Source organism: Arenibacter sp. S6351L (assembly GCF_023016025.1).
GTDB classification, from domain to species: domain Bacteria; phylum Bacteroidota; class Bacteroidia; order Flavobacteriales; family Flavobacteriaceae; genus Arenibacter; species Arenibacter algicola_B.
Genome location: NZ_JALKBB010000011.1, coordinates 1 through 57671 on the forward strand (window position 1 = coordinate 1; position 57671 = coordinate 57671).

Annotated in this window: 37 protein-coding genes (1 of these 37 running past the window's edge); 19 read left to right on the top strand and 18 right to left on the bottom strand. The window is 40.0% G+C overall.

Going from position 1 to position 57671, the window contains the following annotated elements:
* Positions 1-177 precede the first annotated feature (177 nt).
* The 6 genes from MWU82_RS10885 to MWU82_RS10910 all read left to right on the top strand — a co-directional run bounded on the left by MWU82_RS10885 (position 178) and on the right by MWU82_RS10910 (position 12220).
* Positions 178-2610, top strand: a complete 2433-nt coding sequence (locus tag MWU82_RS10885) for an ABC transporter permease (RefSeq protein WP_247096395.1) — start codon at positions 178-180, stop codon at positions 2608-2610.
* A 73-nt stretch (positions 2611-2683) separates the two neighbouring features.
* On the top strand, positions 2684-5095 hold the full coding sequence (locus MWU82_RS10890; protein WP_247096396.1) for an ABC transporter permease: 2412 nt from the start codon (positions 2684-2686) through the stop codon (positions 5093-5095).
* 109 nt (positions 5096-5204) lie between these two features.
* Positions 5205-7607 (top strand): ABC transporter permease, encoded by a 2403-nt coding sequence (locus MWU82_RS10895; protein ID WP_247096397.1) that lies wholly within the window; start codon positions 5205-5207, stop codon positions 7605-7607.
* A gap of 107 nt (positions 7608-7714) precedes the next feature.
* Positions 7715-10132 (top strand): ABC transporter permease, encoded by a 2418-nt coding sequence (locus MWU82_RS10900; protein ID WP_247096398.1) that lies wholly within the window; start codon positions 7715-7717, stop codon positions 10130-10132.
* A 56-nt stretch (positions 10133-10188) separates the two neighbouring features.
* Positions 10189-10851, top strand: a complete 663-nt coding sequence (locus tag MWU82_RS10905) for an ABC transporter ATP-binding protein (RefSeq protein ID WP_111624969.1) — start codon at positions 10189-10191, stop codon at positions 10849-10851.
* Between the two features lie 148 nt (positions 10852-10999).
* Positions 11000-12220 (top strand): hypothetical protein, encoded by a 1221-nt coding sequence (locus tag MWU82_RS10910; protein ID WP_247096399.1) that lies wholly within the window; start codon positions 11000-11002, stop codon positions 12218-12220.
* A 797-nt stretch (positions 12221-13017) separates the two neighbouring features.
* On the opposite strand, the gene MWU82_RS10915 is transcribed toward MWU82_RS10910, so the two are convergent.
* The 7 genes from MWU82_RS10915 to MWU82_RS10945 form a co-directional block, all read right to left on the bottom strand.
* Positions 13018-13629 carry a hypothetical protein gene (locus tag MWU82_RS10915; protein ID WP_247096400.1) on the bottom strand — a complete coding sequence of 204 codons (612 nt, stop codon included), beginning with the start codon at positions 13627-13629 and terminating at the stop codon, positions 13018-13020.
* 157 nt (positions 13630-13786) lie between these two features.
* Positions 13787-14242, bottom strand: a complete 456-nt coding sequence (locus MWU82_RS10920) for an SRPBCC family protein (protein ID WP_247096401.1) — start codon at positions 14240-14242, stop codon at positions 13787-13789.
* Between the two features lie 240 nt (positions 14243-14482).
* The gene (locus tag MWU82_RS10925) at positions 14483-15025 is read right to left on the bottom strand and encodes a cupin domain-containing protein (RefSeq protein ID WP_215949138.1); all 543 of its coding nucleotides are present in this window, start codon (positions 15023-15025) and stop codon (positions 14483-14485) included.
* A gap of 87 nt (positions 15026-15112) precedes the next feature.
* Positions 15113-15691 (bottom strand): helix-turn-helix domain-containing protein, encoded by a 579-nt coding sequence (locus MWU82_RS10930; RefSeq protein WP_247096402.1) that lies wholly within the window; start codon positions 15689-15691, stop codon positions 15113-15115.
* Positions 15692-16092: 401 nt separating this feature from the next.
* Positions 16093-16440, bottom strand: a complete 348-nt coding sequence (locus MWU82_RS10935; protein ID WP_215949140.1) for a VOC family protein — start codon at positions 16438-16440, stop codon at positions 16093-16095.
* Positions 16441-16546: 106 nt separating this feature from the next.
* The gene (locus tag MWU82_RS10940; protein ID WP_247096403.1) at positions 16547-18013 is read right to left on the bottom strand and encodes a pyridoxal-dependent decarboxylase; all 1467 of its coding nucleotides are present in this window, start codon (positions 18011-18013) and stop codon (positions 16547-16549) included.
* Positions 18014-18270: 257 nt separating this feature from the next.
* On the bottom strand, positions 18271-19350 hold the full coding sequence (locus MWU82_RS10945; RefSeq protein WP_215949142.1) for a hypothetical protein: 1080 nt from the start codon (positions 19348-19350) through the stop codon (positions 18271-18273).
* Between the two features lie 343 nt (positions 19351-19693).
* On the opposite strand from MWU82_RS10945, the gene MWU82_RS10950 reads away from it, so the two are divergent.
* A complete protein-coding gene (locus tag MWU82_RS10950) occupies positions 19694-19975 on the top strand; it encodes a pyrimidine/purine nucleoside phosphorylase (RefSeq protein ID WP_247096404.1) in 282 nt (93 codons plus the stop codon).
* A gap of 73 nt (positions 19976-20048) precedes the next feature.
* On the opposite strand, the gene MWU82_RS10955 is transcribed toward MWU82_RS10950, so the two are convergent.
* Positions 20049-20486, bottom strand: coding sequence for a VOC family protein (locus MWU82_RS10955; protein WP_247096405.1), 438 nt, complete (start codon positions 20484-20486; stop codon positions 20049-20051).
* A gap of 468 nt (positions 20487-20954) precedes the next feature.
* On the opposite strand from MWU82_RS10955, the gene MWU82_RS10960 reads away from it, so the two are divergent.
* Positions 20955-21524, top strand: a complete 570-nt coding sequence (locus MWU82_RS10960; protein ID WP_247096406.1) for a cytochrome c — start codon at positions 20955-20957, stop codon at positions 21522-21524.
* Positions 21525-21691: 167 nt separating this feature from the next.
* On the opposite strand, the gene MWU82_RS10965 is transcribed toward MWU82_RS10960, so the two are convergent.
* Complete coding sequence (locus MWU82_RS10965) at positions 21692-22618, bottom strand: NAD-dependent epimerase/dehydratase family protein (protein WP_247096407.1); 927 nt, start codon at positions 22616-22618, stop codon at positions 21692-21694.
* A gap of 289 nt (positions 22619-22907) precedes the next feature.
* Here MWU82_RS10965 and MWU82_RS10970 point away from each other — a divergent pair, with 289 nt between their 5' ends.
* On the top strand, positions 22908-24266 hold the full coding sequence (locus MWU82_RS10970; RefSeq protein ID WP_247096408.1) for a hypothetical protein: 1359 nt from the start codon (positions 22908-22910) through the stop codon (positions 24264-24266).
* 63 nt (positions 24267-24329) lie between these two features.
* Here MWU82_RS10970 and MWU82_RS10975 read toward each other — a convergent pair whose 3' ends face one another.
* The gene (locus MWU82_RS10975; RefSeq protein ID WP_247096409.1) at positions 24330-26207 is read right to left on the bottom strand and encodes a sulfatase; all 1878 of its coding nucleotides are present in this window, start codon (positions 26205-26207) and stop codon (positions 24330-24332) included.
* 292 nt (positions 26208-26499) lie between these two features.
* Here MWU82_RS10975 and MWU82_RS10980 point away from each other — a divergent pair, with 292 nt between their 5' ends.
* From MWU82_RS10980 to MWU82_RS11005, 6 genes are all read left to right on the top strand, one after another.
* On the top strand, positions 26500-27348 hold the full coding sequence (locus MWU82_RS10980) for a ThuA domain-containing protein (protein ID WP_215949148.1): 849 nt from the start codon (positions 26500-26502) through the stop codon (positions 27346-27348).
* A 216-nt stretch (positions 27349-27564) separates the two neighbouring features.
* A complete protein-coding gene (locus MWU82_RS10985) occupies positions 27565-28002 on the top strand; it encodes a hypothetical protein (protein ID WP_247096410.1) in 438 nt (145 codons plus the stop codon).
* A gap of 154 nt (positions 28003-28156) precedes the next feature.
* Positions 28157-29239: an efflux RND transporter periplasmic adaptor subunit gene (locus MWU82_RS10990; protein ID WP_247096411.1), complete on the top strand. Its 1083-nt coding sequence runs from the start codon at positions 28157-28159 to the stop codon at positions 29237-29239.
* A 128-nt stretch (positions 29240-29367) separates the two neighbouring features.
* The gene (locus MWU82_RS10995; RefSeq protein WP_215949151.1) at positions 29368-32613 is read left to right on the top strand and encodes an efflux RND transporter permease subunit; all 3246 of its coding nucleotides are present in this window, start codon (positions 29368-29370) and stop codon (positions 32611-32613) included.
* Positions 32614-32617: 4 nt separating this feature from the next.
* Positions 32618-34057 (top strand): TolC family protein, encoded by a 1440-nt coding sequence (locus tag MWU82_RS11000; RefSeq protein ID WP_247096412.1) that lies wholly within the window; start codon positions 32618-32620, stop codon positions 34055-34057.
* A 202-nt stretch (positions 34058-34259) separates the two neighbouring features.
* Positions 34260-35870, top strand: a complete 1611-nt coding sequence (locus tag MWU82_RS11005) for a sulfatase (RefSeq protein ID WP_247096413.1) — start codon at positions 34260-34262, stop codon at positions 35868-35870.
* Between the two features lie 618 nt (positions 35871-36488).
* On the opposite strand, the gene MWU82_RS11010 is transcribed toward MWU82_RS11005, so the two are convergent.
* The 4 genes from MWU82_RS11010 to MWU82_RS11025 form a co-directional block, all read right to left on the bottom strand.
* Positions 36489-38711, bottom strand: a complete 2223-nt coding sequence (locus MWU82_RS11010; RefSeq protein WP_247096414.1) for a molybdopterin cofactor-binding domain-containing protein — start codon at positions 38709-38711, stop codon at positions 36489-36491.
* A 12-nt stretch (positions 38712-38723) separates the two neighbouring features.
* Positions 38724-39188, bottom strand: coding sequence for a (2Fe-2S)-binding protein (locus MWU82_RS11015; RefSeq protein ID WP_247096415.1), 465 nt, complete (start codon positions 39186-39188; stop codon positions 38724-38726).
* A gap of 240 nt (positions 39189-39428) precedes the next feature.
* Positions 39429-40889, bottom strand: coding sequence for a sulfatase (locus MWU82_RS11020; RefSeq protein ID WP_247096416.1), 1461 nt, complete (start codon positions 40887-40889; stop codon positions 39429-39431).
* 31 nt (positions 40890-40920) lie between these two features.
* Complete coding sequence (locus MWU82_RS11025; RefSeq protein ID WP_247096417.1) at positions 40921-45027, bottom strand: two-component regulator propeller domain-containing protein; 4107 nt, start codon at positions 45025-45027, stop codon at positions 40921-40923.
* A gap of 293 nt (positions 45028-45320) precedes the next feature.
* Here MWU82_RS11025 and MWU82_RS11030 point away from each other — a divergent pair, with 293 nt between their 5' ends.
* The 4 genes from MWU82_RS11030 to MWU82_RS11045 all read left to right on the top strand — a co-directional run bounded on the left by MWU82_RS11030 (position 45321) and on the right by MWU82_RS11045 (position 53202).
* Positions 45321-48368, top strand: coding sequence for a TonB-dependent receptor (locus MWU82_RS11030; protein WP_247096418.1), 3048 nt, complete (start codon positions 45321-45323; stop codon positions 48366-48368).
* Positions 48369-48380: 12 nt separating this feature from the next.
* A complete protein-coding gene (locus MWU82_RS11035) occupies positions 48381-49940 on the top strand; it encodes a RagB/SusD family nutrient uptake outer membrane protein (protein WP_215949157.1) in 1560 nt (519 codons plus the stop codon).
* Positions 49927-51498, top strand: a complete 1572-nt coding sequence (locus MWU82_RS11040) for an arylsulfatase (RefSeq protein WP_247096419.1) — start codon at positions 49927-49929, stop codon at positions 51496-51498. Before MWU82_RS11035 ends, MWU82_RS11040 begins: the two co-directional genes overlap by 14 nt.
* Before the next feature lie 159 nt (positions 51499-51657).
* Positions 51658-53202 (top strand): glycoside hydrolase, encoded by a 1545-nt coding sequence (locus tag MWU82_RS11045; RefSeq protein WP_247096420.1) that lies wholly within the window; start codon positions 51658-51660, stop codon positions 53200-53202.
* 130 nt (positions 53203-53332) lie between these two features.
* Here the strand turns inward: MWU82_RS11045 and MWU82_RS11050 are convergent, their stop codons facing one another.
* The 4 genes from MWU82_RS11050 to MWU82_RS11065 form a co-directional block, all read right to left on the bottom strand.
* Positions 53333-53476 carry a hypothetical protein gene (locus tag MWU82_RS11050; protein ID WP_247096421.1) on the bottom strand — a complete coding sequence of 48 codons (144 nt, stop codon included), beginning with the start codon at positions 53474-53476 and terminating at the stop codon, positions 53333-53335.
* A gap of 266 nt (positions 53477-53742) precedes the next feature.
* Positions 53743-54411, bottom strand: a complete 669-nt coding sequence (locus tag MWU82_RS11055; RefSeq protein WP_215949161.1) for a response regulator — start codon at positions 54409-54411, stop codon at positions 53743-53745.
* Between the two features lie 8 nt (positions 54412-54419).
* Positions 54420-56294: an ATP-binding protein gene (locus MWU82_RS11060; RefSeq protein WP_247096422.1), complete on the bottom strand. Its 1875-nt coding sequence runs from the start codon at positions 56292-56294 to the stop codon at positions 54420-54422.
* A gap of 119 nt (positions 56295-56413) precedes the next feature.
* Positions 56414-57671 carry the 3' portion of a molybdopterin cofactor-binding domain-containing protein gene (locus MWU82_RS11065; protein ID WP_247096423.1) on the bottom strand. The gene runs 917 nt beyond the window's last position, so the window shows 1258 of its 2175 coding nt (coding positions 918-2175); its start codon lies off the right edge, out of view; its stop codon occupies positions 56414-56416.

The following is a 57671-nucleotide window of genomic DNA, read 5'->3' on the forward strand; positions in this document are numbered from 1 at the left end:
TTGCGGACCTCCTTGTAGGTCTAGGCCAGGATTTGGAAGTGAAACCAATAAGGTTCGGACACCTGCATGGAAATTAAAACCTACAAGGTTTTGGAAACCTTGCAGGTTTATTAGAGAAAGGAGTTTATTCATCAATGAAATAAGTGTAGAACTTATTTCTCATCAAAAACACTAATCATGTTTAAAAATCACATCAAAATAGCTTGGAGAAGTCTTAAAAGACAGCCCTTTTTTACCTTCCTGAATACTTTCGGTCTGGCCATTGGAATGGCCGGTGGCTTGCTCATATCGCTATACATCTATGATGAGATGAATTTTGATACGATGTTCAAAGATGCCGACCGCATTTATAGAATTAATACGGATACAAAATTTGGGGGTACGGAGAGCAAATCCGCGGAAGTTTCAGCTCCGATGGCGGCTGCCATGGAGAACGATTTTTCACAGGTGGAACTCACAACTAGATTTAGGAATTTGGGCAGTATGCTCCTTAGAAAGAGTGATGCGGAAGCAAACGTAAAAGAACAAGGTTCAACCTTTGTAGATGCTACTTTTTTTGAGATGTTTGGTCTGGATCTATTGGAAGGGGATGTGAAAACCGCTCTAAAAGAGCCCAATACCTTAGTCCTGACCAGATCGGCAGCCCTAAAGCATTTTGGATTAAAAGACGCTCTAGGTCAACAGTTATTGTTGAACAATACCGATACCTATACCGTCACCGGAGTAATAGAGGATATGCCAGAGCGGTCATTCCTTAGAAATCATAACGTTTTTATGGCCATGGCAGGGAGTGAAGAGGCTAAAAACCAGGAATGGACAAGTCATAATTTCTTTACCTTTATTAAGCTGATACCCGGTGCAGATATTGCCGATTTTCAGGAGCCCTTACAGTCCATGCTAGGCACATACATAATGCCTTATGTACAGACATTTTTGCCTGGGGCAACAGAAGAACAGTTGGCCGCCTCCGGAAATTATCTGTACTATAGCACAATAGCCTTGAAGGATATTCATCTGTATTCCAACAAAGACCATGAACTTAGCTCAAATAGTAGTATTCAAAATGTCTATATTCTTTCATTTATAGGCTTGTTCCTGATCTTATTGGCCAGTGTTAATTTTATGAACCTATCCACGGCACAGTCCCTTAAAAGGGCAAAAGAAGTAGGTATTCGCAAAACATTGGGGTCGGACAAATCTGCCTTGATACGACAATTTTTGACGGAATCAGGTTTAATTTCCTTCATCTCATTATTGTTTGCCTTGTTAATAGCAATTATGGCTACACCTTACTTTAATGCCCTATCTGGCAAGTCCATTTCCATACCATTTACCGATCCATTTTTTTGGATGGCCTTATTTATTGGGTCAACAGTTCTGGCTCTTTTTTCAGGAATGTATCCTGCATTTTTTATGTCCCGTTTTGTGCCTGTTAAAGTGCTTAAAGGGGCTGGAACAACTAGTACAGGGGGTGGGAATATTAGAAGTTTCCTAGTGGTATTCCAATTTGCTATTTCAGTGTTTTTAATTGTAAGCACTTTGGTGGTTTTTATGCAATTGAAGTTTATTCAAAATAAAGATCTGGGATTTACAAAAGATCAGGTTTTAATTGTAGATGATGTTTATACATTGGGAGACAAAGCCACGGCGTTTAAGGAGGAAGTGGAACAACTGGGCCGAGTGGAAAGCGCAACATTGAGCAGCTTTTTACCAACACCTTCCAGCCGCAGCAATACTTCCTTTTTTAAAGAAGGCGGGGCAACAGCAGAGAACTCTATCAACATGCAGATATGGAATGTAGATGACAATTACATTCCCACTTTAAATATGGAGATTTTGGAGGGTAGGAATTTTGATAGGCAGTTTGGTACCGACTCTACTGCAATGCTTATCAACGAATCTGCAGTGGCCATTTTGGGCGTACAACCCAAAGATGCTTTGGGTATGCGAATTATCCGCAATTTTGAAGATGGAACTTCCAATTATTTTACCATTATCGGTGTCATAAAAAATTTTAATTACGAGTCGCTACGGGAAGATATTGGCGCATTGAGTATGACCTTGGGCAGGTCTACAGGTTCCATGGCCATAAAATTGGAGGCAGGGGATTTTTCAAACTCCATTGCAAGTGTTGGAGGGGTATGGAATAAAATAGCTCCGGGGCAACCTTTCGCTTATCGGTTTATGGAGGACTCCTTTAATACCACTTATGAAGCCGAACAGCAATTAGGACGCATTTTCGTGACCTTTACCATACTGTCCATCTTAATCGCTTGTCTTGGATTATTTGGACTAGCGGCCTTCAATGCCCAAAAACGAACCAAGGAGATTGGTATACGAAAAGTATTGGGGGCAAGTGTTGGCCAAATAAGCTATCGCCTTACGACCGACTTTTTAAAAATGGTAGGGGTTGCAATACTTATTTCGTTGCCCGTTGGTTGGTACCTAATGAACAAGTGGCTCGAAGATTTTACCTATCGGATAGAAATAGAATGGTGGGTGTTCGCCTTGGCGGCGTTCTTGGCAATAGGGATAGCAATACTTACTGTAAGCTACCAAAGTATTAAGGCGGCTATAGTGAATCCTGTAAAAAGTTTACGAACGGAATAGTTGAGTGAACAGTGAGCAGTGAATAGTTGGGAATTGAAACGCATATCATCAATCAAATCAAGGAACGAAAATCATGTTTAAGAATTATTTTAAAATCGCCTGGCGAAATATAAAAAGAAATAAATTGCATTCGGCCATACATATTTTTGGTTTGGCAATCGCTTTTTCCATCTGTATCCTCTTGTTTTTGACCGCCTATTTTCATCTGAGTTTCGATTCTTTCCACAAGGATAAGACCCAGCTGTTTAGAACTTCCCGTCTTATAAACAGTACCCAGGGTCCCGAAATGAGTTCCCAAATGCCATTGCCTGCCGCTGCTGCTTTAATGGCCGATATTCCGGAGGTGGAGACAGCTATAGCGGTGAATATGGGAATGCCTGAAAATTTTTCATACGAGGAAAAAAATATGGAACGGGTGGTTGTTAGGACTGATCCCGATTTTTTTAAAGTGTTCAATTTTCCGGTACTTATTGGTAATGGTAGCACGGCACTTTCTGGTTTTCAAGACATAGTCTTAAGTGAAACTACGGCCAAGGCCATTTTTGGGGATTCGGATCCCATTGGGAAGGAGCTAAAAATTGGCAGAGGCGAGGACGTGGAATTTTACACCGTAACCGCTGTGGTCAAAGACTGCCCAAAGAATTCCAGTATTCGTTTTGATGCCGTTGCCAGGACCGAATCGCTTCCCAATTATGCACAACTTCAAAATGATTGGGGCTCCAATGGATCCAGTGTGTTTATTAAAATCTCTAAAAATAGCGATTCCCAAAAGGTTGCTATGAAACTTCAGCCTTTTGTGGAAAAACACTATCCCGATCAATTGGCCCAACTTAGGGCCGATCGGCCGGAAATAAAGGAAACCTCCGAATTATTTAGTATAAACCTCACCAATATAAATGACGTTCATTTTTCTGGGGAAAGGAGTGCTCCCAAGGTACTAGTATACGCCCTTATGTCCCTAGGAGCCTTTATTCTGTTGATCGCCTGTTTTAATTTTGTGAACCTTAACATGGCCAACTCCTTTAAACGAAGCCGTGAGCTGGGAGTAAGGAAGACACTTGGGGCCTATAAAGGACAGCTTTTTATGCAGTTATGGGGAGAAGCCTTTCTGCTTTATTTTGTTGGTTTTATGTTGGGATTGGGTCTCGCTTCCCAATTGATACCTGCCTTTAATACACAATTTGGAGGTGGCATAGAAATTTCAGCCCTGTTCCAGCCCACCTTTTTGGCAATTATGTTCGGGGTCTTTTTATTAGTAACCCTGATTGCTGGAGGATACCCTGCCTTAAAGATGGCCAACTTTAACTTGGTTGGTGTTTTAAAGGGCAAGGTTTCAGCAAAGAAACCGGGAGCACTTCGCAATACCCTGTTGGTAAGTCAGTTTGCCATTTCCAGTCTGCTGATCTGTGTAAGTTGGATAGCAAGTCAACAATTGGATTTTTTAAGGGAAGTACCTATTGGTTTTGAAAAGGAGCAGGTAATAAGTATTCCTGTAGGTTTCCAACAAGATGGTAGAAAAATATTGGCGCGTATGCGGAACGAACTTCAAAACGATCCCAATATTGTTTCCATTACTGGGACAGGTGGTAATTTGGGAAGGGGCTTGGATAGGGTTACCGTTAGGTCTGTTGTAGGGTTCGATTATAAACAGAACCAGGTTTCGGCCGATTGGCTCTTGGCGGATTATGATTTTTTAAAGACTTTGCAAATTCCCATTCTTAAGGGAAGGGATTTTGATCCTGCCTATGCCACGGATACAATAAATGCGTTTGTGGTTACTGAGAGTTTTGTAAAGGCCATGGGAGAACCTGACCCCATTGGCAAATATTTTGGAGGGGAAGAAGCGGGATTGGGGAATAGGATCATTGGTGTAATACCGGATTTTAATGCATATTCCCCGTCCGAAAAAGCTTATCCAATTGCCATTCATCTATCGGCATCGGAACATATAAATTACATTTTCCTAAAGGTTAAATCGGATAATCCACAGAAGGTGATGGAACATATCGCTGCAGTTTGGGAAAAACTTACGGATAATGCCCTCTTCAAAGCTTCCTTTTTGGATGAGAATCTTCAGGCGTGGTACGAGGGCGAAATAATTATGACCACAGTCTTTAGTATTGCATCGGCCATAGCCATATTCCTTTCCTGTTTGGGCCTTTTTGCCATTTCATTAATGGTCATAGAAATGAGAACCAAGGAAATAGGGATTCGGAAAGTAATGGGGGCATCGGTAAATGGTATTGTCACCATGATATCAATTCACTTTTTAAAATTAGTAATGCTCAGTCTATTGATTGCAGTCCCCTTGGCCTGGTATGCCATGCAGACATGGATAGAGAATTATGAAAATCGGATATCCATCGATCCGCTCACATTTTTAGGGGTGGGCACTGTGGTAATAGTGGTGGCATTGTTTACAGTTAGTTTTCATACCATAAAGGCAGCGATTGCCAACCCGGTTAAGAGTTTACGAACGGAGTGAAAAAGTAACAGTGAGCAATGAACAATAGGCACTTAAGAATGAATTGGAAGCAGCGGATAGTTAGGAAATAAAATGCATATCATCAATCAAATCAAAAAACGAAGAAACCATGATTAAGAACTTTTTCAAAATTGCTTGGCGGAATCTTAGGAACAATAAGGGATATACTGCCATTAATGTAGGTGGATTGGCATTGGGTATGGCCGTTACACTTATTATCGGTCTTTGGATCCAGGATGAAATATCCTACAATGGTTATTTCTCCAAAAAGGATAAGTTGGCACAAGTATTTCAGTCGCAAACTTTCAATGGAACCACAGGTACGGGGCCAGCTATACCCAGGCCTTTGGAAAGGGCTTTAAGAGATGGTTATGCAGATAACTTCAAACATCTGGTTATGTCTTCCTGGAACATATCAAGATATTTAAAGTATAAGGACAAGAGCATTTCCAAAACCGGGAATTTTATGCAGTCTGAAGCTCCTGAAATGTTGGACTTGAAAATTTTAAAAGGGGAAAAAGACGGCTTACGGGAGTTGAATTCCGTAATGTTGTCCGAATCGGTCGCCTATGCGCTTTTTGGGGAAGAGGAACCTATTGGTAAGACCTTACAGGTCAACAACCAATATGATGTAGTGGTGAGTGCGGTATATGAGGATATTCCCTTTAATAATTCATTTCATGATGTCGAATTCTTAATGCCTTGGGACAAATTGATCGCGACCCAGGAATGGATGAAAAATGCTATCGACAATTGGGGGAACAACTCCTTTCAAATGTTCGTTCAGATTGCCGATAACACCACAATGGAAAAAGTTACCGAGGCTATTATAAATGTAAAAAAGGATCTGAATGAAGATACGGCAGAATTCAATCCACAAATATTTCTATTTCCCATGAAAGATTGGTACCTACGGGGCAATTTCGAAAACGGAAGGCAATCCGGGGGCAGAATAAAATATGTATGGCTCTTCGGAATAATTGGGGTGTTCGTATTGCTATTGGCCTGTATAAATTTTATGAACTTGAGTACGGCCAGATCTGAAAAAAGAGCCAAAGAAGTTGGAATCCGAAAATCCATCGGATCGCAGAGAAATCATTTAATCAATCAATTTTTGTGTGAATCATTTTTGGTGGTATTGTTTGCCTTTTTTATGGCTGTGGTAATAGTGATTATGTCCTTAAACGGATTTAATGATCTTTCCAAAAAGGAAATTTCCTTTCCTTGGACCAATGGAATTTTTTGGATCAGCTCTTTAGCATTTATTTTATTTACGGCCTTGTTGGCAGGTAGTTATCCTGCATTGTATTTATCCTCTTTTAAACCTGTTGATGTTTTAAAGGGGACGTTTAAATCTGGCAGGTATGCAGGGTTGCCCAGGAAAATCCTGGTGGTTCTACAATTTACGGTTTCGGTGGCTTTCATTATAGGTACCGTAATCGTTATGCAACAGATCAACCATGCAAAAAACCGCCCTGTTGGTTATAATAAGGAAGGACTTATTCAAATACCAACATTCAGTCAAGATTTTGAAGGTAAATACGATTTAATGCGAAGTGAATTTTTAAATTCAGCTGCCGTAATTGAAATGTCGGCGTCCAGCAGTCCAACTACGCGGATTTGGTCCAACCGTAGTGGCTTTGATTGGGAAGGCAAGCCGGAGGGTTTTCAGGAAGATTTGGCATGGACTGAAGTGACTCCCGAATACGTTAAGTCTTTGGGTATGAAAATTGTTGAAGGCCGTGATTTTTCAAGGGAATTCGCTACCGATTCCAACGCTGTGTTGATCAACAGGACGGCAGTGAAATATATGGGGATCAAGGGTCCCATTGGCAAGTTTTTAAAAGACAATGACGAAGAAGAAGACCCGGGTCCACCTTTGAAAATTATTGGAGTAGTCGAAGATATGATTACGGAATCTCCTTACGAGCCAGTTAAGCAAGGGCTTTATGTTTTTGACAAACATGGCAATTCTAGCTATTATAACTTACGTCTAAATCCTAACCAAAGTGCGAGTCAGAATATAGCCATTATAGAAAGGGTATTTAAAGAACATTTTCCGGATCTTCCTTTTGAGTATGATTTTGTAGATGATGAATACGGGAAAAAATTTGCCTCGGAGGAACGGATTGGGACACTTTCCGGAGTTTTCACGGCCTTGGCAATTTTGATCAGCTGTCTTGGTTTATTTGGGCTAACCTCTTTTGTGGCCGAGCAGCGCACCAAAGAAATCGGGGTACGAAAAGTGTTGGGGGCCACTGTATTCAACGTTTGGAGTATGCTTTCGAAGGATTTTCTGAAACTGGTCATCATCTCTTGTTTTATTGCAGTGCCCATTGCCTACTATGTGATGAACGGATGGTTACAGGATTATCCCTATCACATGCTCCTTGAATGGTGGATTTTCGCCCTAGCGGTTTTCGGTGCCATGACAGTGACGGTTATTACGGTAAGTTTTCAAGCAATCAAGGCAGCGAATTCGAATCCGGTAAAGAGTTTGCGAACGGAGTGAAAAAGTAACAGTGAGCAGTGAACAATAGGCAATTAACAATGAATTGGGAGCAGTGGATAGTTAGGAAATAAAATGCATATCATCAATCAAATCAAGCAACGAAAATCATGTTTAAAAACTATCTAAAAATCGCTTGGCGGAGTATCAAAAAAGACAAACTCTTTACGGTAATAAAGATTGGCGGCTTTGCCATGGGTATTGCAGCCTGCCTTTTAATAGCCTTGTTCATTGGTGATGAACTCAGCTATGACCAACAGTACAAAAACAAAGATCGTATCTATCGAGTTGTTTTACAGGGTTTTATGGACGGTGAAATTAGAAAGAGCGTTCATTTTCAATTGCCTTTTGCAGATGCCCTACAATCCGATTTTCCAGAAATACAAAAGACTGGGAAAATAAATATGAGCGAACTTTTTGGCGCCGGGAAAAGAGGTTTAAGATTGGCTGGCGAATCCCAAAACAATTTTGAGGACGGATTTGTTTTTGCCAACCAGAACATTCTCGAAATTCTCGAGATTTCCTTGGAACAGGGAAACACCAATGAGGCCTTGTTACAACCCGGGAATATCGTGATTTCCAAATCCAAGGCAGATAAATATTTCCCTCATGGGGAGGCCTTGAACAAGACCATTGTTTTGGACAATAATACCTCAAAGCCCTATACCATTACCGGGGTAATGCCAGATTTCCCCAAGAATTCCCACCTACAGTTTAATTTTCTGTTACCTATAGAGGATACCAACATGAGTTGGACCAACCAGAACTATTTTACATATGTTTTAGTGGATGAGAATACGGATATTCCGGCCTTGGAGAAAAAAATGTTTTCTATTATGGAAAATTATGTAATCCCCGCCCAAATGGCTCGTGGCCGTGCTCCGGATTTTATTGAAATTCTGAAGACGATAGAATATAAATTACAGCCTATAGGGGATATTCATTTAAGATCGGATCTTGCAATGGGTGATGGTCTAAAACATGGCGATATTCGTTTTGTTTGGCTCTTTGGAGCCATTGCAGGGTTTGTTTTATTGCTGGCCTGTATCAATTTCATCAACCTTTCTACCGCCAAATCGGCCAATAGGGCCAAAGAAGTTGGTTTACGCAAAACAGTGGGAGCGTTTAAGAGTAATTTGGTTGCGCAATTTCTTACCGAATCGGTGTTGTTCAGTATAATCTCTTTTATGTTGGGGCTTATGCTGGCCTGGGCCTTGTTGCCAACCTTTAATTCCATTGCAGCAAAATCTATTTTATTTCCCTGGCAGGTGTGGTGGTTTGTTCCGCTAATGGTTTGTTCCGCTTTATTGGTTGGAATCTTGGCCGGAATGTACCCTGCATTTTATCTCTCTTCCTTTAGACCGGTAAATGTGCTGAAAGGGAGCATTAGTGTTGGTAGTAAAAGCGGCAAGCTGAGGAGCGGTTTGGTCGTGTTTCAGTTTGCCACATCGGTAATCCTCATTATCGGGACACTGATCATTTACAAGCAAATGGATTATATACAGCACAAAGAATTGGGTTATAACAAGGAGCAGGTTGTTATTTTGGATGGGGCCAATATCCTAGGAAACAAATCGGAGAGTTTTAAGGAACAACTCTTACAGCTTCCGCAGGTACAAACAGTAACAAAAAGTGATTATTTGCCGATAGAGGGCGCCAAAAGAAACGGAAATACCTTTAAAAAGACGGGGGAGGGTATTGAGGACCGTGGGGTTCCTGCACAGATTTGGCGCGTGGATTATGATTATATAAAAACTTTGGGAATTAAAGTCAAGGAGGGCCGTGATTTTTCACGGGAATTTGCTTCGGACTCCGTGAATTCGATGATTATCAATGATCAAATGGCCCATGAATTGGGTTATGAAAATCCCATTGGAAAACAGATAAATAACGGAATGGATTGGACGATTGTAGGGGTCGTAAAGGACTTTCATTTTAAATCCTTGAAAGAAGATATAGCCCCGCTTAGCCTGGTGATTGCCAATAATGATAGTGGTGCTATTTCAGTAAAGCTCAAGCCGGACAATTTTGGGGAGTCCTTGGCCTCTATTGAAGCAATTTGGAATAAAAATGTTCCCAATCAAGTTTTTTCTTATTCCTTTTTAGATCAACAATTCACCCAAATGCACGAAGATGTGGAACGCATGGGGAAAATATTCAACAGCTTTGCCTTGTTCGCAATTCTAGTGGCCTGTTTAGGTTTGTTTGCCCTTTCTGCCTTTATGGTGGAACAACGCAAAAAGGAAATTAGTATTCGATTGGTTTTGGGGGCTCCTTTTGAAAGTATCTATAAACTATTGACCCTGGATTTTCTAAAATTGATTCTTTTGGCCATACTTATAGCGATACCCATAGGATGGTATATGATGAACCGATGGTTGGAGGATTTTGCCTATAAAATTAATATTGGATGGGAAATATTCTTTGTCGCTGGCGGAATAGCTTTGATTATTGCCGTGGTGACAATTAGTTATCAGTCCATTGGGGCTGCGCTGACCAAACCCTTAAAAAGTTTACGGACGGAGTGAACAATACAGAGCAGGGGTTAAGGGGGGGGGGAGACATCAATTAAATAAAATACATTATGCTACTAAAACTTAACAACATATTTAAATGGGTAAACTCGGGAGGACAACGTGTCTTCCTGTTAAAGGATATTAATCTTAGTGTGGAAGAAGGGGAATTTATTTCTGTGATGGGGCCCTCCGGTTCTGGGAAATCCACCTTGCTCAATGTTATTGGGATGTTGGATAATTTTGATGAAGGGGAATACAGCTTTTTGGATGAGCCTGTTCATACCCTAAAAGAAAAACACCGTGCCAATTTGTACAAACAATATATAGGCTTTGTTTTTCAATCCTACCACTTGTTGGACGACCTTACCGTTCAGGAAAATCTGGAAATGCCATTACTTTATAAAAAAGTAGGCAGCTCTGAACGTAAATCCTTGGTGGCGGATACTTTGGACCGATTTAATATAGTTGGAAAGAAAGATTTGTTTCCGGCACAATTAAGTGGTGGACAACAACAATTGGTGGGGATTGCAAGGGCGTTGATCTCATCTCCAAAACTTATTTTGGCCGATGAACCTACAGGGAATTTAAACTCTAAACAAGGGGAGGAGATCATGGAACTTTTTAAGCAATTGAATAGTGAAGGTGTAACTATAATTCAGGTAACGCACTCAGAAAAAAATGCTACCTACGGTTCGCGAATCATAAATCTGTTGGACGGTAGAAAAATATAGAGGATAACATCCGAAATTTCATGAGAATTGACCAATGAAAATAATGGGGAGAATGGATTGACTTTTCCTTCCTTGGAACTAACAAATGGCTTTATAGGAACCAATTAATGTTTTGTTTACTTTTAGGCATTCCATTGGGGCGTATAATATGAAAAACTATTTGCAGTATTTTATTAGTTTTCTGTTTGTGCTGCTAATCTATGCTATTCATATGCTGCCGGTGTCGGACAGTATGCTGAATGAAAACAATACCAAACTATCCCATGTTTTTTTGGCTTCCCAAATTAGATATCATCAGGAATTTGCACCCTTTGCTAGGCGCCCATTAACGTCTTTGTTGATCGAAGGTTCGTCCGGTATTTTTGGGGTAACCTTGGGAGAATCTTTTGTGCTTGTTAATCTATTATTATTGTTTGTCAGTGGGATATTGATATATATCATCTCCCTAAAGCTTAATGCTACAAAAGGTCAGGCTATTTTTAACCAAGTGGCCTATTTTTTGACCTTTTCAATAATTTTTGCCTTTTTTCCTCCGGTATTCAGTTATGATGAGCCGCTACAGTATTGTTTGATCTTGCTAAGTATATTGGCTTTGATCCGTGAAAAGTGGCTGTATTATGTCCCCTTATTTTTGTTGGCAATTATTGCAAGGGAAAGTACTTTATTTCTTTTGCCCGGATTGGCCATTATTTTTTCAGGTTTTAGTTTAAAGTCCAAGAATATGTGGAATTTCGGGATTAAAAGAAAATTGCTACTGCTTTTTGCTCCTATGCCCTTATATGTTATTTATTTAGGAATATTCTTGTGGGCTACCGGTATTTGGAAAGAAACGTCCGAAGTGGCTGCCAACAGGCTAAGCTGTTATTTTCAGAATTTTGGCACTTATGCCAGTTCTCTAGAATCAATAGTCTCCTTTTTCTTGGTTTTAGGTCCCGGCCTATATTTTCTTTATATGAGCCATAAGTCCAAGATATTTTCTGCATTGGAAAAAAAGTACGTTCAGGCTTTTTTACTCGCCGTGGTAATTAATACACCTATTGTAATGGTTGCTACCTTGGCCAGGGAAGCCAGATTGTTTGCCTTGCCACTTATTTTTTTATGGCCTTTGGCCGGGCAATTGTTTGGAAAGGAATTAAGGCCTTTAATAAGACCCAACTTGTATTTGGATTGCTTTAGAGATTGGAGATATAGTATGTTATTACTGCTTTTGTCCTTAATAAGTTATGCGATTGCGTTTAGGTTGTATGTACCCAGTTTTCCATCCAAGGATAATTTTTTTAACGAGTATTTATTTGTAATGCTTTTGATTATGTCGGTGCACTTTGTACTCAGGGCCTTTTTACAGAAAAGTGCCGTTACTTCCCAATAGTATATTCTCAATACTACATTGTTTAACGCCACCCTCCAGAATTATATTATTTGAACTCTTGAAACGAGGATGCCATGGTTGAAAAAGTTTGTGTGGGTTTTGAAATTTGAAAGTGCGACTTATATTGTGTATGTTTGGAATGGAATCAATATACTTAATATCTGTATTGATATTGTTGAATAAAACTATGTTTTCTGTTCATTATGAGAAGCAGATTATTTAATTCAAGAACCAAATATACACTTAGGCCAGAGCCCAAGGATGTAACCTTCTTGCGCTTTTTTGCCAAGGTTTATCCTTCCAATTTTTCCATACGAAAATCGAAAATTATCTTCCCGAATTTTTGAGCACCCGCGAGTGTGCTAACATAATCCTATAGACCTTACTCATTTAAAAATAATAAATATTTGCCATGTGCTCTTGCATTTGGTATAGACTCGCATGTTAAGGTTTACTTTTTTAGGATTACCGTGTTAAATTTTAAAAATTAATAAATATTTAAAATATTATCATCATGGCTAGAGGTAAAACATTAAAAGCCCCAAAAGTAGATTTAAAGACAAAAAAGCAGGAGAAAATTAAGCAAAAATTGGAAGCCAAGCAGACTAGAAAGCGTAAATGATGCCGGCTGGTTAATTTGAAAGTATCCTGTTAATTCAGTTTCATTTGGTTCATAAAGAAGATGAACAAACCCCCTTTGAGGACTACTTCATAGGGGGTTATTATTTTAGGAAAAAAGAAATTAATTATCTGTTTAGCGCATTTGTTGTGCAATTATACTTAAACTATTCCCTAACCTATTTATGTATTACAGGAGCTACTAAATTGGGGTCATGGGGTAATGTGGATTGTTCAAATTGCAGTTTGTGTTCATTTCCCATGTTTTCATAGGATGCCAATACTAAATCTAAATAACCTTTTTCTATGATACTTTTGTCCTTGTCATTAATGGCATCATACTCATATGCCGGCAGTGCCTTGTAGGCATAGACTGTGCCGTTTTCAACATCGAATTCTTCAATACGATCTGTGACATCAATTCTGGTATATCCCAGTTCAAATTGATCAAACAAGGCCAATTCCTCTTGGGTTAAGAAATACAGGATACAGTTTAATCGTATGTCCTTATTTTCTATAATATTTAAAAATATAGACTTTTCGTAAGTTATGGTGCTATTGTTTTTAAGACAAAAGGACTCATATTTTATATATTCTGCAGGGAAATTTGGATCGTTGTTGGGGGCTACAAAGTTCCAAGCGCGCTGCATACCCCTAAGATGTATCCAATAGATAGGATCCTGATATTTTCTTCCTAGGATTTCCTCAAGACTCTCCAAAGAGGATAACATACCGTAGCCGATCATTCCAACTTTGCCTTCTTGGATTTTTATAGCGGATTTTCCATTCATTTAATTACATCCTAAAAAAGTGATAGTAAAGAAAGTCAAAATTTATTAAGAGTAAAGACCATTTCGAGGAATCTTAACTAAGATTTTTATGCCAGATACCATCATGGCGACTTACCCCAAATTTAGCTTAATTCATTAAATAATTGATTTATACTTTTTAAAATATTTCATCCAAAGCCTTGGTCCTATAATCGAATATTTCGTTGAGCTTTGCTTTAATAATTAGTTCATTGGCTATACTCCCCAAGAAGCCCAGTGGAGGTTGGTAACTAACAATATCTGTCATTAAAGTTCCATTGGGTATGGATTCTATAATATGTTGATGATGCCATATCTTGTATGGTCCAACCCTTTGTTCGTCCACAAAATAGCTATTTTCCTTTAAGTGCGTAATTTCTGTGACCCATGTGGTTTTAATTCCGAACAAAGGTGAAACCTTGTAGCTTATAATCATTCCTGCATACATTTTGGAAGGAACGTCTGTTGTAGTGATATCAAAGCCCATATAATCCGGGGTAATTTTTTTTAGATTGGCGGGGTCGGAAATAAATTCCCATACCTTCTCAATGGGGGCATTGATTTCTTGCGTTTTTTTAAATTGATAAAATCCCATAGAATGTTTTTTGTAAAACTGGTTGTGTTGTTAGAAAACCACTTTGACTTTTATAGCCATTCTCATAAAGATTTGACTTATCAGTTTAAGAAGTATAGGTGATTTAATTGTATTAAAGATAAGGCCATCTTAATTCATTTCCCAATAATGGTCTTAGATACAGGATTTGAAAATATAGCGCAAAAAAGCCTTCCCTTTTTTTAGGGAAGGCTAATCACGATAAAATGGTATTTATGTAATTTACACGAAGGTAATACCTTGCTTTGCACATATTTGTGCTACTTTTTCAAAATCGGGAGGACCTTCTGGGAGTTCGGCCAGTTCTTGAAACATAAATTCTATGCCGGCAGGGAAGGCAGAAGTAATCATTTTGGCCATTTCCGTACCAACTACCTTCCAGGAATGTGGAATGTTTTTGGGTGCAAATGCCACATCGCCCTCATTTAAGACCGTAGTTTCCCCATCGACCATTATTTCGACCTGTCCTTTAATTACCCTAAATATTTCATCTTCCTTGGTATGGATGTGTGGAGGTATGCCTACTCCCGGTCCCACGTTATCTACCCATTCCACTATTTGGTTTCCTGTTTCGCTGCCCACTAGCTTATGAGTCTGTATATCACCGATTACATTTAAAACATTTCCTTCCTCGTCCTTGATGATTTTGGGTTCTGTTTTTATGGAATAGTCGCCTGCGGAGGACGACTGACATTGTACCATACCGGGCATCATCATCATGCCCAACCCTATTCCGGATGCTTTTAAAAATTTTTTCCTGTCCATAATATTGTTTTTAGAATCAGCAAATTAGGCCAATACCTAAAGCAAGGGAATGTGAAAAACAGGGTATATCCTTAGATTTTGCCGCTTTTAGCTTTCTCTAAGCATGGATGGGGTAATTCCAGTATGTTTTTTAAAAAAATAGCTGAAATAATCCGGAGAGGAGAAGCCGAGTTCGAAGCAGATTTCTTTGATGGTTTTATCCGTAAATTTCAACTGGTGACGAGAGTTCATTATTCTTTTTTCGGTTATAATGGCCTTTGCGTTAACACCAATGGTTTCCTTTATGCATTCATTTAAATAGTTGTCAGATACATTGAGCATCTCTGCATAGTCGCTCACCTTATGGTTCACGGAAAAGCGTTTGTCTACCAGTTTTTTAAATTTATAAACGAGTGCCTTTTTTGCGTTGTTTTCCGATATGACCGATTTAATATTGCATTGCCCGTCACAATAGACAAAAATGGTGTTTAATAAGGAAATTATGGCATCGTCCTTATGGTTAAGTTCTGATCCTATCAGCTCATCCAGCATTTCCAAAATAGACTGAATCCTTTTTTCTATGCCAGGGGAGAGATTTATTTTAGGAATTGCATCTGTGGTAAAAAGCCTTACTTCGTTAATGTGAAGTTTGCTCAACAAAGGATTATCCAATATTTCTTGTGACAAATACAAAATATAGCCAGAGGACGAGCCCGTATTTTCCTTTCTTAGTTTCCAATCGATACTAGGGTGAAGAAAGAAAAGTGAATTGGATACATTTCTGTACGGGACCTTGTCTATTTCAAGCCATTTTACTCCGTTTTTAATCCAGAAAAGCGCATAATACCCCTCGTTTTTTTTGAGGTGGTTTTGTTTACTACTCGCGATATTTTTATGGCTTCTGGATCCATAGTCAAAGGTGCAGCCTACTATTATTTGGTGCCCATGAGGCTGCTACAAATTTTCGGAAGAAATATCCGATATATAAATATGCAAAAACTTTGGGGGAATAGCAAGGTTGGTATGAGATAAATGCTAAGAATCCTCCGTTTATGACAGGGTGATGGTAATATGGCGTTGATGGATTACTACTGATCGGACCAAACGGCAAGTTCGTTCCCTGAAGGGTCCTTAAAATGAAACCTGTGCCCTCCGGGGAAAGAGAAAATATCTTTTGAGATTTTCCCGCCCGCTTCGATAATTTTGTTTTTTATGAACTTAAGATTGGTATGAAACAAAACAACGAGTGCACCATTTACAATTTCATTATCAGTCTTTTCAAATCCACCTTCAAGTCCACTTTCTGAAAATGCGATATAGGTGGGACCATAATCTGTAAAGTTCCAATCAAAGGAGGATTCATAGAACCTCTTTGTTTCTTTCAAGTCTTTTGCCTTGAACTCTACATAGTTGATGTGGCTGTCTTTTGCTATCATTTGGGTAGGTTTTTTGATTACAAATTGAATGAGAGTTTAATCTTGTTCGTTATTATTCGGTTCCTATGTGAGAAGGGGCCCATACTCATTAAAACTCAATTTTAACTTATTTTGATCTTAATTTTTGATGCATTTGCTTTCCTTCCCTCACTATTATTTCAATGATTTCCTCAATATCTTTTTTTGAGGTCCTAAAATTTACAATACACCCACGTAAACAATATTTATGATTTACAATGGCGTTGGAGAGAAATACCTGGCCACCTAGTTGTAGGTTATCCAACAGAGCCTCATTTAGGGTGTTTAAATATTTTTCATTCCCCTCGGATTTATCTCCATAGCCAAAAGGTACATACCTTAAGGTGGTAATGCTTAAACTCTGGGTTACAGCTTCCAATTCCTCATGATTGTTTGCCAATTGGAAAAATAATTGGGATAACCCAATATCCTCACGGATCATTTTTAAATAACCATTTCTACCTACCTGTCTTAAGGCCATCCAAACTTTTAATGCTCTAAATCCACGTGAATTCTGAAGGCCATATTCATAAAAATTTAAAGCCGGACCATGGTCATTTTTACTAAAATTGTAATATTCGGGATGCGAACTATAAGTGTCAGTGAGATGTTTGGGATTTTTTACCAAAGTGCACCCTGCTTCCAACGGGCTATAAAGCCATTTGTGCGGATCTAGTGCTAAGGAATCTGCCTCTTTAATGCCTTGGAACACCTGGTTTAATTCTGGAACAATAGCGGCAGGTATGCCATAGGCCCCATCTATATGGAACCATAAATCATAGGTCTTGCATATAGATGCAATGCCATTTAGGTTATCTACAACCCCCGTACTTACATCCCCGGCCGTTCCAACGACCATAAAAGGTTGATGACCATCTTTCAGATCCTTTTTTATGGCTTGTTCCAAGAGATCGTTATCCATTTTATTGGTGGTGTCCGTTGGGATCCATCTGGTAGATTTAGACCCGTGGCCAAAAAGAATAGCCGCCTTTTCCACCCAGGTATGCGTTGTTTTTGAACAATAGATCATTAACTTTTTTGAAGCGCTGCCAAGACCATCTTCTTTGATGTTTTTTGGGGCCTTGGCAGTTCGTGCTGCTAAAAATGCAGTAAAATTGGCCATGTTGCCTCCACTTACCAATATTCCACCATAGTCTGGCGAGACCCCAATGAATTCGGCCAGCCATTGTACTGTTTGCTTTTCAATTTCTGTAGCCATGGGGCTCAAAATGTGCGCACCCACATTGGGGTTCACCGCAGCCGCCAATAAATCGGCAAGCATACCGATAGGTGCAGGGGAGGAGGTAATATAGCCCATAAATTTTGGATGACCGTTGAGCAGGGAATGGTTCATCAATAATTCGGTTGCATTGGAAATGATATCTTCTACGGGACTACCATTGTCCGGGAAGGGAGAAATGCCCAGAATTTTTTGTAGTGCTTGGGGTCCCTCTCCCGGGGTAACAGGTTTTTCATCTATTGTATCCAGGAATCCGGCTATTCTGTCAATTAGCTGATAACCAATACTTTTAAACTCTTCTTTGGTTATTTCCATTGATGCATTGCGATTATCATCCATATCGTTGAAGAAATAAATTATTTGTCTACTTATTTTACGCTACCAATCATAGGGCAACTATTATTAACCAATTTAGATCACCCTGGTTGAAGGCATAGTATAGCAATTTGTCCGTGCCATTTTGTTATAAGCGGTGAAATTAATTTTTTGGTTCCATCTGTTATATTCTATGGTAGGGAAGGGAGTAAGAGGGATAATTTTGGCTTCATTCTTATTTCGGCAATTATCACTCCCTAATATCCTGTAATTTCTTTTAGTTTGTTGAAAAAAGCCTTCTTTCGATCAGAACTAATAGTCCAGTCTACAGGGACACTCTGAAAACCAGAGGTATAATCTTCCCCTTTCATTCTAAAATCGAAGTAACCCCATGAAGCGTACGATTCTGTGGCAGAGAGAAAATTATAGGACTCCTTGTCAAAATCAAAATGATCGTCCTCATTGAATAGAATAGGCTTTGGAGAATAACTTTCGGACTGTCTAACCAAAGTTACCATCTCCCTTATTCTTTTTGGATCTTTTACACCGTTCCCATGCAACAACACAAAATCTGAGGAAGCAATGACCTCGGAAGAGGGAATTTTATTTCCTGAATAACTGGTACTTACTAAAAGTTTATGGCCACTTATTTCTTGAACTCTCTTAATTAGTTCCGTTACGCGCTGTGGCTGCAAAATGGGGTGGTCATATTTAATATCACATTCGTTGTTTATCTCTATCAGTATGTTTTTATAGTTTTTCTCTAGAATCCAATTGGTCATATTATCAACGGCATTTAATACAGCCTGTTCATCTTTTAATTGTTCATCCTGACCAAAATAAAAATAGCCAAGTATAACTACCATGCCCAGTTCATTGGATTTATCCAATATTTTTTCAAGTCTATTTAAGTAATCCTCTCTTAGGTTGCCCAAACTGTCAAATGTAGAGTTGATCCATCCATGATTGCCATAGCCCAATGGACTTCCGCCTTGTAGGTTAAGGGTAAAAGATAACAATCCATGGGCCTTCCAATCCTCCATGGCATTTACGAATTCTGAAGTGTTCCTCTCGGCGTCCCATTTGTCCGAATCCGGATATTTAAAATTATCCCGGGTGTCGCTATTAAGATCATCAAATATTCCTTGGACCATTCGTGAATTAAAAAGCAAACCTTCAATTTTATTGCCTTTCCAATATCTTTGTTTATAGGTTATTTGATCATTGATGTAGAACTGCTCACCTTGGATACTTACAGAAGTTGTTTTTGGTTTGTAGGTATAGGAGCATAGACAGATTGTAGTTAGTAGAAGTGCAATAGTTAAGGTGTATTTCATTCTTATTATTCTTTAGCTCAATACTTTATTCTATAGAATTGCTTGTTTAAATGTAGGGAATTTTTGTTTTGTTATGGAGGCCTTTAAATTTTATGGGCCTGCTTTTTGTAAGCTGTACACACTTTAATAACCAATTGGTCAACATTAATTTTTATTCCAACAACTTAAAAAATGGTCTTTGTAATGTACGGCCAATAATATTGTTCTAATTAAGGGCAGTATTTTTAAGGAGCGAAATTATTTAGGCTAAAACAGTAGTTTGGCGGGTTTAAAAATATAGCGGATATGGCTATTCTGAACTTCCTTTCTTTATATTTGTCAGCTATTTGATAAAAGAAAATTTATGATTTCGAGCAACGAATATTTTGATGGAACGGTAAAATCGTTAGGGTATACCTCGGCTACAGGTAAATCGACTATTGGGGTAATGGAACCAGGTGAGTATGAATTTGGAACATCGTCCAAGGAAACCATGATAGTGGTGGAAGGGGAATTAATTGCTTTGTTGCCCGGGGAATCCGAATGGAAATCATTTAAGGCCGGCAGCTCATTTAAAGTAGGGGCCAACACTTCTTTTAAGGTAAAGTCTGTAGGGCAAACCTCCTATTTGTGCCAATATGAATAGTTCGAAATTTCGAGTCTAGAATTTTTGGCAATTATTTCTTTGGTAAAGGGATAATGGACTTTGTTGGACAGTTTTACATAATTTGATTGAATTCCAATTTTTCACCATCCAGTCCGCGTATGGCAAAATATTTACAGCCTTTTTCCCAGAAATTGAGGAATACTGGTTTCTCTTCTACCATGGTAAATCCGGCAGCTTTAAGTTCGTTAAAGGCTTTGTCAACATCGCCCACGTCAAAAGCAATATGGTCTACATGACCATCTTTCCTCGATTTTAGTTCCAACATTTCGTTCTTGGTAACCTGATATAGTTCAATAATTACTCCTTTCTGCTCCATCATGGCCACAAGAATGGTGTCATTCTCGGTAGGAACATCTACTTGAGAGGACATAACCCTTTTAAAACCGAGGGATTCATAGAATTCCATAGAAGCCTTCAAATTGGAGACGGGTAAACCTAGGTGTTGCAGCCCGTTAAAATTGTCCTGGAGAAATGTGGTTGATTGGTTCATGGCTTTTGTTTGTGGATTACTTTGGTAAGATAGCAAATTAATCGGAGCCCTTCTGAAGGTTGAAAATAGGGTGTGGTCAATGGTTGAAAGATATTTCTCGTGTAAAAAGAATGGATTTTCCTGGAATTATATTAAAGTTACTTCTTGGACATTCTATAATCCCAGGAAAATCCAGGCTTTTTGCATTGTTGTACCTATGTGGCGGCTTGGATCCAGAATAAGGGTTTTGGCCTTTTTTACATATTTTTCATTGCTGGTCAGTAGCCTTAAGGATAGCATTGTCCTAACATACTTTGTCATATTTTAAAAATGGCTCCCGAATATTTCACATACTTATGTGATTGTCGGCAACGCACTTTCTGTCTTCCTTTGCCAAGTACATTTTAATCTCATTCCATGGTTTTATGGGCATCGGATTAAAAACTAAATGTTCTTATATCCATAAAATAAAATCTAAATTAAAAGTTTATGAAAAAAACATTTTTTATGCTTGCCATCACCAGCTTAATGTTAAGTGCATGCGGCTCACCAAAACAAAAGGAAATAGCAAAAGCAGAATTACCTAAGTCCGGTGATCGGATTCAACGAGGGGAGTTTTTGGTTGCTACCTTGGGGTGCAACGATTGTCACTCCCCTAAAGTTATGACTCCAAGAGGTCCTGTGCCCGATCCCAACAGATTGCTGTCCGGTCATGATTCCAATGAAATTTTACCTGAATATGATTCCCAATCGGTAGGGGGCTACGTGCTGTTTAATATGAACGGAACCGCGGCAATTGGACCTTGGGGCACTTCCTTTGCCGGTAATTTAACCCCAGATGCTACGGGAATTGGATTTTGGTCCGAGGAGCAATTTGTGAAGGCCATAAAAGAGGGGAAGTATAAAGGGCTGGATAATAGTAGGCCACTATTGCCCCCAATGCCCTGGGAAGGATATTCCAAATTGCCAGATGAGGACATAAAGGCAATATATGCCTATTTAAAGAGCATAAAGCCTGTAAAGAATATAGTGCCACAGGCCATTTTGCCTAGTATATAGGTTATTCTTCAATAGTTGTTTTTAAACATTATTTTGTATTGCAACGGTGCCATTCTCCAAATGTTAATAAAAAGGGAGCAAAGCATTTAAGTGAATGGCACTGTATTTTTTCATTACCAAAACTTGTCGAAAAGTTTAAAAATGGTGAACACCTCCTAGGGGTCTTTTTAATAATCGGAACTAACAATTTCTTTAATTCCTTCTAAATAGGGAGTGGTCCTAAAACTAAAATGACTGTCGAATTTATCCGAATTAAAGACATAGTCTCTGTCATACTGATACATCATTTCGGGCATTTCCCTCATAATAGGTATAAATAGGCCCATTATTTTTACAATTAATCTGCTGGCAACCTGTATTCCTGGTTTTACCTCCATTTCTTTTGCAATGGTCTCTATCCATTCCTTTCCGGTAAAAGGGTTACTTGCTGTTGGCAAATGCCAAACCTGATTGAACGCTTTGGCCGAATTGCCAAGCAAGGCGGTAGCTTTTGCCGCGTCAGGAGTATAGGTAAAGGAATGTTTAAAATTTAAAGAGGCTAGCCAATTTGCTTTTTTCCCGTTACTTAAAGGTTTAAATGCCATCTCTGTCAACATGCTCGAATTTTTAATATTTGGGCCATAAAAATCTGCAGAACGGGCAATCAAAGCTTCAAGTTGTCCTTCTTTGACTTTGTCCATGATCATTGCCGCTACTTCCGCACGAATTTTACCTTTCTTGCTTGGGGGATTAATGGGGGTTTCCTCATTCATTCCATTTAAATAATTGAGGTCGTACATGTATATATTGTCAAAAAACACCAATTTGCATTTATATTCTATACAGGCATCGATTACGTATTTTATGAATTTTGGCCAGTTCTGCTGCCAAACTTTAAGGTTATACGGAAATCCCACAGTGACATACACAATGCTCGAGCCTTGGACTGCTTCAAAAACCTTAGTTCTATCCAAAAGATCAGCGGAAAAAAGTTTGTCCGTATCATTTACCTTTTGCGGATTTCTACTAACCAACCTGATATCTGTAGTATAATCTTTTAAAGCCTTGGCCAGTTCAATGCCAATTGCCCCACCAGAGCCCAATATTGTTTGCATAACTGTTTTTTTTTGATTTATGGGATATTTTAGATGTTTCCTTTGTTATTGGTTGCTATAGTTGTTTATTAGTTACAGCAATTTCTAGTTAATATTTTTTGACCGTCAAAATAGCTTAGTTAAAATTAACATTTTTCCCTATTCTTATACAGCTGTATTAAGTTTTAATCGACATATAATTAGTGATTTAGACCAGTCTTTTAGGTTTGCGACTTTGTCAATTTTAAAATCGTATTTTAGAAGTGCCTTTATATCTTAAGGGGGCAGTATATTAATTTTGAAACCCGTAATGAATTTTAAGAAGAAAGCGACATTAACCTTATTTTCCATTGCCATTACGGCATCTAGTATTGGGCAATCTGTATCTACACCAAAGAACCCGGTTTTAAGTGACGAGGATTTTAAATTTCTGGAAACTCTAACCGAAACCATCATTGATAGTTCCCGTATTTATCCAGGACAGAAGGTTGCTGATCAAATGGGTAACAACAATACAAGAATAGTTTTGGTTAAACCTGGGGGGAGGGGGAGTTATCCTGCTTTTTGGATTCGCGATTATGCCATGTCTTTGGAATCGGGATTTATTACAAAGGAGGAACAAAGAAATATGTTAATGTTGACTGCTTCTACCCAAGCCGATAGAACGTGGATTACCAAAAATGGGTCCATGATTCCTTTGGGTGCCATAGCAGATCATATTCGGATGGACGATAGTCTGCCCATATACTTTCCTGGAACGTATAGTTTCGAGGAACAGGGAACTCCGGTGTTTGGTATGACCCCGCCTTACGGGGATCAGTTTTTCTTTGTACATATGGCCCATTATTATGTGGGGACAACTACGGATCTGTCTATATTGGATAAGGAAATTAACGGGTTAAGGCTTATAGATCGGCTCGAAATAGCTTTTAACGTGCCACCATCCAGATTGGATAATCATATCGTTACTACCACGGACCATTTTAGGGGCATCGATTTTGGGTTTAGGGATGTTATGACCATTACAGGGGATCTTTGCTATCCGTCCATATTAAAATTTAAGGCTGCCTTGGAGCTTTCCGAATTGTTTAAAAAACGAAACAACCAAGAAAAAGCGGAAAAATACCGTTTTATTGCAGCCAAGATAAAAGAGGCAATACCTTTATTGTTTATGGATAGCAGGGGAATGCTTAAAGCATCAAATGGCAAAGGAAGTCAAGCGGACGTTTGGTCTACGGCCTTAGCAATCTATTACAATATCTTGAGTAATGAGGAAACCGAAAAAACAAGTAGTTTTTTGTCCCAAACCTATGAAAATGGCTATTTATCCTACAAAGGCAACATTAGGCATATATTAACAACGGATGACTTTAGCGATTCCACCGCTTGGGAATTTTCGCTGGCAAAGAAAAACACCTATCAGAACGGGGCCTATTGGGGAACGCCTACAGGATGGGTATGCTATGCCATAGCTAAAACTAATTTTAAACTTGCGCAGAAATTGGCCAAAGAATTCATAGATGATTTGCGTGAAAACGACTTTAGAAAAGGGTTGGAATACGGAGCTCCCTATGAATGTTTTCATCCTTCCGGACACAAACAAAACCCCTTGTATATGACCACAGTAAGTTGCCCCTTGGCTGCGTTTAGGGCAATTGAAAAACCTTGATGAAAACTAAATTATTTTCTTCAGTCCCTGATTTGCAAGATTGTATATTGATATTGGACTTTTCTATAGAATATTCAGGTATTTCAATCTCAGCTGTACTTCTGAATCTTCAGCAACCGTTTTGGCTATTTTATCCAATTGAATATTAAATTTATAGTTGTATTTGCCCGAATTCATTAGTACGATCGAATTTAAAATCAAAAGCGCCTCACTTGGTTTGTCCGACTCATATAAGGAATTTGTCATCACCTTTGAAGGGTCCAATTTCTTAACAATACCTAGAAATTCGGCTGCACGTATCCTATTTATTAACTCAGGGTCTGTAGAGGCCATTTCCCTTATTCGAGACTCCATTCCAATGGCTTGTGGCCCAAACGTGCTACAAGCAATAATTGCCCAATATCTGTCCCATGGATCGGATGACTTTAGGGCGGTGGTAAGGGAATTCTTGGCATCATCAAAATTCAACAAGTTTAAATCGGCAATCTCAGTATATTTTTGAATTTCTTCCTTGTGTTTTTTTCCAAATTCTACAGGGTTTCCAAACGCTTTCTCGATGAGGTAATGTTCCGGATAAAAGGAAAGGTCTGGCATTTCTTTTACCCAGGAAGCGAGTTTTTCTCGCATTGTAATAAGCGTAGTTGCATACGCTGGGTCATCTGCCAGATTTTTTGTTTCATAAGGGTCTGTATCAATATCAAATAGCATTTCGGGAGAGCGTGCTTCAAAAAAGGCCGATTGTAGCTCGTTGAGTTTTCCATCGTTGTACAAGGACTGCCATTCCTGATAGGCCAATTGCTTGTATCGATAGTTGTTCATTAATCCGTCATAATTAAATGGCTGATAGCTCCTTATGTATTTATACTTCCCTTTTCGCACAGCCCGAACCATATCATATTTTTCATCAAATCTATCGGCATAACTATAAGTCTCATTACGGGAGTTCAATTCCTCACTCTCTATATCCTTGCCTAAAAAGGCGGTTCCATCTATTTCTTTGGGAATACTAATACCAGCAAGATTTAAAACGGTTGGAGCCAAATCTATAAAACTCACAAAACCATTTATGGTGCTACCTATCTGGCTTTTTACCAGATGTCTATAATTTTTGGGAACATGGACCACCATAGGCACATGTAATCCGGTTTCATAAAGATATCCCTTGCTTCCGGGCAATACGCCCCCATGATCTCCGAAGTAAAAAATGAAGGTGTCATCCAGGCGACCATCCTCTTTTAGTTCCTTGATAATTTTCCCGACCTGGCGGTCCATCTCCCTGATTTTATCACGGTATAGTGCATTGGTGTATTTAAATAAGTCTGTGTCGGGATGATTGTGTTGAATTTTAAAGGAATTTATATCTGTTTCAGTAGCAATAGTATCCATGCCCTGAGCAGTGAAGTGCATGCTGGATTCATGGGAAACCCCAATATTAAAAACATGAAAAAATGGCTGATTTTCAGCCCTGTTTTTCCAGCTGGCCTTTTTTGAAGATTCGTCCCAAACACCATCACTTTTAATTATATTATAATCTTCCTTGCTATTGTTGGTGGTATAATAACCAGCCTGTCTTAAATAAGAAGGAAACATTTTGAGTGAATCGGGCATGGGAACAACGGCCATCTTTCTATGAAATTGGGTCCCGATACGAGGTCCGTAGCAACCAGATATTATTGCCGAACGTGCAACACTGCAGACCGGGGCATTGGAAAATGCCCGGTTAAAGATCAAACCTTCCTTGGCCAGCGATTCAATATTCGGGGTAGGAATTCCATTGTCATCAAAAAGCTTTTGGTAGTGCTTTGAATTGTCCTCGGAGGTAATCCATACAATATTTGGGGGCAGCTCCTCCTTCGGTTTTGTTTGGCAACTAATAATAGTGATGGCGCACAGAAGAATTGCGCAAGTATTGAATATTATGCTATGGTTATTTTTAAACATTCGAGTATACGGTTTGAATTTATGGCAGGCTATTTTTGGCACATGATTGTTGTTAAAGTCCCCAAGATAGCAAATCTTCTATTTCCGTGTTGTTTTTTGGGTACGTTTACGAGCCTTGTATAACCTACTTTTACGCATTGAATTTTCTGCGTTCACTATGGTAAATAAGCCTAATTTTTTGGTAAAACTCACGTCAAGAAGATATTGACTCTTAATTATACCCGCAAAACCCTTATTTTTATTGAAACAGATGTAAAGTATTCTTAATTCGAAAGAATAATAATTGCCAATTATGAAAAGCAAAAGAACCCAAATTGTTTCAGCTATCTTTTTATCGTTATTGTTTTTATCCACCTTTCAGTTAATTTCTCAGGAGCACCTTGATGTTGACCATCAAAAGAAAATGCATGAGCGCAATGCGATGGGAGACGGAACTACATTGAAGGTTTTACTCTTTTCCGGTACAGGTTGGTTCCGCCATCCGGACATTCCCATCGTAAACGGGTGGATTGTGCGGCTAGGTGCCGAACACAATATGCAAATAGATGTAAGTGAAACTGGAAGTGATATATCCAAGGAAAAACTGGGCTACTATGATGTATTGCTGTTCAACAATGCAAATGTTCTTGATAAAGTTTTTAATGAAGAGCAACGCACTGCCATAGAGGAATGGTATAAAGCAGGGGGAGCTATTGTTGGTTTACATGCATTGTTGGTGCATCAGGAAAACTGGCCTTGGATAATGGAATTGGGAGGCTGTGATTTCAATAGTGATTCTGAATTTCTAAAAGCCAAAGTGTTGGTTGATCCAAAAGCTATGGATCATCCTGCGGTTAAGGGAATGGGTAAAGAGTTTTGGTACGAAGCAGATTGGACCAACCACACCAAGTCTGTTACAGGTCTGCCTGGCGTACAGGTTTTACTAAGGGTAGACGAATCAACATACGAACCGGTTAGAGAGTATTTCAAGACTAGAGGAGGCGTAGGAATGGGAAAGGATCATCCTATAGCTTGGACCAGGGTTTGGGGCGGAGGAAGATTCTTCTATACAGAATTGGGTCATGACATTCGCTCATTGAATACGGATTTTGGACGACAGCATCTTCTAGAAGGAATAAAATGGGTAGTTAAAAAAGAGTGACAAAACGGATTATGCATTATTGGATTGGAAAAGATGACTTGCCTTAGATTATTATGCTTAATTGTCAAAAGTTGGAATCCGAAATTATTATTAATTGATTTTCAGGATGAAAGACCTTCGTTTTTCATAAAAATAATATATCTCGTTTTAATTTTAACTAATTTTAACAACTACTATTTGTGGGTATAAAATTCAAGGTCTAGTTTTGATTCCCGTATGAATCGGGCATTAAAAAAATATATACTTCTTCTCTGTATCCTTTTAATAAATGGATTCAACACTATTTATGCCCATTCAAATCTTGAAGTAGACCCTTTCTTTTCAATTTTAAATTTAGCAGCTTCTGAAAGCTCTCCTTGCGAGGTTGAGGAAGAATTAGCCCCTATTGTTTTTGCGGATACTTCTGTATTTGAAGTTCAAAAACCACTCGTGGCGGAAGTTGCGGATATCGAGGAGGAGGAAGAGGAGAGCGATGAAATTGTTTTTTCTTCTGGAACAGATTTGAATTATAGCGGACTGGCAACTGGTATTTTACACGCCCAAATGTTGGAGACTCTGTCTTCCGATCTTGAAAATGACTCCGCTTACATTAATGCCCACGCTTTTTCCACTCCATATAAGCGGTATATTAGATTTCAAGTTTTCAGAATTTAGGAAATCTAGACAGGACCTTATTTCATTAAGGCCTGTTCCCCCTTTTTTAATACTGTTTTCAATCAAAAATGAGTAAGTCCTATGCTATTATAAATGGACTTGCCAAGCATTTTATTTGCTAAAAACCAATTATTCATTTAAATAAATTAAAATTATGAGGAAGTCCCCCATGATTATTGGCGTGTGTATACTATTGAGCCAATTAAGCTGTAATTCCGAAAAACATGAAAAACGAGAGGAAACCAAATATCTCGTGACCAGTCCAATAAAGAAAGATACCGCGGTTGTTAAAGACTATGTCTGCCAAATACATAGCATTAGAAATATTGAGGTCCGTGCTTTGGAAAAGGGCTACTTACAAGAAATCTCGGTGGATGAAGGTCAATCCGTAAAAAAAGGCCAACAAATGTTCCACATTATGCCAAATGTTTATGAGGCGGAATTTCAAAAAGCCACGGCAGAAGCAAGGGTGGCCGAAATAGAATATGATAACACTAAATTATTGGCCGATGGCAATGTGGTTTCTGCAAATGAGCTGGCCATGGCAAAGGCTAATTTTGAAAAGGCCAAGGCGGAAGTGATGCTTGCCGAGACCCATCTTGGGTTTACTAATATCAAGGCTCCGTTTGATGGTATTATGGACCACCTTCATGTTAGGGAAGGTAGTCTTTTGGATGAAGGGGAATTGTTGACCACCTTGTCCGACAACAGTAAAATGTGGGTCTATTTCAATGTTCCTGAGGCGGAGTATCTGGACTATATTACTAATGTTGATAGAAACAGTAAGCAAGAGGTAGGTCTTTTGATGGCCAACAATAAGCGCTTTAATCAGACAGGTGTTGTTGAAACCATTGAAGGAGAATTTAGCCATGAGACCGGTAACATTGCTTTTAGGGCAACTTTTGACAACCCCGATCGCATATTGAGACATGGGGAAACAGGTAGCATAATTATGCAGGTGCCCTATACGAACGCCCTCATCATTCCACAAAAAGCCACCTTTGAGGTTTTGGATAAAAAATATGTTTTTGTAGTTGATGACAAGGATGTTATTCGACAGAAAGAAATAGCTATTGCCGGGGAACTACCTAATCTTTTTATCATAGAAAAGGGACTTTCCGAGAAAGATAGAATAATACTGGACGGCATTCGTATGGTAAAGGACGGGGATCATATCGAAACCGAATTTATTGAGCCTAAATCGGTTATAAACAACTTGTCTCTTTACGCCGAGTAAGTAAAACTTATAGGAAATTTAAAAATTAATTGCTCAAAGCATGGATTGTTTTCCCCTTCTAGAGGTAAGGAGGACAATTAAAATTCCATGGGCAATTAAATTTTATACCTAACCTAATTTCACAAAAGATGTTCAAAAAATTTATAAAAAGACCGGTATTGGCCATAGTCATATCAGTCATGATCGTTTTTACTGGCCTTTTGGCCATTAAACAATTACCCATTTCGCAATTCCCCGAAATTGCACCTACTACCGTTAACATATTTATAGCGTACCCAGGTGCAAGCGCAGATGTATTGGTGAATTCCACGCTAATACCTTTGGAAACTGCCATTAACGGTGTTCAGGGAATGCGCTATCTGGCGTCCGATGCCACCAGTGCCGGTGAAGGCACCCTGCGTGTTATTTTTGAGCCGGGAACGGATCCCAATACGGCAGTAGTAATGGTAAAGACAAGGGTAGATCAGGTAATGCCGAACCTACCGGAATTGGTGCAAAAGGAAGGAGTAATTATAACTCCCGTACAACCCAGTATGTTGATGTACGTAAACCTGTTTGCCGAAGACGAGCATAACGATGAGAAGTTTCTATACAATTATGCCTATACCAAAATAATACCCGAAATACAACGTATCAACGGTATTGCCAGTGCGCAGATATTGGGTAGTAGAAAGTACGCCATGCGGGTGTGGTTAAAACCGGATCGTATGCGTGCCTACAATGTATCTGCCGAAGAAATCATGGAGGCCATGCAGGACCAGAGTATAATAGCCAGACCAGGGAGGATCGGGCAAAGTTCCGGAATTAAATCCCAGTCTTTGGAATATGTGCTTACCTACGTAGGGCGTTACAATCAACCGGAACAGTACAAGGATATTATAGTTCGCGCCAATGCGGAGGGAGAGACCATTACCTTGGGCGATTTGGCCGATGTAGAACTTGGAAGCGAGTTCTTCGATATTTATTCCAATTTGGATGGTCGCCCATCAGCATCCATTATCTTAAAACAGACTTTGGGCAGTAACGGTAAGGATGTTATTGACGAGGTTAAATCAAAATTACTGGAGCTTAAAGAAGACCTTCCTCCCGGATTGGATTATAAGATCAGCTATGACGTTGCCAACTTTTTGGATGCCTCAATCGAACAGGTACTACATACCCTTCGTGATGCCTTTATTTTGGTTGCCATAGTTGTTTTCCTTTTCTTGGGCGATTGGCGTTCTACTCTGATCCCTATCATCGCGGTGCCGGTATCATTGATCGGTGCTTTTTTCGTAATGCAGCTCTTCGGGCTGTCCATTAACCTTATTACTTTATTCGCCTTGGTACTTGCTATTGGTATCGTTGTGGATAATGCCATCGTTGTGGTGGAGGCGGTACACGTAAAAATGGAGGAGGAGAATCTAACGCCCTATAAGGCCTCAACAGAGGTATTAAGTGAGATTGGAGGGGCAATTATTGCCATTACCTTGGTGATGGTATCCGTATTTATTCCTATTTCCTTTATGACCGGTCCGGTGGGGGTGTTTTACCGACAGTTTTCGATTACCATGGCCGGGTCCATCGTAATATCAGCCGTTGTAGCCCTTACCCTTACCCCGGTATTATGTGCTATAATGCTAAAGAACAATCATGGGAAGCCCAAAAGGAAATCGCCCGTGGATAAGTTTATTGCCTGGTTCAATAAGGGTTTTGAACGCCTTACGGGAACCTATGTAAAACTATTGGATAAAATCGTAACCAGAAGGATCGTCACCTTTGGTATCCTATTAGCTTTTTGCGCGGGGATATTTTTTACGAACGAATCGCTTCCGGCAGGATTTATTCCCAATGAGGATCAAGGGATGATATATGCCATTATACAGACGCCACCAGGAGCTACTTTGGAAAGGACCAATGATGTTGCCCGAAAATTACAGCAGATCTGTGAAGAAATGGATGGGGTTGAATCTGTTTCCTCATTGGCCGGTTATGAGATTATGACCGAAGGGCGTGGGTCCAACGCCGGAACTTGTTTGATCAATTTGAAACCATGGTCCGAGCGTCATCATTCCGTACATGAGATTATGGAGGAATTGGAAGAGGAAACCCAAAATCTGGGGGCTAGGATAGAATATTTTGAGCCGCCGGCGGTGCCTGGTTTTGGTTCTTCGGGCGGATTTTCCATGCGTTTGTTGGATAAGACCAACTCTACGGATTATCATGGTTTTGGAAAGATAAACGATGATTTTATGGACGCTTTGGCCAAAAGGGAAGAATTAACAGGATTATTCTCTTTTTTCTCGGCCAACTATCCCCAATACGAACTTAAAATCAATAATAAGATTGCCATGCAAAAAGGGGTTTCTATAGGTAAGGCTATGGAAAACCTGAATATTTTGATCGGAAGTACTTATGAACAGGGCTTTATACTGTTCGGAAGGTTCTTTAAGGTCTACACCCAGTCGGCCCCTGAGTATAGGGCACTTCCATCGGATTTGGAAAAATTGTTCGTAAAAAATGAAGAAGGGGAAATGGTGCCGTATTCTGCCTTTATGACTATGGAAAAGCGTTTGGGCCCCAATGAGATTACCCGCTACAATTTGTATAATTCGGCCACGATAAATGGGCTTCCTGCACCTGGGTACACTACTGGGGATGCTATCAACGCTATTAAAGAGGTGGCCGCCCAAACCCTGCCCAGAGGCTACGATATTGCTTGGGAAGGGCTTTCGTTCGATGAGGCCAAAAGAGGAAACGAATCCCTTTATATTTTTATCATTGTATTGATATTTGTGTATTTCGTACTGGCGGCACAATATGAGAGCTTTTTATTGCCTTTTGCCGTTATTCTTTCGTTGCCCGTTGGTGTTTTCGGTTCTTTTGCGTTATTGAAAATGATGGGCTTGGCCAATGATGTTTATGCCCAGATAGGGGTGATTATGCTGGTTGGACTATTGGGCAAGAACGCGGTACTTATTGTGGAGTTCGCCGTTCAAAAACATAGGCAGGGCGCCACAATTCTTGAAGCGGCCATAGAAGGTTCCCGTGCCCGTTTCAGACCTATTTTAATGACTTCATTCGCGTTTATCGCTGGTTTGATTCCCCTGGTCGTGGCTACCGGAGCTGGAGCCATTGGAAACAGGACCATCGGTGGGTCGGCCTTGGGCGGAATGCTCATAGGTACACTATTCGGGGTGTTGGTTATACCAGGACTTTATTACATTTTTGGCAGTATGGCAGAAGGAAGGAATCTGATCAAAGATGAGGCCAGTGAACCTTTTTCCGAAGAATTAATGCGTACCAGTGAGGGAGAAAGTAGGACTAGGGCCAAACTGAGGGAGATTACAAAACTTTTGAAAAAACTAACCAAAGGAAAAGATGATGAAAAATAAGAGAATGTTAACCATTAAAAGGATCAGGGTGTATGGGTTGGCTTTAATTGCTGTTGTAGCCGTATATTCCTGTGTTCCTTCAAAAACGCTGTTGGAAGAAAACTCAGAGGTGCCAGATCGGTACCAAAATCAATTGGAAGACAGTTTGAACAGTGCTAGTATCCACTGGAAGGAATTTTTTTCAGATCCCCAGCTAAGTGCGTTGATAGATACGGCCTTGGTAAGGAATCAGGAACTGAATATTATACTTCAACAGGTGGAGATGGCCAATAATGAGATCAGGACCAGAAAAGGCGAATATCTGCCCTCTGTCAATATTCAGGCCGGAGCTGAAGTGGAAAAAGTGGGTGCTTATACCAGAAATGGTGCAGTGGAGGAGCATCTTGAAATTCGAGAGGGGGAGGAGTTCCCGGAACCTCTATCCAATTTTATGGTAGGAGCTTATGCTTCTTGGGAGGTGGATGTTTGGAAAAAGCTGCGAAATTCCAAAAAGGCTGCTGTTTTCGAATATCTCTCCTCTATTGAGGGCAAGAATTTTATGGTGACCAATCTGGTTTCCGAGGTAGCCGCTTCCTATTACGAGCTAGTGGCTTTGGATAGTCAGTTGGCAATTATTGAAGAAAACTTGGCCATTCAAACAAATGCCCTTGCCATGGTGAAGCTTCAGAAAACAGCGGCGAGGGCAACGGAGCTGGCCGTTCGAAGGTTTGAGGCAGAGGTGCTAAAGAATCAAAGTCAAAAATACGGCATACAACAGCAGATCGTAGAAACTGAGAATAAGATTAATTTTTTAATCGGTAGGTCGCCACAGCCTATTTTGAGGAATTCCGAAGGTTTTATAGATAAAGAGATTGCTGCCGTTAATCCTGGCATACCATCCCAATTGTTGCAGAACCGACCGGATATAAGGCAGGCAGAATATGAACTGGCTGCGGCCAAGTTGGATGTTAAAGTGGCCAAGGCCAATTTCTACCCTTCCCTAGGGATAAAGGCAGGTGTTGGATTGGAGGCCTTTAAACCGAAATTTCTAACTAGTACACCACAATCTTTGTTGTATAACGTAGTGGGGGATGTAGTGGCCCCGTTAATCAATAGAAATGCAATTAAGGCAGCTTATGGCAATGCCAACGCTAGGCAAATACAGGCAGTGTATGAGTATGAAAAGGCTATTTTAAATGCGTATATCGAGGTAGCAAATCAATTGTCAAATATTGATAATCTAAACAAGAGTTACGAATTAAAGGTGGGACAGGTACAAGCACTAAATGAGTCCATAGATATCTCTATAAGACTTTTTCAGTCGGCCAGGGCAGACTATATGGAGGTACTTTTGACCCAGCGGGATGCCCTCGAATCCAGTGAGGAACTTGTAGAGACCAAAAAGGACCAAATGTTGGCCAAGGTAGGTATGTATAGGTCCTTGGGAGGAGGTTGGGATAGATAAAGCTTATCCAAGGGTTGCCAATTATTTTGAAGGAAAGCCATTTTACATTCGTGTAGAATGGCTTTTCCTATTTTAAGGCTGATAAGACTTTTGGATTAAGTCCAAAATGAAGGGGCGCCTCAAATTTATTTGAGGATTATCCATAAACCTTATATATTTATTGTTCCCTATATTAGTAGCTTTATTAAAACCATCCAATTATATGAAAGTATTACCATTATTTTCCCTTGTTGCTCTTTGTCTAATATCAGTGTACAGTTGCGCTGAGAAAGAGGGGAAGAAGCCACAGAAACCCAATTTCCTGTTTATCATGTCCGATGATCATGCCTATCAGGCTATTAGTGCCTATAGCGATCATTTAATCCAAACCCCAAATATAGACCGTTTGGCCAAAGAAGGTATGTTGTTCAGAAATGCCAGTGTTACCAATTCTATCTGCGCACCTTCACGAGCCACCATTCTTACCGGGAAACATACCCACATTAATGGAAAAATAGACAATCACAATCCTTTCGATACTACTCAGGTTACCTTTCCGCAGATCTTTCAAAAGGCGGGTTACCAAACAGCCATGTTTGGGAAACTACATTTTGGGAACAATCCCAAGGGCGTGGACGAATTTATGATCCTTCCTGGGCAGGGACATTATATTAACCCGGATTTTATCACCCAAAAGGGAGATACCACTATTACCGGTTATGTAACGGATATTATTACGGACATGAGTTTGGAATGGTTGGATAAAAAACGGGATCCCAACAAGCCGTTCTTTTTAATGTATCTTCATAAGGCACCGCACAGACCATGGTGGCCAAGGGCGGATAAATTTAAGGAGTACACCCAAAAAACCTTTCCGCTACCAGAAACTTTATTTGACGATTACTCCAACAGGGGTACTGCTGCCAAAACTGCCGAAATGAATCTTTTATATCATATGGAGTATAGCCATGATAGCAAGATTTGGCCAGAAACCATAGAGGATATGGGCAATGTAGTACCTGTAGTACAAAATACCCAAGCCAATATTTATAACGAATTTAATCGTGCCAACGAAGCACAAAAGCAAGAATACAAGCCCATTATCGATGCTATTAATGAAGATTTTAGAGAAAAATGGCCTTCCATGACAGATAAGGAAAAAATGACTTGGAAATACCAGAGGTATATGCAGGACTATTTGGGAAGTATTTCCTCCGTAGACGACAATGTGGGAAGGGTATTGGATTATTTGGATAACAATGGCCTAGCCGAAAATACCATAGTAATCTACACCTCGGATCAAGGTTTTTATTTAGGGGAGCATGGTTGGTTCGACAAGCGTTTTATTTACGATGAGTCCTTTAAAACTCCATTGTTGATCCGTTGGCCCAATGAAATAAAACCGGGAACTACCGAGGAAGAAATGGTACAGAATCTGGATTTTGCCCAGACGTTTTTGGAGGCGGCACAAATCACAGCGCCGGAGGATATGCAGGGTGAAAGTTTAATGCCATTGTTAAAAGGTAAATCGGCCGAATGGAACCGCGAAGCTGTTTATTACCACTATTATGAATATCCCAGTGTGCATATGGTAAAACGCCACTATGGCATAGTGACCAAGGAATACAAACTTGCCCATTTCTATTATGACGTGGACGAATGGGAATTATATGATCGCAAGAAAGATCCCAAGGAATTGAACAATGTTTATGATGACCCGGCTTATGCAGAGATTGTGAACGAACTGAAGGAAAAACTGGCCCAACTTAGGATAAAGTATAAGGATTCCAAAGAACTGGATGATAAGTATATTGAACAATCCAAGAAGTACTAAAGGATTTCATTATAATAAATAGGTGTCAAAAAAAAAGCGGGTATTATGCCCGCTTTTTTTTGTTGGATTTTTATCCAATGGGGACCTATTGTTGGAGGGTCTACCATGGAGTTTAAATTTGTAGTACCGGCAAACAGGCTTTTCCAAGGGAAGCAGCGTATTATTAGCGGTAATTAAATTGAAAAGTCTATATGGATGACTAAAACACCGATAACAATAACTCCTTCCCCTAGTTAGGGGAAGGTCGCTTCGACAAAGGAGAAGTGGGAAGGGGTAGGAAGCACAAACCTTTCGGTAGAATGGCACAAATATGCTAACGCGAGTGTTTCCTCATTCTGTCCATTAGGGCAGGCACCTGTCGTTTCAGTGGTCACTTCGACAGAGTCCCTTTTTTAAATGACGAGAAGTCGCACAAGCTGGGGTTCTGATTTTGGCATCTTTAATTTATTTTTATAGATGAATGGGTTCCTCCCATGTAAACTCAAGTAACTTTTTTAAGCCGCTAGTGTAATTTGTATATGCTGAAACTTGGATTTCTCGTCGATCATACTTCGCTCTGTCTAAATGACCTATTCTATTATAATTTATATGACCGTATGGGATCTTAGAATATTGGGTTTATGCATTCAAAATCTTCTCTGGTGTAATCGGCAGATTATACACCCGTTTTCTGCTAGCCTTATAGATGGCATTGGCAATTGCCGCAGGGGTTGGAGGCATAGGGACTTCTCCCACACCCTTGGCATCCTCTATAGGGCGATTGATAATGGCGACCTCCACTTCAGGTATTTCCGAAAATCGTAAAATGGGGTATTTTAAATAGTCTGTGCTAGTGATTTCTTTCGTGTTGAAAGTCACCTGCTCCTTTAGGGTCCAACTGGCCGCCTGGATCAATCCACCTTCAATTTGATTCGTAATCCCATCCATATTTATTACTTCGCCTACATCTACCGCTGCCCACATTTTAATAAGTCCAATCTTGCCGTTATTTTTATCAACAGCAACCTTGGCAGCCACGGCAATATAGGCATCCGTATTCTTGTACCTCATGAAGGCATAGCCAATACCTTGATTATCGGCTAGATTTTGGGAAGCTGTAAGTTCTTTCACCTTCTGGATAACGGCTATGGCCCTTTCATCCTCCAAATGTTTTAGTCTGAATTCCAAAGGGTCTTGTCCGGCCTTTTCGGCCAAAGAGTCCATAAAGGATTCTACAGCAAAGATATTGGTAAAGGACCCAAGGCTGCGCAAAGAGGAGGTTCGGAACGGTCCGTCATAGTAATGAGCATTCACGGTCATATTTGGAATACTGTAAAATGGATCGGCGTTCCTATGGCCACCTCCCAAATATCCTCTCGACTTCATCGTGAACGGATTTTCCAAATACCTGGCTGCCAATACCGTCCCGGCATCTTTATTGGGACGCGTACTGTGGGAGTCCGTCCACACCTCGGCCTTCCAGGAGTTTATTCTATTGTTTTCATCCAAGCTGGCTTCCAATTCTGTAATCATAGCAGGACCATAAGGGTCCCATAAATGCTCATCATGTCTGGACCATTGCACCCGAACATGGGTATTGGGGTACTCCAAAGCCAAAAGTGCGGCATCCGCGGCAGCATCATCAGCCGTGCTATGACCAAAACAACCGGCCCCAGGAACAGCGGTAATATGAATTTTGTCAGTCTCCATAGACAACATTTTCGCCAAGGCTTCCCTCATTGGATATATCCCCTGACTATGGGACCAGATATGTAATACCTCCCCGTCAAACATAGCCAGTCCACATGCCGGGCCTAATGAAGCATGCTTAATATAGGGTTTTGTATATCTCGCTTTTATGGTTTCCACTCCTTTAAAGGCAGCCTCCACATTACCTTCATTCCTTACAGTTTCAGGATCGTTGGCAATTTCTTTGATATGCGTAAATAGATTTTCTATTTGGGGAAAGGGTGCCGAAGTAGTCCATACAGAGTGGTTCTTTAGGTATTGTTCCGCTTTTATTGCTTGATGCTCCCTGTCGGTAATTACCCCGACAAAACTTCCTTTCACTACCGTTTTAATAAGGCCAGTTACTTCTGTCCTTAAGCCGGTCTCATCAAGAGTAAGCAATTTTGAATCATGTCCGGGTGGCCTTAATACTCTGGCATGCACCATACCTGGAAAGCGCAGATTTTGAATATAGCCCGCCTGTCCCCGAACCATTTCACCTATATCCGTTCTAGGTATGGCTTTTCCGACATAGCGGTGTTCTGTCTTATTTTTAATGGGTACCGGAATGTTTACTTCCCTGTCTATTTGTTCACCTTCGAGGATTTCGGCAAAAGTGAGGGATTTGTTGCCTAGTTTCGACTTGACAATGCCATTGAATAGTAGCAGGTCGCTAATGGGAGTATTTAGTTTTTTACTTGCCAATCCCAGTAATTCCTGTCTTGCGGTGGCCGCTGCATACCGCACGGACATAGCGCTATTTTGAATGGAAGCACTGGCACCGGTATATCCCTCATTTGGGGTCACGCCAGTCTCTGCCAGATGAACCTGCACCTTCTCCAAATCCATATCCAATTCTTCTGCGGCCACCTGTTGGATGGCGATGCGGATACCTTGGCCCAGTTCTACTTTTCCTGATAAAACCCTAATACTTCCATCTTCCAAAATTTCCAACCAGGCGTTCACGGTTTTGGCACGACCTATACTTCCGGGAAGCTTTCCGTCATAATCCACTCGGTCGGCCATTATGGGGTCTTCCACACCTGAGCAGGACCCCAACAATGTAAAGCCCACGCTGATATAGCCCAAGTCTTTGAGAAATTTTCTTCTGGATTGAAGGGGTATTGCTGTCATCGGGCGGTGGGTTTATAGGCTTTTGGCCGCGGTTTTAACTGCCTTGATTATCCTTGTATGGCTACCACAACGGCATAAGTTGCCTTCGAGCGCATTTATGATTTCCACATCATCCGGACTAGGGTTTTTATTCAACAGGCTAATAGTGGTCATCACCATGCCATTTAGGCAATAACCGCATTGGGTGGCCTGCTCATTTATAAATACCTGCTGCACGGCGTGTAGCTTGCCTTCATCAGATACAAGCCCTTCCAAGGTGGTTATTTCAGCATCCCCAATAGCGGATATTGGAAGCATACAACTGGTGGAGGCAGTTCCATTTATGAGGATGTTGCATGACCCACATTGGGCAAGCCCACATCCAAATTTTGGACCATTGAGTTCCAGATAGTCTCTTAATACGTAGAGTAACGGGGTGTCGGCTTCCGTTTCGATCTTGCTTTTGGAACCATTAATGTTGAGGTGGTAGATGGGCATAGCAACTAGTTAAGCTTCTAAGATAATGAAATGCTTTTCTATTACAAATGGTCGGGCAATATTAGCAAGCAGGAATTATCGGATTTACGATTTTTTTTGCCAAACCTCTGGAAATCAATCTTAATAATGGCTTTGCTTGCATCTAGAAGCATCTTTATGAACCAAATTGTTGGTCCACCAATGATTTATTGTTTAATACTAATAAGTCGGAATTCCGCACTACATTATTTATAAAAATCTTTATCGCAGACTTTTTTCTTGGATCATTTTTTGTTCAAAAGCAGCGTCATATTCATTGTTCTTTTGGCTGGGAACCAAGGCATTGGTTGCTTTGCGCCACTCCATTAATTTCTCAAGGAGTTCCTGTGTTTTATCAGGATTTTGTTCGGCAACATTATTTTCTTCACTTGGATCCGATATTAAGTTGTAGAGTTCCAATGGGCCGTCTTCAAAATATTCATGTAATTTCCAGTCTCCCGAAATAATTACGGAACCTGGGCGGGTACGGAACAAGGGGTCGCGGCTACCGTCCTGTAAGCCCTGATATTCCTGAAGGTAGATGGGGAAATGAAAGAATAGGTCTCTTTTAACTTGGGATTTACCCGAAAATATAGGTTCAAGATCAATACCGTCCAGTAGCGGAGCTTTTTTATCCGGACTTGCGATATTTTGTAGGGTGGGGTAAAAGTCCATATTGCTTACACGGGCTGTAGCGCTGGAATTAGGTTTTATTTTTCCGGGCCATTTTATCAGTAATGGTACTCGGATTCCTCCTTCATAGTAAGAACCCTTCCCGGCACGTAAGGGGTTTTGTTCGGATATGGCCCTAATTCCTCCATTGTCCGAGGTAAATATTACTAAGGTATTTTTTTCCAGTCCGTTTGCCTTTAACGAGGAAAGTAGTTTGCCCACGTTTTCGTCCATGGAGGCTACCATGGCCGCATAATCCGGTCTGTTTTGTCCATTGGAACCTTTCTTGGCCTTAAATTTTTCAATCAGTTTCTCTTTTCCCATTATTGGGGTATGTACCGTATAGAATGGTAGGTAGAGGAAAAAGGTAGTATCCCTATATTTTTCTACAAAAGAGATGGCCTCTTTGGTAATACGGTCTGTTAAATATTCCCCATCAGGTCCATTGGTAATATGGTCTATCTTATAAGGGGAAAAGTACCCCCCTTTTCCGGGATTGCCCTTAGCACTTCCACCAACATTTACATCTATCCCCTTTTCCTTTGGGTCATTGCCTACATGCCATTTCCCGAAACTTCCGGTGATATATCCGGCGGACTTCAGCATTTGCGGTAGCGTGTATATGGTGTCATTTAAGTGGTCCGTGTTTTTTATAGGGATAAGTTTTCGTGTCTTTGAATTTCCTCTGTCCGATGGGCTTACCGTATAAACGCCATGTCTCGGAGTATTAAGTCCGGATAGGAGGCAGGCACGGCTGGGTGCACAATTGGCAGCACCTGCGTATGCATTGTAAAATATCATACCCTCTTTGGCCAAAGCATCCAAATTGGGTGTTTCATAATACTCGCTACCCATAAATCCTAAATCCTTCCATCCCAAATCATCTACATTTATTAGAACTATATTGGGAAGTGCCTTGTTTTGATGGTTTTCTTTAGGGGATTTACAGGATAGGATGGAGCACATTATTGCCAAAACAATGGCTGGGAGGTATGGTCTTATTGGATTCATTTTTTTATGGCTAATTGGTATTTTATTTGATTTAAGATGCCTTTTCGACCTTCTCGGTTGAAAACTGCTTTGTATACTCTGTTGGACTTTTGCCGTACTCCTTACTAAAACATTTACTAAAGTATTTTTGATTGCTGAACCCGCACATATAGGCTACTTCTGAAACGTACATCTTGTTCTTCTTTAACAATTGTGCCGCCCTTTTTAAACGTATCTGTTTAATGAAGTTTACTGGTGTATCGTCCATAATGGATTGTACTTTTCTATATAGGTTGGCCCTGCTCATCCCCACTTCCGAGGCCAGGAACTCTACACTCAGTAAATTGTCATCCATAGAATCTTCTATAATTTGAACAAGCTTTTTAATAAACTTTTCATCATGGGAATCCACTTCAATTTCTTTAGGTTCTGTAGTGATTATTTTGCTATACTTTTCTTGGAGTTCTTTTCGGGTTATAAGTGCGTTTTTTACTTTCCATTTCACAAATTCTAAGCTAAATGGTTTTTCAATATAGTCCTCTGCCCCTAAACTGAGACATTCTATTTTTGTTTCTTCAGAATTTTTTGCTGTCAGCATAAAAATGGGAATAGTATTCACATCATTATTTTCTTTAACCCTTTTAAGCATGGACATGCCATCTTCTATGGGCATGAGTATGTCGCAAATAATCAGCTGGGGTTTATCTTTAATTATGGCGTTATAACCCTCTTGGCCATTGGAAGCTTCAAGTACATGGAAATCATGCTTCAATTCTTCCTTGACCATAAACCTCAGGTCATCATTATCCTCAACCAGTAGAATTTTGGGCTTATCTGACTTTATGGCTTGTGATTTCTCTTCAAATTCAGAGGAAACCTCCTCGATAACCTGAAATTCGGAATTATGAATAAAACTTTTTGTTAGTGGCTTGCCCGTATTAATTCTCTCTTTTTTATCGAAGGCATTTTTATTGATAGGGAGAAAAAAGGTAAACTCTGTGAATACGCCTTCTTCGCTTTCAACCCTAATGGCTCCGTGGTGCCTTTCAACAAGTTTTTGGACCAGTTCCATTCCAATTCCGGTACCAGGGATTTGATTACTATAGGCCTTAGTGGCTTGATAGTATCGGTCAAATATATGTGGAAGATCTTTTTTAGGGATTCCAATACCGTTATCCTTTACACTGCATTTAATGTATTTGCCATTTCCCCTTAGCTTAACCATAGAAAATAGATCATGGGTGTTGGCAAATTCAAGGGCAACATGTATTTCTCCTTTTTTAGGAGTGTACTTAAATGCATTTGATAAAAGATTAAAAAGGATTTTTTCTAAAATGTCTACATCGTACCAACCCCTAATTTCTTCTTTTTCGCAGTTGAAATCGTATTTTATTTCATAAATCCTGGCAAAATCGTTAAAGGCATTTTTTATAATGTCTATGTCCTTTACAATATCATTTTTTGAAATGTTCAATTTGAGTTTGCCTTCGTCAAATTTTCTGATGTCCATTATTTGATTGATCAGCCTATGCATTCTAAGGGTGTTGTTGTAGATGCGTTGGGAGGTAAGTGGACTTAAGGTAAAATTCTTTTCTTTGACCACTTTTTCTATTGTTCCAAGAATTAGGGCCAGGGGTGTACGCAATTCATGGGAGATATCCGTGAAAAATACCATTTTCATACGGTTTATCTCATTGTCTTTTTCTCGGCTTATGGTCTCTGTGACTAAATTTTTCTTCAATGTATACCATCTTTGCACTAGTAAAAAGGTGATGTATATGCAAATAGCCAAAAGCACAGTGTAAATGAAGTAAGCTAAGTTACTTCTCCAATAGGGAGGTGCAATCACGAAACTTAGTTCTGCTGGCGTAGTATTCCAAACCCCGTCGCTATTGGAGCTTTTTACCTTAAAGGTATATTTGCCAGGGGGCAGGTCATTATAATTGGCATTTCTGTTCGAAGCTTTGGTGTGGTGCCAGAAGTCATTGATGCCTTCCAACTTGTAGGTATATTCATTTTTATTTGGGGCGGTTAAATCTAAGGAAGAAAATTCAATGGCAATGTTATTGCTGTTGAAGGGCAGTTCCAGTTTTTTGGAAGGCCCTATGGTCTGTAGGGGCAATGAAAGGTTCTCCAAGGCGGATTCTGCAGATTCATTGCCAAGGATATTGAATTGGGTAATTATAGTATTGGGTAAAAGATCGGATTTCTGATAATTTTTAGTGCGAACACTGTAAAATCCTCCTGGACAACCAAAATATAGTGTCCCGTTTTCGTCATTGCTATGGGAATTAAATATAAAATGACTTTCGGCCAAACCATCTTCAATCCCAAAATTCACGAATTTTTTTTCTTGGACATTGAAGCGGGAAATTCCCCTATGTGTACTGAGCCATAAATTCTGGGACATGTCCATTTCAATACTGGAAATGGTAGATGACACTAAGCCTTCCTTTTTGCCAAAGGAATTTATGGTTTCATCCTCGGCGTTGTAAAAATTTAATCCACCGCCCCTTGTTCCGATCCATAAGTTTCCTTGGCCCGTTTCCAGTAGGCTTAGAATGGCATTGGAAGAAAGGCCATCTTTATCATTAATGGTGGGATTGAACGTTTTTAATTCTTCATTAATCAGATCAACCTTAAAAAGTCCGTCTCCCCTGGTGCCGATCCATAAATTTTGCCTTCTGTCCAAGTGCATTACAGAAACGTTCTTTCCCATTAATAGGGAAATGGTCTTTTGTTTAAATTTGGAAATGTCGCTTCCGGAATGTACAATGTTGATTCCACCACCCCAGAGTCCGACCCATATTTCATCTTTGTTTAGGGGGATAATGTCTTTAATGCCTTTTGAAAATTGTTGCAGGGTATCTACTCCTAAAGTTTGATTTGTTAGGGTGTAGTTGTTGGATTTTAAAAGTGCTCCGCCAAACCCGATTAAAAGTTCCTTGTTTTCATAATCTTTTTTTACAACAGTGTAATTTTCAGTGGTTCGAAGTAATAGTTCATTGGTGTTTAGTGTCTTGTTGAACCGGTAAAGCCCTTTTTGATTTATGGTCATTAAAAGCTCTCGGCTGTTTTCTTTTATTATTGATTGAGGGAAGAAATTGGTCAAATTTTCATCTATACCTGTATATTCGAAAATGGAAGTTCTTCCTATATATTTATTTACACCTTTGTTGGTGGCAATCCATAGGTTGTTATACCTGTCAAGTGTCAAGGAGTTGATTCTACTTTGGGAAGATCTGTTCTGATTGTTTGAATTATTTATATTTTCAAATGAATATTCATTATTTTTCAGGGTTCCCTTTATTAAGCCGGAATGCGTTCCGATCCATAGTGTTGAGGTTGTCTCTTCCAAGACCAATGTGGTAATTTGGGGCAAAAGGGGTGTGTTACCTTGAAAATTGGTATAGGTTTCCAATATTTTTAATTTATTATCGGCCTTACCATAACCTAGGAGAAAAAGGCCTTCTTTGGTACTTGCAATAAAAGTGTTGTTTTTTGTATTGATGAGCGTTTCGGTATTTTTTAGAAATCCAGACTCGATTAATTTATTATCCTTTCCTAAAGCAATTATGCCGTTGGGTGTGGCCAGCCAAATGCGCCCAAACTTGTCTTCTGCAAAATGATTGATTTGTTTATCGTTGGCCCAAATGCTATTATTTTGTTTGTAATTAAATTCGGTTTGAAATTGGATGTTTTCGACCTTTTCATTGGGAATTATTTTTACGATTCCAGTATTTCGCAAATTGGCCCAAATAGTGCCGTCCAAAGATTTTCCCAAAACTTTTGAGGTATTGTTTTTGTAATAGCCTTTGAACCAGTTTGTTTGTCTGTCGTAGAAAATTAAGTAGCTTTCACTTCCTATCCATAAGTTTCCAAGATCGTCTTCAACTATAGAATTTATAGTGTTGTTGGGAATCGAATGTTCATCAAAAACATCGAATTGATTTTCCATTAGAGTATGGCCATCATATCTGTATAGGCCACTATCTGTACCAAGCCAAAGAAAACCCAAGTGATCCTCAAATACTATGTTGGTCTTTTTGTTAAAGGGTACACCGTCTACATTTAGTTTTTGAAGGTTAGTGATATTCCCTTGGGCCAAACAGCTTAAGTGAATTAATAATGCAAAAAAGTAAAATGGTATGTACTTCATAGCTTGGAGCTGTTACCAGATATTAGCCGGGGGTTTTAATGAATAGGTCTGTATAAGACCATAATAATGTTAATAAATGTTAAAATTAAGGGTCCTTATTCCGAAATAAGGGGATCTAATGTCAAATATTAAGGGTAAATATGTTGCAAATTAGGCTATTCAGGCCTTTAAATCAAGGAAATGCAACATTATTGCACCAAATTGGGATTTATACTCCTATGTCCCATTTTATATTTACACCATGTCGATTGTTGTGGAATAATCGATCTAATTATTAACCAACAAACACCAATATGGAATTAAAAAGAATTTTATTACTTCTACTGTTTTTCAGTATAGTATCGCTTCAAGCTCAGCAAATTATAAGCGGAACGGTCGCCGATGAAACAGGTCAGCCCCTTCCTGGGGTGAATGTCTTGGTCAAAGGGACTACTACAGGAGCTGTTGCGGATTTTGATGGAAATTACTCCATTGCCGCGTCTGAAGGCGCTGTTTTGGAATTTAGGTATTTGGGCTTTATTACTCAAAGTGTTCAGGTAGGAAAGTCTACTACTATTGATGTAGTGCTTCAGGAAGATGTTTCCCTTTTAGATGAGGTGGTGGTCATAGGCTATGGTACCTCTACCAAAAAAGATTTGGTATCTTCTGTGGCTTCTATCAAATCGGACGTCTTGGAAAACCAGCCCGTGGCTAGGGTAGACCAGGCCTTACAAGGTAGGGCTACTGGGGTGGAGGTTACCTCCAACAATGGAACACCGGGTACGGGTGCTACCATTCGTATTAGGGGTAATAGCTCCATTAACGGGAACAATGATCCGCTTTATGTTGTGGATGGATTTATAGCCGGTACTGGTTTTAATCTTAATACTATAAATGTCAACGATATCGAATCTGTTGAGATTTTAAAAGATGCCACCGCCCTATCGATCTATGGAACCAGGGGGGCTTCCGGAGTTATCCTTATTACCACCAAAAATGGTAAGGGCATGGCGCCAGGAAAACCGGTAATTGCCATTAATCATTATCAAAGTATACAGGAAACGGCCAACCGGATCAATATTCTGGGAGGACGGGATTTTATCGATTATAAAAATGAATCTTATCAGTTTGTACCTGGACCTGACGGTTTCGGGTTTACGGATACTTCCTTACCATTGGTGCTGGATCCTGAAAATACTACGACAACTGATTGGTTGGATTTAGTAGAGCAACCAGGTTCTATCTCCAATACCGATCTATCCATTACCGGTAATTCTGAAAATGCCAATTATTTTATATCTGGAAACTACTACAATCAAAAGGGATTGTTAAGGGGTTCTGGTTTGGAAAGGGTAAACTTTAGAACCAATGTGGATGTAAAGGTTTCCGATAGGCTTAAGACCGGGATCAGGACAAACTTGACCCATTACAAAATTGAAAACAATAAAGTAGATTATGGCAACATTGTTTCTAGCGTATTGCCTATACGACCTGTTTACCTTGAAGATGGAAGTTTCTCTTTTGAAAATCCTATAAGTGCTGGTCTGGAACGAAACCCGGAAGCGGATATACAACATAGAGTGGATCACGACTTGGTTACCCAAATCATTACGAATGCCTATGCTGAGTATGAATTGGCAAAAAACCTTTCTTTTAAATCTACTTTTGGTGCACAGTTAAACTATGTAAAGCAGAATAACTACTTGCCTGGGATTCTTCCCGAACGTGTAAATGGTGGTTTTGGTAGGATCAATACCAATTTCTCCAAGAGTTTATTGAATGAGAATACCTTAAATTATAACGTGGATTTGGGGAACCATTCCTTAAAAGTATTGGGAGGTTTTACTTGGCAGAAGGACAATAACGAAAGTACGTTTGCCGAAGCCGATAATTTTCCTAATGACGTAGTTTCGTTTAATAACTTGGCATTGGGTGATTCAGAAACAGCACTGGTTGGTTCCGGATATGGACAACGAACCCTGACTTCTTTCTTGGGTCGTGTCAACTATGGTTACAAAAGTAAATACTTGCTTACCTTGGTAGGACGTTATGATGGGTCCTCTGTATTTGAGACAGGTAATAAATATGCCTTTTTCCCTTCTGTGGGTGCAGCTTGGAACGTTGATGAAGAAGAGTTCATGGCAGATTCCAATCTAATCAACAGGTTTAAAATAAGAGGTAGTTATGGTATTGTGGGGGAACAAGGTGTTGCCGCTTACAATTCCATAGCCACTTATGCCAATACAACGACCGTCTTTAATGGTTCTCAGGTAAATGGAGTACTTGTTGGACAAGTTCCCAGTAGTGGTTTAACCTGGGAAACAACCAAGCAAATGGACATAGGTCTAGAACTTGGATTTTTGAACAATAGGATTTCCTTTGAAGCCGATTATTATAAAAAGACAACAGATGACCTACTATTGTCCGTGGCCTTATCTGGCCAGGTAGGAGCCAATTCAACTACCCAATTACAGAATTTAGGATCTGTAGAGAACAGGGGCTTCGAATTTGGTCTAAATACCATAAATGTACAGAACGATAATTTTACTTGGGAGTCCAATCTTAGTATATCTTCTAACAAGAGTGAGATATTGGAATTGGATGATCAGGAGTATATCTCTTTGCAATCAACAGGAAATCAAGGAGGTAACTCTGCTAGGTTGATTGTTGGGGAGGCACTGCCAACCTTTGTAGGGGCTAGATACCTAGGTACCTATAAGACTGCTGAAGAGATTACGGCAGATGGTAGGGCGGGTCGCTCGTTTATTGGTGGTCCTAGATATGAAGATGTAAATGGCGATACCAATATTAATGACGAAGACTTTCAGGTACTTGGTAGTCCAATACCGGATTTTTATGGAGGATTTAGAAACACCTTTACCTATAAAAATCTATCCTTGGATGTATTTTTTCACGGAAGTTATGGTGCCGAAATCTGGAACGTACGAACACAGACAGCATACTATGGTAGGGGTGAACAAAATGTGGATCCTATCGTATTGCAACGTTGGATAGCAGGAGTAAATGAAACTTCCGATATCCCAAGGGCGGGACCATCCAATAGTCTATTTAATGTAAATAGTGATTTGAACATAGAAGATGGTTCTTATCTAAGATTAAAAACTATGTCTCTGAACTATAACATTCCTATGGAAGCAAAAGGGCTTGGAAGTGTATTCAGCTCAATGAATGTTTATGTAACCGGAACTAACCTTTTCCTTTGGTCAGACTTTACTTTGGGAGATCCAGAAGTAAATGCTTTTACAGCGGGTAGCGGACTAGGTTCTGTTTCCCAGGGTTTTGCTTCTGGCCAATATCCTTATGCTAAGACAATAACCCTAGGTGTAAAACTAGAATTTTAAAAAAAAACAGATATGAAAACTAATATAACGAGCAAATTTTTGATGTTGCTTATGGGCTTAATTATTTTGAGCTCATGTGACAAGTTTCTGGAAGAAGATTTAAGGGACGAGATTACCCCGGATTCTTTTTTCACCAACGATAAAGAAGCCGAACTTGCTGTAAACGGTGTCTACAGGTTATTTCACAATAACAACCTTTACGCACAACGCGGACTGGACAATTATTACACAAGCGGTGCCGACATACAGGCGGCCAGTAGAAACGTGAACAATGAGATACACAATTATCTTATACAAGAAGGTACGGCAGATGGCAATGGTACCTGGATTTACCTATATCGTGTGGTAAACAATACTACCGAGTTTATCTCGAATATTGAAGGTAATGAAAGTTTATCGCAAGAAGCCAGAGATCAAAGAGTGGGAGAGCTTTTGTTTTTAAGAGCGTTGGCTTATTATCACTTGACCAATCTTTGGGGAGACGTTCCTTTTTATACCGAGCAATTACCAGTGCCAGAAAGGTCCACACTAGGTAGAACGCCAAAAGCGGAAATAAGAAGCGCTATGAAAACAGATTTGGCAAAGGCTTTTGACTTGTTGCCGACCTCTTATTCCGGTGGTAATTTGGGTAGGGCTACTAAATGGGCCGCAGCAACCCTTAAGGCCAAGTATCATCTTTTTGATAAAGAGTGGGGATTGGCGAAAATTGAATGTGATAAGGTAATTGATGAAAGTCCACATAGGCTCTTGGATGATTATGCCGATGTATTCGATCAATCGGATCCAAGCAACCAATACAATGATGAATATATTTTTGTAATCGATTTTGAGGCAGATTTAGTAGGTGAATTGTCTACTACAAGAACAGATGATTACAACCCACGTATAAGGGACGAACCTGCAAACCGTAATAAGGATACTGTGGTAAACGGGGTTTCCGGTTCCAAGGTTAATATATTTCAAGGCCTTTTGCGTGAACGAAGTGAAGATATGACCGGTTATGGTTGGTCAGTGCCTTTGCCAGAATTTGCCTTAAGGGAAAATTGGCAGGATGGGGATTTACGCTATGATGCTACTATTGTTACCGAATATTTAGGGTGGAAATTATCTTTCCCATACTTTCGTAAAAATTGGAATTTGGACCAGGAAAATTCATTGCGTGGCAATCACCCTGAGAACTATATCGTATTCCGTTTAGCTGACGTATATCTTATGGCGGCTGAGGCTGAAAACGAAGCCAATGGCCCGGGTAATGCCTTTGCCTATGTGAATAAAGTAAGGGAACGCGCTTTTGAACCAGATCAACCTTGGAGCGGAATGTCACAAGTTCAATTTAGGGAAGCCATGTACGATGAACGAAAATTTGAGCTAAGTGCAGAAGGACATCGCCGAATGGATCTTATTCGTTGGGGTATTTTGTTGGACAGGGTTAAGACGGTTCAACATAGGGCGTGGAACAATCCGGCTGCCAACATACAGCCTTACCATGTTTTATTACCTATCCCACAGAATCAATTGGAATTGAATCCAAATTTATTGGAGTCGGATCCTACCAACAATGGCTACAGATAATGCCAAAATTAAGTTACTTCCATGGGGCAAATTTAATCTGCCCCATGGTTTTTATGATACCATTTCAATGATGAGACAACCTTCTTATTTAGTTATATTTTTATTATTGATTATCGGCTTGTCCTCTTGCAAAAACAAGGGACAGCTAACAGATGCATCCAAAACTGATAGCACCCAGGAAAAGGCTGCCAAACCCAATATTGTTTACATCTTGGCAGATGATTTGGGTTATGGGGATCTAAGTGCGTACGGACAGCAGAAGTTTACCACACCCAACATAGATAAGTTGGCTGAGCAGGGAATGCTTTTTACCGAACATTACTCCGGGAGTACGGTATGTGCCCCGTCTAGATCTGCATTGTTGACAGGTATGCACACAGGCCATACGTTTGTGCGAGGCAATAAGGAAATACAGCCCGAGGGGCAGTATCCCATTCCCGATAATACCTATACATTGGCGGAGGCCATGAAAAAAGCTGGTTATGCCACCGGTGCTTTTGGTAAATGGGGGCTTGGTTACCCAGGTTCGGAAGGGGATCCATTGAACCAAGGGTTCGATACTTTTTTTGGGTACAATTGCCAACGCCTTGGACATAATTACTACCCACGTCACCTGTGGGCCAATACAGATTCCTTGGTGCTGGAGGAAAATTCAGGGAAGCAAAAAGGGATTTATGCTCCCCAGCTTATCCATGAGAAAACTTTGGATTTTATTGAATTCAACAAGGATAATCCATTTTTTCTCTATGTAGCATCTATTATACCACATGCAGAACTTGCAGCGCCAGAGGAAATAATGCAAAAATACAGGGGCAAATTCCCTCCTGAAAAGGCCTATAAAGGTGTGGATGATGGACCTGAATATAGAAATGGGCCTTATGAATCACAGAAAGAAACCCATGCCGCCTTTGTGTCCATGATCCATATTTTGGATAATCAAGTTGGTGAGATTATGGCGAAATTGGAACAGTTGGGTATTGCAGATAATACCATAGTAATGTTTACATCGGACAACGGCCCCCACACCGAAGGTGGTGCCGACCCGGATTATTTTAATAGCAACGGTCCGTTCAAGGGAACCAAGCGGGATCTTTATGAAGGAGGAATCAGGGTTCCTTTAATAGTTAAATGGCCCGGACACGTTAAACCAAATACTAGAACAGATCATGTATCTGCATTTTGGGATGTATTTCCAACATTTGCAAGTATTGCCGATATGGAAGTCCCACCTTCTTTAGATGGTGTTTCCTTTTTACCAACCCTTTTGGGAGAGGAAAAAGAGCAAAAAAAACACGAATTTCTGTATTGGGAGTTTCATGAGAAAGGTGGCAGACAAGCCATTAGAAAAGGCAATTGGAAAGCTGTGAAATACAATGTTTTTGCATCGAACGAGGACCAGATGGAACTTTATGACCTTGATGCCGATATTGGAGAAGAAAATAATGTTGCCAAGGAATATCCGGAAATTGTAGAGGAAATGAAATTGCTTTTTAAGGAGGCAAGGACACCTTCCGAAGTATTTACTTTTGATCAAGGCACCTATTTGAGTGTAGAATAAAAAATTATTAGTAGTTAGATTAGTTTAGTTTTTAAAGAGCCCTATCATTATGTATAGGGTTCTTTTTATTAATTTGTTTCGTCCATTACAACAGATCTATAAGTGTTGTTTAGGATAAAAAATTATTTTTTCTCACTATAGAATCCGTAAATAGCAGCGATGAAAAATTGGTTAAAATTATACTTCATTTGGTGCGCCTTTAATTGGGCGGGGGCACAACACAATCCTGCAATAGAGGTCCAAATAAATAAGAATACCCATTTCCAGACCATTCACAATTTTGCAGCCTCCGATGCTTGGGCTGCCCAGTATATAGGCTTATGGCCCAATGAAAAAAAGAAACAAATGGCCGAGTGGTTATTTAGTTTGGATAACAATCCGGATGGATCACCAAGAGGGGTGGGCCTTTCGGCATGGCGTTTTAATATTGGGGCAGGAAGTACGTCCCAAGGTGAAGAAAGTGGTATAAAGGATCCATGGAGAAGGGCCGAAGGCTTTTTACAGGATGATGGGAGTTATGATTGGCGAAAGCAAGCAGGACAACAGTGGTTTTTACAAGCGGCAAAAGATCGGGGGGTGGGCCAATTCATTGCTTTTGTCAATAGTCCGCCAATACAATTGACCAGAAACAATAAGGCACATTCCGATGATGGCTTGGTGGCCAATTTATCCCAGGATAACTATGTTGATTATGCCCACTTTCTTGCGCGGATACTAAAACATTTTAAGGATAGTCTAGCAATAGATTTCGATTATATAAGTCCGTTCAACGAGCCCCAGTGGGAGTGGAAAGGCGGACAGGAAGGTTCACCTTGGAACAATAATGAATTGGCCAATGCCACAAGGGTAATCGATTCCGTTTTTACCCAACAGAAAATAGATTCCAAAATAGAACTTACGGAGGCCGGGGCCATAGACTATTTAACAGGGGAAAAAGAAAAGCATAATAACAGGAGCAACCAAATTGAAACTTTTTTTAGCCCTGAGAGTCCCAACTATATAGCCAATTTAAAATCGGTGGCTCCAAAGGTGGCGGCACATAGCTATTTTACTACCTGGAATATTTCAAAACTTAAAAAGGAAAGGGGGCGAATCGCCGAAAAACTGCTTAAGTATCCTTCTTTGGAATATTGGATGAGCGAATACTGTATTTTGGAGAACAATGAGGAGATTAAAGGAAAAGGCAGGGATTTGGGCATGCAGACGGCACTTTATGTGGCCCGTCTTATCCATGCCGATCTAACTATTGCCAATGCCAGTGCTTGGCACTGGTGGTTGGCCATGAGTCCTTACGATTTTAAGGATGGATTAATTTATGTTGATAAGGAAAACAGGGATGGGAATTTCTACGGCTCCAAATTACTTTGGGCCTTGGGAAATTATTCAAGGTTTATTAGGCCCGGGGCCAAGAGGGTATCGATTGCCTATGATGATTATAATACAGAGGAAAACCTAAAGGCCGGGGTGTTGCTATCCGCCTATAAAAATATCGATAATAGCCTTGTGGTTGTTGCCGTAAACCAGCAGGAAAAAGCTATCGATTTAAAGTTGAATAATACCGATTTACATTCAACCAGTATGGAACGCTTTGTGACCAATAACCAATATGACCTTCAAAAAATGAACGATAATGTCAGGGATGGGGGTAAAATTGAAATAGCCGGAAAATCTGTAACGACCTTGGTTTTTAATTTAGCCGAATAAAAATCCCTTTGCTGGCGTGAGCGTTACGCCCGTGTCACATGCTGGGCCCAAACTAGAGTTCTTTTAGTCTTTTATGCACTTAATAAAAATATGGGTTGGTCTTCCTTTACATTCACTATTTCGTAAAGTCCTACTTGGTCAAATTCAGCATGTACGGTTTCCCTGTCTTAATAAAAGGTTTTTTGGCACCTTCATGAAATTCGTACTGGTCTTTGCTGATTGGTTTTCCTTTGCCAGAATGTAGGGCGTCCTTGGTTGTTATTGTAAAAATCATATAACCGTTTTTGCCTTCGTTTCGGGTATTTTACAAGCCCATTCAAAAGGGAAAGCCTTCATTGGATTTGGAATGGAGCGGTCCAGGGTTGGAAGGGGAGAGCAAAGCGGCAAGCGCGTTTTATAAACTATAAGAAATGGCGGTAATATAGAATTCAATAAATTTTTGCATAAATAAATACGACAATGGTTATTGCTGTATTTGGGTTCACTGTAGGATAAAAAGTGTAAGCGCTCTTGGAGCTCATCGTTATAGTTGATTTTTATTTAAATCAGCCCCATGTTGGAAGCTATATAAACTAGATGGGTGGTATTTGAGGCATCGAAATAGTCCTTTAACTTACTGATATTAGCCTCAACTGATCTTATACTATTGGGTGAAATGCCGTCCTCTTTGAGCAATATGCTAATTTCATTCTGTTTATAGCCTATGGCCAATAAGGACAACAATTTTTGGTCATAATCATTCAGTTCCAGGGTGTTTTTTTGCTGTAGGGCGGCAGTTGCAATGGGGCAGGTGTAGGATTCGTTTTTGGCAATAGCTTCAATACTGTTCTGAAGCTCTCTTAGTCCGTTCAAACCCTTGCAAACATAACCATCAATTTTCTGGTCTTCAAATAAGGATTTTATGGTGTTGTGGTTGTCTTCCACAGAAAAAACCACCACTTTTATTTCTGGATAAAATTCTTTTATAGCCGTAATAAGTTCCTGGCCGTTTTGAAGTTTTTTTTTATTCCTGGGATCGTCGAAGGACAAATCGGTTATTAACAGATCATAAGGCGTGCCATCGAGGATTGCCCTTTTCAGTTTCAAAAGGGCTTCGTCACAGTATTGGGAATGGCCAATATTGTTGTATCCCAATGAATGAAGCATGGTGGTAACCCCCAAATTATTGCTGTCTATATCCTCAGATATAAATATTTTATCAAATCGCATATGTATTTTTAAATGGCAAACTTAATTGTAGCCGTGACACCTTCGTTCGGTTTGGAATCGAAATTAATATTTCCGTTTATACCATTCATGCGGTTTTCCACATTCTTAAGTCCATTTCCTGAATAATTCTCCGTTGTATTAAAACCTACTCCATTGTCCACATACTTAATTACAACTTGTTTATTGTTCTTGGTACAGGTAATGGCGACCATGGAAGCCTGACTATGTTTCTTCATGTTGACCAGTAATTCTTGCAGTACCCTATATACCTCAATTTTAGCTTCTGCAGATACGTTGTCCCAAAAATCCGAAGGCAGTTCCTTGGTTATTAATTTAGTTTTGGGAGAGCTATAGGAATTAAGAAGGGCCAAAAATTCCTTTTCAAAGTTTTCACCTGTATCAATGGCGGTATATTCCTTGCTGATATCCCTTATTCTTTTATAAATAGTGTTTAAGCCTTCCAGAATTATGACCTTTTCGGAAGCCACTATTTCCTGAGGGTCTTTTTGTACTTGGGTCATGAGGTAAAAAATATCATTGCCAAGTTCGTCGTGCAATTTTTTAGAAAGGCGTAGCTCGGTCTTATAGGCCACCTCCAATTGCTCCTTTTTTTTCTGTTGATTTTTATAAAAGACCACAAACACAATAACAATAATTGAAATTACTGTGGCGGACAGAGCCATAATATTCTGTTTTTCTTTATTGGCAACTTGGGCCAATAGCATAAGGTTCCTTTTTTCTAAAGTGTCGTTGTCATATTTCGTAGCGGCATAAATAGAACGAACGGCCTGTTTTGTTTTTTCAAGCTTGTTCTGCACCTTGGAATAAAAGATGGCCTCTTCGGAAACATCCTGTCCTAAGGATTTTTTTAAGGGCAATAGTAAATCCAAAGCTTCCAAAATAGCGACGGAATTATTTAGTTTTTTCGAGTAGGCAAAGGCTTTTTGGGCATAGGCCAAAGCCAAGGGTTTATTGGTTTCAAAATAATATTCTGCCAAATGAATGGTACTGGATATTAATCCGGAAACCGTATTTAATTCCTGCCGTATTTCCAAGGAGTTTAAGAGGAGGGACTCGCTCTCTGGGTTATTCTTGTTTTCCAACCACTTAAAATGGCCCATATTACAAATGGCGCGTGAATATTGAATTTGATTATTCCCTTTGGTACTTCGTGCTATGCTATCCAAAATGCTAAAACTGGAATTGTATCTGCGCAGTTCCGCCAGGATATTAGCTCTTGTGATGGTAATAACCGACAAATTTTCCGTTGTTATGTCCGCGGAAGGATGTGCGTTTAGCAAGCTAAAAATTTTGTCGTTCCAGCGTAGGGCTTCCTTGTCGTTTCCTAATTCTTTCTGACAGACCGAAATTGTTTGATACAGACCGGTGATAGATTCTATTTCATTGGAGCCTTCCAGATATTTTAGACCCTCGGTTGCGGTAATCATACCGCCATTGTAATCGCCCAGACTTTTCTGAATGTTGGCCATATCCAGCAATCGGTCTCCAGTTCCAATACTGTCATGTAACTTTAAATTCATGGAATAGGTTTTGTCAAAATAGAAGTAGGCGGAATCCAATTGATCCAATATTTTATAATAATATCCCAGCCTCCAATAGGCATTGTTTATATAACTACTGTCCGATGCCAATTTGGCCTTTAAGAGCAATTTTTTGGAATGGACAATAGCGTTTTGGTAGTCCTTCTTTTTAGCAAAACCCCCAATTTGTTTTTTGAGTTGTTCTAATGAGTCGGTTGGTTTTTTAACTGTAGCAAAATAGTAGTAATTGGAATTTGCAATGCCATTTTCAGAGAACAAAGCTGCTATACAACAATTGTAAATAAGGACAAAAATGAGGGACAGGCCAAACTTAAATTTCATCCCCCCAAAATACAAAAAGCCTTCAGATTATTGAAGGACATTTCTGATTTAGAGATCAAAATAAATAAACCCATTTTGTAATAGCTCGGGTTTTTTTTCGGTATTATATTTGGAAAGAATCAACTGATCAAAGCTTGCAGCACGCGCTCTGGTGAGAAAGGCAAATGGCGCAGTGGTTTCCCCGTTAATCTCAAAAAGGCATTGGCTATGGCACAGGCCACCATGGGTGTTGCAGTTTCTCCTACCCCTTCGGGAATTTCTGCCGATTCAAGGATTACAGTTTCAACACTATCAGGGATATCCTGCATCCTAAGTAAATTATAATCGTGATAATTGGACTGTTGTACCCGGCCGTTCACAATGGTAATTTGTTCTTTGAGAACACTGCTCATGCCCATAATGATGCCACCTTCCATTTGGGCCTTTACATTGTCTGGTTGCACCACCACCCCGGCATCCAAGGCAATCCAAAAATGGTGTACTTTGATATTTCCTGTACTTCGGTCTATCGATATTTCACACACTCCTGTTCCCAAAGACCCGTGTTCCACAAAGGCCATGCCTTTGGCTCTACCTTCAATAGAAGGGGTATTCCAACGGGAGATTTCTGCAGCTTTTTCCAGTGTAGCCAATGCCCGGGGTGCTTTGGTCATTAATTTTCTCCTAAGATCCAAAGGATTTAAATTTTGGTCCCGTGCAATTTCATCCAGCATACACTCAATGGCAAATTTGTTGGGGCCATGTCCTACGGCACGCCAATGTTTTAGGCGAATGCCATTGGAGGCTTCTTTCCATTCCGCAAATTGGTTGGGGATATCATAGTGGTCATTGGCCACTGCACTGGCCACCAAGTTTCCTCCGTCACCTACCACAGCGTGCGAAAATGTAGTGATGTTCCCATTATAATCTGTGCTGGCCGTAAGTCGCTGTAAGGAAAGGGGGCGAAAGGCGCCATAGGTAACATCGTCCTCCCTGGTCCATATTAGTTTTACGGGAAGTGGTGCCATTTCTTTTGCCAGGTAGGCACATTCCTCCACAAAATCGTTCATGCTTCTTCTGCCAAATCCACCTCCCAAATATTGCAAGTGTACGTTAACATTTTCCGGGGCTATTCCGAGAATTTTGGGCACTCCCAACTTGGTGTCCATACCCTGCTGGCTACCTACCCAAACTTCGGCACTGCCACCGTCTTCCGCAACCTTCACCACCGCATTCAGCGGTTCCATTTGGGCATGGTATACATAATCGTTTTTATAGTCCACCTCATAGGTTTTGGCGGCCGTTCTTTTGGCCTTGGCAACATCGCCAATTTCTATGATGACCTTGCCCTTTTCTTTTTGTGAGGCTATTTTTTTATAGGTGGTATATACTTCCTGT

What these genes read in the sequence shown, in the direction of transcription:
- MWU82_RS10885 (WP_247096395.1), top strand. Translation starts at nt 178, where the DNA reads ATGTTTAAAAATCACATCAAAATAGCTTGGAGAAGTCTTAAAAGACAG.
- MWU82_RS10890 (WP_247096396.1), top strand. Translation starts at nt 2,684, where the DNA reads ATGTTTAAGAATTATTTTAAAATCGCCTGGCGAAATATAAAAAGAAAT.
- MWU82_RS10895 (WP_247096397.1), top strand. Translation starts at nt 5,205, where the DNA reads ATGATTAAGAACTTTTTCAAAATTGCTTGGCGGAATCTTAGGAACAAT.
- MWU82_RS10900 (WP_247096398.1), top strand. Translation starts at nt 7,715, where the DNA reads ATGTTTAAAAACTATCTAAAAATCGCTTGGCGGAGTATCAAAAAAGAC.
- MWU82_RS10905 (WP_111624969.1), top strand. Translation starts at nt 10,189, where the DNA reads ATGCTACTAAAACTTAACAACATATTTAAATGGGTAAACTCGGGAGGA.
- MWU82_RS10910 (WP_247096399.1), top strand. Translation starts at nt 11,000, where the DNA reads ATGAAAAACTATTTGCAGTATTTTATTAGTTTTCTGTTTGTGCTGCTA.
- MWU82_RS10915 (WP_247096400.1), bottom strand. Translation starts at nt 13,629, where the DNA reads ATGAATGGAAAATCCGCTATAAAAATCCAAGAAGGCAAAGTTGGAATG.
- MWU82_RS10920 (WP_247096401.1), bottom strand. Translation starts at nt 14,242, where the DNA reads ATGGGATTTTATCAATTTAAAAAAACGCAAGAAATCAATGCCCCCATT.
- MWU82_RS10925 (WP_215949138.1), bottom strand. Translation starts at nt 15,025, where the DNA reads ATGGACAGGAAAAAATTTTTAAAAGCATCCGGAATAGGGTTGGGCATG.
- MWU82_RS10935 (WP_215949140.1), bottom strand. Translation starts at nt 16,440, where the DNA reads ATGATAGCAAAAGACAGCCACATCAACTATGTAGAGTTCAAGGCAAAA.
- MWU82_RS10940 (WP_247096403.1), bottom strand. Translation starts at nt 18,013, where the DNA reads ATGGAAATAACCAAAGAAGAGTTTAAAAGTATTGGTTATCAGCTAATT.
- MWU82_RS10945 (WP_215949142.1), bottom strand. Translation starts at nt 19,350, where the DNA reads ATGAAATACACCTTAACTATTGCACTTCTACTAACTACAATCTGTCTA.
- MWU82_RS10950 (WP_247096404.1), top strand. Translation starts at nt 19,694, where the DNA reads ATGATTTCGAGCAACGAATATTTTGATGGAACGGTAAAATCGTTAGGG.
- MWU82_RS10955 (WP_247096405.1), bottom strand. Translation starts at nt 20,486, where the DNA reads ATGAACCAATCAACCACATTTCTCCAGGACAATTTTAACGGGCTGCAA.
- MWU82_RS10960 (WP_247096406.1), top strand. Translation starts at nt 20,955, where the DNA reads ATGAAAAAAACATTTTTTATGCTTGCCATCACCAGCTTAATGTTAAGT.
- MWU82_RS10965 (WP_247096407.1), bottom strand. Translation starts at nt 22,618, where the DNA reads ATGCAAACAATATTGGGCTCTGGTGGGGCAATTGGCATTGAACTGGCC.
- MWU82_RS10970 (WP_247096408.1), top strand. Translation starts at nt 22,908, where the DNA reads ATGAATTTTAAGAAGAAAGCGACATTAACCTTATTTTCCATTGCCATT.
- MWU82_RS10975 (WP_247096409.1), bottom strand. Translation starts at nt 26,207, where the DNA reads ATGTTTAAAAATAACCATAGCATAATATTCAATACTTGCGCAATTCTT.
- MWU82_RS10980 (WP_215949148.1), top strand. Translation starts at nt 26,500, where the DNA reads ATGAAAAGCAAAAGAACCCAAATTGTTTCAGCTATCTTTTTATCGTTA.
- MWU82_RS10985 (WP_247096410.1), top strand. Translation starts at nt 27,565, where the DNA reads ATGAATCGGGCATTAAAAAAATATATACTTCTTCTCTGTATCCTTTTA.
- MWU82_RS10990 (WP_247096411.1), top strand. Translation starts at nt 28,157, where the DNA reads ATGAGGAAGTCCCCCATGATTATTGGCGTGTGTATACTATTGAGCCAA.
- MWU82_RS10995 (WP_215949151.1), top strand. Translation starts at nt 29,368, where the DNA reads ATGTTCAAAAAATTTATAAAAAGACCGGTATTGGCCATAGTCATATCA.
- MWU82_RS11000 (WP_247096412.1), top strand. Translation starts at nt 32,618, where the DNA reads ATGTTAACCATTAAAAGGATCAGGGTGTATGGGTTGGCTTTAATTGCT.
- MWU82_RS11005 (WP_247096413.1), top strand. Translation starts at nt 34,260, where the DNA reads ATGAAAGTATTACCATTATTTTCCCTTGTTGCTCTTTGTCTAATATCA.
- MWU82_RS11010 (WP_247096414.1), bottom strand. Translation starts at nt 38,711, where the DNA reads ATGACAGCAATACCCCTTCAATCCAGAAGAAAATTTCTCAAAGACTTG.
- MWU82_RS11015 (WP_247096415.1), bottom strand. Translation starts at nt 39,188, where the DNA reads ATGCCCATCTACCACCTCAACATTAATGGTTCCAAAAGCAAGATCGAA.
- MWU82_RS11020 (WP_247096416.1), bottom strand. Translation starts at nt 40,889, where the DNA reads ATGAATCCAATAAGACCATACCTCCCAGCCATTGTTTTGGCAATAATG.
- MWU82_RS11025 (WP_247096417.1), bottom strand. Translation starts at nt 45,027, where the DNA reads ATGAAGTACATACCATTTTACTTTTTTGCATTATTAATTCACTTAAGC.
- MWU82_RS11030 (WP_247096418.1), top strand. Translation starts at nt 45,321, where the DNA reads ATGGAATTAAAAAGAATTTTATTACTTCTACTGTTTTTCAGTATAGTA.
- MWU82_RS11035 (WP_215949157.1), top strand. Translation starts at nt 48,381, where the DNA reads ATGAAAACTAATATAACGAGCAAATTTTTGATGTTGCTTATGGGCTTA.
- MWU82_RS11040 (WP_247096419.1), top strand. Translation starts at nt 49,927, where the DNA reads ATGGCTACAGATAATGCCAAAATTAAGTTACTTCCATGGGGCAAATTT.
- MWU82_RS11045 (WP_247096420.1), top strand. Translation starts at nt 51,658, where the DNA reads ATGAAAAATTGGTTAAAATTATACTTCATTTGGTGCGCCTTTAATTGG.
- MWU82_RS11050 (WP_247096421.1), bottom strand. Translation starts at nt 53,476, where the DNA reads ATGATTTTTACAATAACAACCAAGGACGCCCTACATTCTGGCAAAGGA.
- MWU82_RS11055 (WP_215949161.1), bottom strand. Translation starts at nt 54,411, where the DNA reads ATGCGATTTGATAAAATATTTATATCTGAGGATATAGACAGCAATAAT.
- MWU82_RS11060 (WP_247096422.1), bottom strand. Translation starts at nt 56,294, where the DNA reads ATGAAATTTAAGTTTGGCCTGTCCCTCATTTTTGTCCTTATTTACAAT.